The following is a 57,398-nucleotide window of genomic DNA, read 5'->3' as shown; positions in this document are numbered from 1 at the left end:
GGCCTGGGTCGGGCCGTACAGGCTGGAGATCAGCCGTTCCGCGCCCTGCCCGGCGCCACCCAGGTCAATGTCCGGGTCGATGCGGCACAAGGCGATCTGAGTGATCATCTGGCGCACACTGGTGACCTGGATCGGTCGCTGCTGGAGAATTCGCCAGATTTCATCAATCAGGCGATCGATGACGTGTTCGTAGCCGATTTCCTGCGCCACATGCTGAATCACGCCCCGGCTGATCAGCGCCAGCTTGCCCTGCTCCCGCTCAGCCTCACCTTGCTCGCCGAACAACAGGCTCAGGTTGATGGCCAGCACCTGGGTCAGATAATGGTGGGCCTGCTCCGATGCCATGGAGGGGTGCAGGAATTCACCGTTGGCCACCGCCAGCAGCCGCAACTCGCTGATCGCTTCGATAACCACGGTGTCGGCGTTCGGGCTCTGCAAGGCACTGGTGGTCAGATACGGCAACAGGATAGTGGGCTCCGCCCAATCTGTGCCGGTGAACACGCCCGCTTGCTCCAGTTGTTCCGCCCGCGCCTGGATGGCTGCGAAGCCGCCGGGCTGCAGCAGCACCCGGCGGGCAAGGTCAAACAACCGCGGTAGCTTGCCCACCTTGGCAAACGGGCGACTTTCCGCCAGCGCCACTATGGCATCATCCAGCCGCTGTACCAGCTTGTCGAAATTCACAACCGGTACGGCGTTGCCAGCGTCGGTATCGCTCAAACTGTCTTCCTCAGGGTCTGGACCAGACCCGTTTCAGTTATTCCTTGCGGAATTATACATAGAAATCCAGTTCTTCCTGGTGCTTGAGGAGATCCCTCATCACGTAGGGGTCGTCCCCGAAAAAGTAGATCAGCCCCCAGTGGGTGCCGAATGCCGTGCGCTTGGTGACGGTTTCCTCCACCGGCGGGGTAAGCTCGTGGGTCTCGAAATACTCGTGATTCTCGGTTTCCTCGGGCATCTCCAGTTTGCTGACCACCCGGCGACGGGGGTACACGCCGAAGCAGCCGGCGTAGCCTTTGGCGTCCACCACCTCTTTCGGGAAGAACGCTTTGACTTCCTCGGGCGTGGTCTTCGGATCGAACGACAGAATCAGGCCCTGGTAGGCGTTGAATCCGTAAGCGCGCTCCAGCAACTCAAACACCTTGAAGCCCGGTGGGCGGTACGCCACTTCACCGAAATACATGGTGTTGTCACTGGTTACGAAGTACTCCGGGTGTACGAAGCCGAAGTCGATGTCGAAGGTTTTGATCAGCTTTTCAATCTCTGCCGTGATCTGCGCCCGATGTTTCTCAAGGTCCGGTGTGGCAGGCACAAACACCGAATAGCCCAGGGTCACGTACTCGGAAATGTTGAGGAAAGCGATCTTGCCGTTGTGAATCCAGGCCTCGACCGCGAACTCCCAACCGTCGAGGTGGGACTCCATCAGCACCGGGAATTCCTCATCCGGAATGGTGTCCACCTCATCCGGCGTACGGATCACCCGGTGGCCCAGACAGCCGGCCTTGTCGAAGGCTTTCAGGTGAATCGGGTCGTTGGGGTCGCCGTCCAGTTTCAGCAGGGTCTGGTTGACCCGCTTGAGGAAGCGCACCACATCCTCTTTGTCGTGTGCCTCTTCGAAAATACCCACGCGGATACCACCCAGCTGTGCCCGGCGTTTCATCAACGCCTTGTCACGCAACAGCATGGCCTGGCCAAACAGTCGGGGATTGTCGAGCAGCACCGAGTTGATGGCACCGGCCCACTCCACCGTTTCCTCGAACAGCGGAATCGACACATCCACACCCATTTCTTTCAGGGTCTGGGCGATCTCGAAGGAACGGTCGTTAAGGCGCTCGAAATTCCAGGGAACGTAGGGGATGTCGTGTTCTTTGCAGTAGGCTTCCGCCCAGTCGGGTGCAACCACCACATAGCGGCGGTCGAACTTGTCGGCTGCCTCAATGGCATTGAGGCTCCACCCCAACAGAGCGATATAGCCTTTTTCCGGATTGAACGTTTGCTCACTCACAGAAGAACTCCTTTCAGGATATGTGTCTCCTAACCTATAGAGTTTGGTGCAAATCGCAAATATTCCCAGCCGTAAAAAGCAGAAAAACACCATAAATACAGGCGCAAAGGCCAGTATTCATGGTGTTTCGAAGGTGGTTCGAGGCTTTTTAGATCAATTTTGACTATGAGGTCAATTTGAGCGTACTCAGCGTGCGTGCACGCACATTTCTGAGCAATTGTTCATCGTCAACCAGAGACTGGCCGTACGAGGGCACCATCTCTTTCATCCGCTCCTGCCACTGGGGCGTCTTGATCTTGTCAGCGAAGCAGCGCTCAATCACGTCGATCATCGCGTGGGCGGCGGTGGAAGCCCCGGGCGAGGCGCCTAACAGGGCCGCCAGGGTGCCGTCTTTCGCCGCCACAATCTCGGTGCCAAACTCCAGTTTGCCACCACCGCCGGGCACCTGTTTGATGATCTGAACCCGCTGGCCGGCACTTTGCAGGCGCCAGTCTTCCTCCCGGGCATCCGGGAAGAAGTTGCGCAGTGACTCCACCCGCTCGGCGTGGCTCTGGAACACCTCTCCGATCAGGTAGCGGGTCAGGTCCATGTTGCTCTTGCTCACCGACAGCATCGGGCGCAGGTTTTTCGGGTTCACCGATCCGAACAGGTCGAACACCGAACCCTGCTTCAGGAAGCGGGTGGTGAAGCCGGCAAACGGCCCGAACAGCAAGGCGGGCTCACCGTTGATAATACGTGTGTCCAGATGCGGCACAGACATGGGTGGCGCTCCGATGGGCGCTTTGCCATACACCTTGGAGTAATGCTGCTCGACGATCTCCTGTTTCTGACAGACCAGCCACTGCCCGCTGACCGGGAAGCCGCCGTAGCCTTTGGCTTCGTCAATATCGGATTTCTGCAGCATGGGCAAGGCACCGCCGCCCGCCCCGAGGAACACAAACCCGGCTTCCAGTTTGGTGGTAACGCCGGTTTTCTGATCCTTGACCCGTACCTTCCAGCGACCGTTGTCCCGCTTGGCCAGGTAGTGAACCGGGCTACTGAGCATCAGCTCGAAGTTGGGGGTACTTTCCAGGTACTTCACCATGCTGCGGGTGAGCGAGCCGAAGTCGACATCGGAGCCGTGCTTGATGCGGGTGGCCGCCACCCGTTGCATGGGATCACGGTGTTTGACCACCAGCGGCATCCACTCGGCCAGATCTTGCGGTGACTCGGTGTATTCCATCTCCCGGAACAGGTGATGGGCGCTGAGCTCCTCGAAACGGCGCTTGAGGAAAGCCACGTCCTTCTCGCCCCACACAAAGCTCTGGTGCGGCGTGCGGTTGATAAATGAGGACGGTTCCGGCAGTTTGCCCTGTTCCACCAGCCAGGACCAGAACTGCAGCGACACCTCGAACGAGGCGTTGATCTGCAGGGCCCGGTCAATGGTGACATCGCCGTTCTCGGATTCGGGGGTGTAGTTGAGTTCGCAGTATCCGGCATGACCGGTCCCTGCGTTATTCCATCCATCGGTGCTTTCATGGGCAACGTGATCGAGACGTTCCACCATGACGATGTCCAGTGATGGGTCCAGCTGCCTGAGCATCATGCCGAGGGTAGCGCTCATGACGCCCCCGCCGACCAGCACTACGTCTGCCTGTCTTACGGCCATTGGTCTTTACCCTGCTTGGTTTTGAGCCTGTCACCTCTCCACGATCAGCAGAGAGGCCTTTGGGAAGCCTGCAGAGCAAATAAGGTGATGGCCCGGCAGCGGCTTCCTGTCCGAATGTGTGGCGCAATTATCCTTTGTTTTGACCCAGGAATAAAATGCGTTCATCAACGGTTTGTTTTTGTCGCCCCGCCGTGGATCTGTCTGGCCACTGCTCTACCTACGAACACTAGCCGCCAGCGGGTCAAAGGTCTAAAATCCGCTCGCAATCACCCTCACCCGCTTACCCGAGTTCAGGATTCGCTATGCTCAGTCTCGAGCCCCTATTGATCATACTGGCCCTGCTGGCCTTGCTGGGCGTGATCTTCGAGGAAGCCATTCACGTCAACAAAGCCAAGATCACGCTGTTTTTCGGCACCCTGTGCTGGATGCTGCTGTTTCTGTTCAGCGACAACCCCGAAGAAACCTCAGCTATTTCGGCCGGTCTGGCAGAGAGCATCGCGGAGATTGCCGGTCTCTGGTTGTTCCTGGTGGCGGCCATGACGTTTGTCGCCTACCTGAACAAGAAAGGGATGATCGAGAATGTGGTGTACCTGATCATGCCGAAACAGGTCAGTGAGCGGAAGTTACTGTTTCTGACCGGCCTTTTCTGTTTCATCTTCTCGTCTCTGGCAGACAATATCACCGCCACTTTAGTCTCATGCTCCCTGATTCTCTCCCTTGATCTGGCGCTGAAAAAACGCATCCAGTTCATCACCCTGGTGGTGTTTGCGGTGAATTCCGGCGGCGTATCCCTGATTACCGGCGACGTCACCACGCTGATGATTTTCCTGGCAGACAAGGTGGAGATTCTCACACTGCTGACCCTCGCCATCCCAGCGTCCATCACGGTCTTCATACTCGCGGTATTCCTGTCCCGGGGCCTGACTGGCACCGTCACTCTCAAAACCACTGTCAGCGTGGTCCGGCCGGTGGACGTGGTGATCGGGGTGTTGTTCCTGCTGACCATCATGGCCACCATTACCGGCAATGCCCTGTTCAGTACGCCACCGGTACTGACTTTTCTGTTCGGCCTCTCGATCATGTTTCTGGTGTCGCGGTTCATGAGCGATGACACCGACCTGGACCCCATTCTGGAGTACATCCGCGTTATCGAGTTCGAGACCCTGCTGTTTTTCCTCGGCATCCTGCTGCTGGTGGGTATGCTCAAAGAAATCCAGGCGCTGCAGTCACTGGTGGCGATTTATGACTTACTTCCCCCGGTGGCCGCCAACTACCTGATGGGGATCTTTTCTGCAGTAATCGACAACGTTCCTTTGACTGCAGCACTGCTGAAGTCCGGTATCGAGATGACCGCCGGGGAATGGATGGGGCTGACCTACGCCGTTGGCGTGGGAGGCTCGCTGCTGGTGATAGGGTCGGCAGCCGGTATCGTCGCCATGAGCAAAATTCCCGGGCTGACCTTCGCTACGTATATGCGTTATCTTGGCCACCTCTTGCTGGCATACACCCTCGGTTACGCCGGGGTAATCCTTTTGGGTCGTTTCATTCATTGAGGTAAGTCTATGTTGATGGCCATTACCGCCATTCTTGCGGGCCTTGTACTGCTGGTATGGAGCGCCGACCGTTTCGTCGAGGGTGCGGCAGCCACTGCCAAACACCTCGGTATGCCATCGTTGCTGATCGGTATGGTCATTATCGGTTTCGGCACCTCGGCGCCGGAGCTGGCTGTGTCAGCCATGGCGGCGGCCGATGGCAACCCGGGGCTGGCGCTTGGCAACGGCTACGGTTCCAACATCACCAACATTGCCTTGATCGTGGGCCTGACCGCCCTGATCGCACCCATCGCGGTGCACTCCCAGGTGATCCGCAAGGAATTGCCCTTGCTGCTGGTGTTAACCGCCATCGCCGGCTACCAGCTGATCGACGGCGAGCTGACGCGACTGGACGGCTGGATTCTGCTGGCGGTGTTCGCCGCCGTGATGGGCTGGTCAATCTATCAGGGTATTCGCGGCAAGGGTGACAGCCTGGTGGGCGACACCGACGCGGAATTGGTGGCGCACCCGATGCCACTGAAGCTTGCGCTGATCTGGTTGGTGGTGGGCCTGGTGCTGCTGATCGTCAGTTCACGAATGCTGGTCTGGGGCGCGGTGACCATTGCGCAGAGCCTCGGGGTCAGCGATCTGATCATCGGGCTGACCATTGTCGCCATCGGCACATCACTGCCGGAGCTGGCGTCAGCGCTGGCCGCCGTCAAGAAGAACGAACACGACCTGATCCTCGGCAACATTGTCGGGTCGGGTATTTTCAATACTCTGGCAGTGGTGGGGCTGGCGGCTGCGATCGAACCGCTGGCGGTTGACCCGGAAGTGCTGTATCGGGACTGGACCCTGATGGCCGCACTGACCCTGGGTCTGCTGCTGATGGCGCTGGGGCTTACCGGCAAGCGCAAGCTGATCAGCCGACACAACGGTGCCCTGCTGGTTCTGGTGTACGTGGGCTACACCGGTTATCTGGCCTCCACCATCGTGGGCTGAAGCGCCCCGGGGAAGTCTGCCCGCTCAGCCGGCTTCCCCATCCCCCAGCAGCGCCTCGAGCCGTTGGCGTACATCGGCCATCAGTGGCGCCAGATCCTCCCGGGTTTTTCCGGCTGTATCGATGGGGGCACCCACCCGCACATCCACCAGCTGACCCAGATTGATCTGCCAGGTTCGCGCCGGCAGTACCCGATGAATACCCCGCACCGCCACCGGCACGATCACCGCCTGGGTATCCAGTGCCAGGTGGAAGCACCCTTTCTTGAAGGGCAGCAGCTTGCCATCCGGTGATCGCGTGCCCTCGGGCGCTGCCCACAGCACGATGCCGCTCTCCATCATGGCGCGGGCTTTTTCCAGGTCCTTCATGGCTCGCTGGCGGTTGGCCCGGTCGATGGAGGGAAACTCCGCCGCTCTCATGGCCTGCCCCAGTAACGGAATGCTGAACAACTCCTTCTTGGCCAGCATCCTCACCGAACCGGGCATGGACACGAAGGTCACCGGAATATCGTAGTGGCTGGCGTGGGTACACATGATGATGTAACGCCGGCCGTCACCGAAATCCGGCACTGCCCCACGCACGGTCAGACTGACCCGCACCAGCCGCAGCAGCGACGCGGACCATTCCCGGCAGTATTTGTCCACGATACGCCGGTTCAACCGCCCGAACAGGGCCCGCAACAGCACCAGCAGGGAAAACAACGCGGTCAGGCCGACCGAACCGAGCACCACGCCTGCTCGCCGCAGCAGCGTGGCCGATTCAGTCAACGGATTCATTTTCAGCCGGATCATGGGGATTCCTTCTCAATCGTACTTGATCATTTTTTAACCGGATCCTATAAGTAATAAGGATATAACCCGGATCCTGAGCCGGGTCTCACCTGTCCACGGAACCGACAACAAGGAGATGGACCATGAGCAGCACAGTTCACATCGGGTGCGGCCCGAACGACCCGGGCCTGGACAATCCCGGGCGACGACGCATTCTTGTCGGCAGTGCCGGCGCCATGGCAGCCGTCAGTCTACTGGGCTTTACGCCACTGGCGAAGGCCGAGGAAGCAAAAACACTGCCGGAGTTTGCCGCCTGGAAAGATCGCAGCGCCCTGATCGTGCACAGCGCAAACACCATGGAAACCCAGCGGGGAGCCATCGGCAGCGGGGTCATCACCCCCAGCGATCGCCTGTTCGTGCGCAATAACCTGCCGGCCCCGGCCGACGACGTCGCGACCAACCCTGACGCCTGGGAAGTGCGCATCGAGGGCGTGAAAAAGCCGACAACCCTGACGGTGGGCGACCTCAAGCGTATGGGGGTGACCACCGTGGCCTCAGTTCTGCAGTGCTCCGGCAATGGCCGGGCGTTCTTCCCCCACGGCGCCAGCGGAACCCAATGGAGTGTCGGTGCGGCCGGTTGCGTGCTGTGGACCGGCGTAGCGCTGAAAGATGTGGTTGAAGCGCTGGGCGGAGCAGCCGACGGTGCCCGCTACATCACCAGTACCGGGGGTGAAACCCTACCAGACGGTCTCGACCCGAAAACGGTGATGGTCGAGCGCTCGGTACCAACCAAGGCCATGGAGACCGCCCTGCTGGCCTGGGAGATGAATGACGAAGCCCTGCCTGTCACTCATGGTGGCCCACTGCGCATGGTGGTACCGGGCTATTACGGCGTGAACAACGTCAAGTACGTAAAAACGGTGGCGTTCACCGAGAACCAGACCGACGCCAAGATCCAGGCCTCCGGCTACCGGATTCGCGATGTGGGGGTTAAAGGCGCGCCGGATCAACCCTCGATGTGGGACATGAACGTCAAGTCCTGGGTTACCGCGCCCCTTGAGAGCGGCCGCAAGGGACGCAACATGATCTACGGCGTCGCTTTTGGCGGCACCGTTGCGCTGAGCAAAGTCGAAGTTTCGGTGGATGGCGGCAAAAACTGGAAGGAGGCCCGCTTCCTGGGACCAGATCTGGGGCCCTATGCCTGGCGACCGTTCGTGATGGCCACGGACCTAACCGCCGGAGAACACCGCATCGTCAGCCGCGCCACGGACGCCGGGGGCAACACCCAGCCAGAGGAGCGTACGGAGAACGAGCGCGGTTATGGCCACAACGGCTGGAAAGACCATGGCGTGACCGTCGCGGTCGGCTGAACCGGAAGGCGGCTGCCAACACGGCGGCCGCCTTCCCTGATCTGCATCAGGATGTGAACATGAGAAACTGCGTGGTATCCGCGTTATGCCTGCTGCTGACGTCTGCTGTCGCGATGGCCGACGACGGGCTGCTGGCCCGCGGCAAACAGATCTTCATCGAGCAGGCGCAGCCGTCCTGCTCCATCTGCCATACCCTCAGCGACGCCAGCGCGACCGGGGCTATCGGCCCGGATCTGGACGAACTTAAGCCGTCCCGGCAACAGGTTCAGGACGCCGTCCGGTCCGGGGTCGGCGTGATGCCCGCTTTCGAGGAGACTCTCTCAGCCGAGGACATCAACGCTGTTGCCCTGTATGTGGCAACCGTGACCGGTGGCGCCACCGACTGACCGGCGGTGGTGCAAGGAGGGCTCAGCGGGTTTCCCGGAACACCATAGCAATGGAGTTGAGGCAATACCGTTGCCCGCTCGGTGGTGGGCCATCCGGAAACACATGGCCGAGGTGGCTGTCACATCGGGGACAGCGGATTTCGGTGCGGCTCATGCCCAGACTGCTGTCTTCGAGATAGCGAATGTGGTCAGGGTCAAACGGCTGGAAGAAACTGGGCCAGCCTGTCCCGGAGTCGAACTTCGAGTCAGAGCTGAACAGCGGCAAGTCACAGAGACGGCAGTGATAGACCCCCGTTTTCTTGTTGTCGAGCAGGGTGCCGCAAAACGGGGGCTCGGTGCCGTGATCCAGCAATACCCGGCGCTCGTCTTCGGACAAGTCCGCGGCCATCTCGTCCACCTGGGTCGGTGACAGGGGGGTCAGGTCGTATCCTGATGCAGAAACAGTCATGGCGAACTCCTCAGGCTGTGTCGTCATTGCGATATTCGGGTTTCAGGTAATCCTCGTAGGTGGTCACCAGCTTTTCCATTTTGGGCGCCGCCACCGCCATGATGTAGGGCTGATAGGGATTCTGCGCCGCGAAATTCTGATGATACGCCTCCGCCGGATAAAACCGCTCTAGCGGCTCCAGCGTGGTCACGATCGGCTGGGAATAGACCCCGGCGGCGTTGAGCTGCTGGATATAGGCTTCTGCCACACGCTGCTGTTCCGGCGTCTCGAAAAACACCGCGGAGCGGTACTGGGTGCCGCGGTCGTTGCCCTGCCGGTTCAATTGGGTCGGGTCGTGGGCTACTGAGAAAAACACTTTCAGCAGCTGGCCCAGGCTCAGTTTTGCTGGCTCATAGTGCACATCGACCACCTCCGCGTGGCCGGTCTGGCCACTGCACACCGCGTCGTAATTGGCGGTTTCCGGGCTGCCACCGGCGTAGCCGGATTCCACGTGGGACACCCCGTCCATGGCGAGAAAAACTGCTTCCACACACCAGAAGCAGCCACCACCCAGAACAATGTGAGCAGACGCGGACGGGTCTTTCGGATCGTGTTCCGGGTCGGGAAACCGGCTTTTCGGTACCTCAAGGCCGGGAACATTGCATGATGTCGTCATAATCGCCTCTGCCTGTCTGTTAACGGTGAATCGTATCGCTGTGCTCACTATCAGTGTGGCCAGCGGCGGCGGATTTTACCAATACCGCCGTGTGCGCGTCAGAACAGCACCTGCCCCGCCAGTGCGCTCGCCGGCGCCAGCAACCACACCGGCACCCGCCACACGGCCAGGCACACCCACAACAACAGCACCAGCGCCACGCCGCCGGAAGACTGTACGGCGGAGGTCCACACAGGATCATACAATGCCGCCAACAGTAGCCCAACCACGCCGGCGTTGACGCCAGTCAGCGCCGCCCGCACGGTGCCATGGGTGCGTACCCAAGACCACAGGGGCAGGCCGGCAAACACCAGCAGAGTTCCCGGCAGAAACACCGCGCCAACCGCCACCGCAGCGCCAGCCCAGCCGCCCTCGGTCGCACCGAGAAACGCCGAAAAGGAGAACAGCGGGCCCGGCATGGCCTGGGCAACACCGTAGCCGGCCAGAAAGGCATCCGCCGGCATCGGGCCAGAAGCCACAAAACCTTCCTGCAACCAGGGCAGCACCACATGACCGCCACCAAACACCAGGGCACCGGCACGGTAGAGCTCCGCGCCGATCCACGCCAGCGATCCCGAGGTCTGTGGCAGAAACGACAGCACCAGTAGCACCGCGAACCCGGCCGCAAACAGCATCGGTTTGCGGGATTGCACGGGCACGTTCAATGCCTCAACCGCGGCCGCGCCCGACAGCTTCAGCACCGCACCGACCGCGCCCGCGGCAACCAGCGCCAGAACCTGCATCCACACGGCCCCGGCGGTGAGTAGCACCACCGCCACCACCACGGCAATAGAAAGTCGCGGGCCATCCGGGCACAGGCTCCGGCCCATTTGCCAAATGGCCTGGGCAACCACCGCAACCACAAACAGTTTCAGGCCGCTGATCCAGCCCCCGGCCGCCACCTCGGGCCAGACATTCAGACCCAGGGCAAACAGCGTCATGATCAGCGCCGATGGCAGGGTGAACCCCAGCCAGGCGGCCGCAGCACCCCGGTAATGGCCTCGCAAGTAGCCCAGGGTCAGGCCAGTCTGGCTCGACGCCGGTCCCGGCAACAGCTGGCACAGGGCGACCACCTCGCCGTAGGCGGCATCGGAAAGCCAGCGCCGGCGCTGGACGAACTCGCCGTGAAAGAAGCCCAGGTGGGCCGCCGGGCCGCCGAAGGATGTCAGGCCCAGCCGGAGGAACAGCAGGAAAATCTGCCAGGGTGACTCATTTTTTTCGGATGGAAGAGGTCTGCTCATAAGTCACTGAGTATTTTGGTTGATTCGGTTAGCCACAGGATTCTCCCTGACCCTTAACATGAACATCGTGACAATCCGGTTGCATCACTGCCGCAGGCAACCATACTGAAGGCAAGGGTTTGCCAACACGTGCAATGCAGGATCAGACATGACCGCCAGGGCACATACACCAGAAAGTCAGGACGAGTTACTGGAGTACCGCCTGAGCCTGAGGCTCGGCCCTGTTCACGCCCGCCAGCGGCTGGGTATCGAGCGGGAAGCCGAGGCTAAAGTATTCGGCAAGGACCACGACTGGTTCCACCTTGAGAACCTGGCATCGGCCCCCGGGTTCATCCGGTTTTGCCTGCAAGCGGTGGGCCTGTTCCGGCGCGGACAGAATAACAGCCGCCAACTGACCACCGCCAGCAACCACTTTCAGTTGCCCAATCTGCCCGCAGCGTTTGAGGGTTTCCGCATCCTGCACCTGACCGATCTGCACGTGGACATGGACGAGGCCAACCTGCAGGCGGTCATCGACCGGATTGCACCGCTGGATTACGACCTGTGTGTACTGACCGGAGATTACCGCTGCCTGACCCGCGGCCCGATAGACGCGGCGCTCGATGGCATGGCGAGACTGCGGGAGGCCATTCACGGAGACGCCTACGCGGTGCTCGGCAACCACGACAGCATCCGCATGGTGCCGGCGCTGGAAGATATGGGGTATCGCCTGCTGATGAACGAGCACGTGGTCGTCACCCGGGGCGAGGATACGGTGTACCTCGCCGGCGTGGACGACGCCCATTTCTACAAGGTGCACAACCTGCATCGCGCCGGTGACGATATTCCCGCCGGTGCCGTGAGCCTGCTGCTCAGCCATACCCCGGAGATTTTCCGCGAGGCGGCCCACGCCGGCTATGACCTGTTCCTGTGCGGCCACACCCACGGCGGCCAGATCTGCCTGCCCGGCGGGATTCCGGTCACGCTGGATTCGGACTGCCCGCGTTTTCTCGGCCGCGGCTACTGGCGCCAGAACGGCATGCAGGGTTATACCTCCCCGGGATCCGGAACGTCGGTGATCAATGTGCGTCTCAACTGCCCGCCGGAGGTCACGCTGCACACCCTGACCCGCGGCGCGGTCTAGCACACGGGCCACCGGACTCAATGGGGCTGACGACGAATACCGAGCCGGTACAACAGCGGGGACAACAGGATATTCGACAGGGTGAACGCCACTACCACAGCCAGTGCCGACCAGAGCCCGAGGGGTAACCAGAACAGCGCCAGAATCATCGGCAACACCGCTTCAGGCACCTGATCCAGCAACAGCGCCCGGGCACTGGGCACCAGGCCGCGACGGCGCTTGATAAAGCTGCTGATCATGTCACCGATCAGCCCCAGCGCGCCGAACAGGCAACCGAATACGAAACCCAGCCCCGCGACCATCGCAAACAGGCCGCAACTGAGCATGCCACTCACCAGGCCGCGCCAGGTCTTGCTTTTACCCAGTACCGGCCGGCCATCACGCCACCGGCGCCCGCCGTCAAGCGGCGTCGACCAGACCCTGCCGCATAGATTTCTCGCCACCACCGGGGCTCCGTTGGCCAGTACCAGCATGACGAACAGCTCCAGCGCCAGGATCACTGCAGGCAACCTCCGGTTCAGGCCACGCCGCCGCGGGTCAGCTTCAGGGGATCCAGCAGTTGTTCAAGGCGGTCGCGATCCAGCCCGCTGCGCTCCTCGGCGACATCAATCACCGGCCGCCCGGTGCGGTAGGCCTCTTTGGCAATGTCCGCCGCCAGGGCATAGCCGATTTCCGGGTTCAGCGCCGTCACCAGTACCGGGTTCCTGCCCACGCCGGCATTCAGCGTGCCCACGTTGACGGTAAAACCCTTGATGGCCTTGTCCGCCAGCAGGCTGGCGGCGTTGCTCAGCAGTTCCACCATATCCAGCAGATTCGCGCCGACCAGGGGCAACATCACGTTGAGCTGGAAATTGCCGGACTGGCCAGCCATGGCGATGGCGCTGTCCAGCCCCATCACCTGGGCACTGACCATGGCGACCGATTCGGGAATCACCGGATTTACCTTGCCCGGCATGATGCTGCTGCCCGGTTGCAGCGCCGGCAGGCTGATTTCCGCAAGACCATGAATGGGGCCGCTGTTCATCCAGCGCAGGTCATTGACCATCTTGGTCAGCACAATGGCAACGCCACGGAGCTGGGCTGACAGGGCCACCGGGGAGTCCACCGCACTCTGGCCCACGAACTTGTGCTCCAGGGGGCGAAACGGGTAACCGGTGTTGTTGCGCAGGAACTTCACGAACTGGTCGGAGAACTCGTGCAGCGCATTCACTCCGGTGCCAACGGCAGTGCCGCCCTGGGGTAACGCGAGCAGGTCGTCACTGGCACTCTCCACCCGAGCCTGAGCCGCCAGCAACTGCTCACGCCAGGTCCGCATCTCCTGGCCAAGGGTCACCGGCATGGCGTCCATCAGGTGCGTTCGACCGGTCTTGACCTGATCCCCGTACATCGCTTCGCGTTCGTAGATCACGCCGCACAGGTGCGACAGCGCCGGCAGCAGCCGGGTGTGGACGGCGCTGAAAGCACTGACATGGATAGCGGTGGGGATTACATCGTTGGAGCTCTGGCTCATATTGACGTGATCGTTGGCGTTGACCTCCACCCCGGCGCGGTTCGCCAGCGCCGATATCACCTCGTTGACGTTCATGTTGGTGCTGGTGCCGGAACCGGTCTGGTAGCGATCCACCGGAAACTGGTCGCCGTGCTCGCCGTCCAGCAGTTGCAGGCAGGCATTCACAATGGCGTCCCGCAGGTCATTGTCGAGCAGTCCCAGGCTGGCATTGGCTTCGGCCGCCGCCTGCTTGATCCTGGCCACCGCGGCAATAAACGCCGCGGGCATCGGCTGACCGCTGACCGGAAAGTTCTCCACCGCCCGCTGGGTCTGCGCGCCCCACAGGGCATCTGCCGGAACGTGAACCTCGCCGAGGCTGTCTTTTTCCGTTCTGAATTTGGTCATGCCGCCCTCCTGTTGTTAAAACAATCCCTGTATTCAGGCGGGCCCGATTGCGTCAGCTCTCGGAATGGGCCCGCAGTCTCACATGGTCGCAAATACCCGTGACCTGTTCAAAATTGAGCACCAGAGTCTGTACGGTGTTGGTGTAGGTGTCGTGAAGGTGAAACTTGAAGCGGCGCTGTTTCTCGCCCTGCAGGAAACCGTCGTACTCACGCACCAGTTCACGCACATCGCCGCCATTATCTCGCGACCAGGTGGCGTTAAAGGGACCGAGCACAGCGCCGCCGGAGAGGCAGATGGTCACTTCGTGGTTGGTCAGGGCATTGTCGGATAGGGTCATGGTGTACTCTCCTGAAATTCAACAGATCCCAGACATCAGTGTAGACCGTGGTCAGTCCCCCGTCCCTGAATTTGATGCAGATCCGAGCAAGCTGTTCAGTAATGCCCGCAAGCGGTTGGGTTTGACCGGTTTGTTGAGGATTTGCAGGTATTGCGCCTTCAGGAACTGACGGGTGTCGTCACTGCGGTCGGCGGTGATGATGGCGGCCGGAATATCGCGACCAAGATGGCGGCGGAGGCCATAAATGGCCTCGCAGCCGGTGCGTTCGTTGTCGAGGTGGTAGTCCGCCAGAATCACCGCCAGAGGCGCATCCAGGCCGGCGACCGCCTGCAGCGCCTGCGTCTCGTCAGGCGCTGTGGTCACGGCACAGCCCCAGCGCTCAAGCAGCAACTGCATGCTTTCAAGCACAGCAGGCTCGTTGTCAATGACCATCACGCGGGCGCCACCAAAGCCATCGGTGAAGGCAACGGGTTGAGCGCCAGCCGGCGAGTAAGTCACGGCCAAGGGCTCAGCCAGTGGAATGGTCACCGCAAAACGGGAACCCCGATCGGGGCGGGATGACACGTCAATGTCGTACCCAAGCACCCGCACCATGCGCTCCACGATCGCCAGCCCAAGGCCCACGCCCTGGCGACCACCGGTGCCCTGGGGCAGGAGCTGGTGGAATTCGGTGAAAATCTCACGGAGTTTGTCCTCAGCAATCCCCACTCCGGTGTCCCACACTTCGATGCGTAGCCTGTTGCCACGTCCCCTCAGGGCCAACAGCACGCCTCCTGACCGGGTGTAACGAAAGGCGTTGCTCAGCAGGTTGCGGATGATTCGGGCCAGCATGCGCTGGTCGGTGCGGATCATCGCCGGTAACACACGAACCCGGAACGACAGCCCCACATTGGCCGCCACTGCCTCGAACTCTTCGCCCAGACCCACCGCCAGGGCAGCCAAGTCGGTGTAGACCAGATCCGGCTTCATCGCCTGCTGGTCCAGCTTGGAAATGTCGAGCAGATCCGCCAGCAAGTCCTCGGCGCCCTCAAGGGCCCGATGCACCTGATGCACCATGCGGCTTTCCTGCGCCGGCAGGGGGCTGTCCTGCAGCGCAGAAATCATCAGGCGGGCAGCATTCAGCGGTTGCAACAGGTCGTGACTGGCGGCGGCAAGGTATTTGTCCTTGCTGCGATTGGCTTCCCGCGCGGCCTCCATCGCCACCATCAGCTCGTGCTCGACCTTTTCACGCTCCTCGATCTGGTAACGCAGGCCCACATTGGCGTTCTGCAACGCTTCGGTCCGCTCTTCCACCCGATGCTCCAGTTCGGCGTTCAGCCGCACCAGTTTCTCTCGCGCCTGAACCCGCTCGGTGATGTCGGCCACAAACGCCTCCACCACTTCCGGCCCCAGATCGGGGCGTCGCAGCATGGTGATGGCAACATGCACCGGTTTGCCATCGCGCTTTCTCAGTTGGCTTTCGCGGGCGCTCAGACTTCCACTGTCCAGCAGCTCCTGGCGCAGTTTGTCGAAATCCGCCGCACTGGAAAACAGCTGTTCCCGCAAGCGAATCACCCCGGCTTTGAGGTCATCCGTGCTCTCATAACCGCAGATTCTGGCCATGGCGGGGTTGCAGGCGAGAAAACCGCCACGCAGGTTGGCCTGGAATATACCGTGCAGGGCATTCTCGAACAGCCATTTATAGCGGTTGCGCTCCTGCTCCAGTTCTTCGATCCGATCCTGCAGGGCGGGGTAATAATTCTTGCGGACAGACTGACTACCGAGGCCCAGCAAGTCGCCAACCCCGTATCCCCCCTCCTGTTCGTCAGAGGGCTTCTTCATAGACAACCTGGACGTCCCGCAGCGATGACTTGCGGGGATTAGTGAGAATGCACGGATCCTGCAACGCAAACCCGGAAAGGTACGGGATATCCGACACGCTGACGCCCAGCTCTGCCAGCCGGGACTCCAGCCCGACCGTGCGCTTGAGCTCGATGATACGGTTCATCAGGCGCCTCTTGATCTCCATTTTGCTCATGCCGCGGGTATCAATATCCATGGCTTCGGCGACCTTGCGGAAGCGGTCTTCCGCGAACGGGAAGTTGAACGCCACCACGTGTTCGAGCAGCAACGCATTGCACAAACCATGGGGCAGATCCAGATAGCCTCCGAGGCTGTGGGACATGGCGTGAACTGCGCCCAGAATCGCGTTGGAAAATGCCAGCCCGGCCTGCATCGAAGCCAGCATGACCTGTTCCCGCAGGTACGGGTTCGACGTATTGGCCACCAGCGGCTCGAGGTGGCGATTGATCAGCCGGATGGCTTCCAGCGCGTGGGTATCGGTCAGAGGTCCACTGCCCGTGGACACAAACGCCTCGATGGCGTGCACCATGGCATCCACCCCGGTACAAGCGGTCAGGAAGCCGTCCATGGTTTCGGTCACTTCCGGATCAATCAGGGCAACGTCCGGCACCACCGCCTTGCTGATGATGGAGAATTTGAAGCGACGGTCCGGGTCGGAAATGATGGCAAACTGGGATACATCCGCAGAGGTGCCAGCGGTGGTAGGAATCAGGATCATCGGCGGCGAGGGCGAGGTAATGGTATCGACGCCCTCGAACTCGAGGATGTTTCGGCCATGAGCGCTAACAATGCCAATGCCCTTAGCGCAGTCCATCGGACTGCCACCGCCGATGGCGACAATGACATCGCATTCGTTGCTGCGGTATAGCTCCGCCCCGACCATGACCTCCTCTACCTTGGGGTTTGGAGACACACCGGTAAATGCCGTGACACTGAGGCCCGCGGTGATCAGGAGCTCTCTGATTTCAGCTACCCAGCCCGCTTTCTCAACGCCGGGATCCGACACCAGAAACACATGGCGGGCACCGAAATTACTGGCGAAATTGGCCACAGCCTTACGGGAGCCGGCGCCAAATACAATTTCCGGGGAGACAAACTTGCGAAGCGCAGAGATGTCCTGATTCATAGGGCGATGCTCGAGTTATTTATTATTGTAGGGTTCAGCGAAAGTTTAACCCAAGTTCTCCCCTCGATCATCGAACTTTGGTCCCTGTCGCGCATAGAAAGCGCAAAGCCACTCCAGTGTTCGGGCCTGATTGATTCTGCGCCGGAATCCGTGACCTTCGTCCTCAAACCAGTGCAGCTCAGGCGACCGGCCCGCCGCCTTCATGGCCTCCACCATAGCGCGGGTCTGCTCCGGAACCACCACCTGATCCTGACCGCCCTGGAAGAAAATCACCGGTGCCCGGATTCGATCGGTCAGGTATCGCGGTGACCGCTCGCGCCAGCGCTGCGGGTGTTGCTGCGGGGAGCCCAGCAACCAGTCCAGATAGCCGGACTCGAAACGATGGGTAGCCGCCCTCAGCCGGAGCGGATCGGTCACTCCGAACAGGCTCGCACCGGCGGCAAATCGCCGGCTTCGGGCCAGCGCCATGAGCGCAGTATAGCCACCCGAGCTCCGCCCCTGAATAAAGATACGCTGACCATCCACCAGCCCACTCAGGGTGAGGTGGTCAGCGGCCCGCTCCATGTCAGCTACATCCACTTCACCCCAACGACCCGCCAGTGCCAGGCGAAAATCCCGGCCAAAACCGCTGCTGCCGCGATAATTCACTTCTGCCACCGCAAAACCGCGCTGGCACCAGTACTGAACCTGGGGATTGAAAACCGGGTATGCCGCTGACGTAGGGCCGCCATGGACAATCAGGATCAACGGCGGCGAAGCCGACACAACCGGGGTGGGTCGGTAAAAGAACCCGCTGAATTCGGGGGCGTCGCTTCCGCACGCGGGCACTTCGAAAAGCAGGGGACACGCCGGCGGGCGCGCCGGCTCCGGTACTTCACCGCCGGCCAACACCGTGGCTGTGCCGCTGCGCGGATCCACTTTCAGAATCGCATCCAGCCGTGTCGCGGAACGTGCAACGCAGACAACCCAACCATCAGTGACGCGCAGGCTGCGAAAATCAGTGAATTCCGCGGCCACCCGTTGCTCTGCGCCAGACGAGCGGTAGCACCAGAGTTCGCCACTGCCCCCCCGGTAGTGAACCCGCGCCCAGCCGCCATCGGGCAGGGCGACGTGATGGGATTCACCCAGTTGCCAGGGGGCGTTGGCGTGATCGAGCGGCGGGCCGCCTCCGCTGGCCCAATCCCCGTTCACACCATCCGGATCGAGACGCCACGGTTGCCACCAGCCACCGTGATCCGACAACACCCACAATTCGGATCCGGCGTATACCGGTTGCTGGACCGCTCCTTCTGCCGCGGTTGGCCAGGTTTCACTCCCCCGCAAGCAGCCGCTTTCCGTCACCATCGCCGTCCATATTGTCGCACGTACCCAGGGCATGTCCGGCAATTGCCAGCTAACCCACGCCAGCTGGCGCCCGTCGTCGGACAGCGCCGGCGCACCATAAAAGTCCTGCCCGCCATGGAGTACCTGAATACCCTGCTCTGCGCTGACAGCCACCAGCTGCTGGCGGCCGCCGGCCTCACGCACTGCCAACACGCGCTGGCGGTGGGCATCCGCCACAAGGCCACCAAAAGCGGCGTCGGGCTCATCGGTAAGCCGTTGGCACCGGCCGTCTTCCGCGAGAAAGTGAATCTGCTGATCTTCACTGACCAGAAACACGCCGCCGTCGAGCGCGGCCAGACTGCCGCCGCCATAACCGTTGATGCGGCTGCGCACACTGAGGCCCGCCGGCCCGAACGGCTCCGCGCCCCGTGCGGTCAACCGCCACAGGGCTTGAATCCCGGTGGTCGGATCCGGCTCCAGCCAGTACACGCCGGTTCCGGACACCGCCAGCTCGAGGCGCTGCGCAAACGTGGCACAGGCCTGACTCGCACTCAGCTGGCCAGCAGGCAAAGCCTGCAGCGCCATTGCCTGTGACCGCAGCTCAGCCCCGGAATAGCAGTTTTGAGTTATCCGCATTGCGATAGATCAGCCCGTCGATGCCGGCCGTGGCATGCTCAGCAGCGGTCCTCGCCGCCAGAATCCGATCGTGGTGAGGCGACTTGCCACACACCGGGTCAGCGTTGTCGGCGTTGCCGGTCAGTAAAAACGCCTGACAGCGGCAACCGCCAAAATCCCTGCCCTTTTCATCACAGGAGCGACAGGGTTCCGGCATCCAGCTGTCGCCGCGGTAATGATTGAAGCCGGGGCTGTCGTACCAGATGCGGTGAAGATCCGTGTCACGCACGTTCGGGAAGTCGATGGGCAGCAAGCGGGCACTGTGGCAGGGCAACGCTGTGCCGTCCGGCGCCACGGTCAGAAACAGGCTTCCCCAACCATTCATACAGGCCTTGGGGCGCTCCTCGTAATAGTCCGGCGTCACAAAAATCAGCTTCATGGCCGAGTCGGCCGCAGCAAGGCGCTGACGATAGGCATTTACCTCGGTCTCGGCTTTCTCCAGTTGCGCCCGGGAGGGCATCAGCCCCTCGCGGTTCTCGAATGCCCAGCCGTAATACTGGCAGGTCGCCAGCTCGACATAGTCCGCCCCCAGCCGTTCACACAAGGACATGATGTCGCTCATCTGGTGAATGTTGTGGCGGTGGATCACGAAATTGAGCACCATCGGGTAACCGGCGTCCTTGACCGCGCGTGCCATCGCCAGCTTGTGGTCGAACGCCTTGCGGGAACCGGCCACGGCGTTGTTCAGCTCGGGATCCGAGGCCTGAAAACTGACCTGGATATGATCCAGACCGGCATCCCGGAAGGCACCCACTTTAGCCTCGGTGAGTCCCAGCCCCGAGGTGATCAGGTTGGTGTAATAGCCCAGTTGCCGCGCCTCGGCGATCAGCTCCGGCAGATCCTGACGTACCAGCGGTTCACCGCCGGAAAAGCCCAACTGCGCCGCCCCCATCTGACGCCCCTGGCGCAGCACCCGCACCCACTCCGCCGTGCTCAGTTCCTGAGCCGTTTGGGCAAAATCCAGCGGATTGGAGCAGTACGGACACTGCAGCGGGCAACGGTAGGTCAGCTCGGCCAGCAACCACAGCGGCGGACCGATGCCTGGGCGGTCCCCGCCGGGCATGGGGTGGTGGTCGTTCATGTGAACAGTATCCAGTGTTTCTGTTCCGCATCACTCAGAAAATCACTGACGTCGGTCTGCAGCGAACCGGCGTCCGGAAACTGCTGTTCCAGCACGGCCACAATGGCGGCCACGGTTCGCTCGCCGTCAATCTCTTTCAGCACCGCACCGGCGCTTTCGTTCAGCCGTACCATACCCTCCGGGTACAGCAATACGTGGGCATTCTGCGCCGGCTCCCACTGGAAGCGGAAGCCCGGGCGCAGCCGGGGCACGCTTGCCAGCCGATCGGTCACGACAGCCCCCGATGCCACGCGGGCTGGTCGGTGACGGTATGATACGGTGGCGTCTGGTGCAGATAAGCCATAGTCAGGGCATCCAACATCGACCATAAGATATCCAGTTTGAATTGAAGAATCTCCAGCGCACGGGTCTGGCTTTCAGCCGTGGTGAAACTGTCCAGGGTAATGGCCAGACCGTGCTCCACGTCGCGCCGCGCTTCGGATAACCGTTTGCGGAAATAGCGGTAGCCGCTGCCCTCGATCCACGGGTAGTGCTGCGGCCAACTGTCCAGCCGGGACTGATGAATCTCCGGCGCAAACAGTTCGGTCAGGGAAGAGCAGGCAGCTTCCTGCCAGGTGGCACGGCGGGCGAAATTCCGGTAGGCGTCTACCGCAAACCGGACACCCGGCAGCACGTGGCGCTGATCGACCACTTCTTCCCGGGTCAGGCCCACCGCCTCGGCCAGGTACAACCAGGCCTCGATGCCGCCCCCATCACCGTCGTGGCCGTCGTGGTCCAGAATCCGCTGCAGCCACATCCGGCGCACTCCGGCGTCCGGACAGTTCGCCATGATGGCGGCATCCTTGCGGGGGATGTTGATCTGGTAGTAGTAGCGGTTTGCCACCCAACCGCGGATCTGCGCCGGCGTGCAGTGTCCGCTATACATCGCTTTATGGTAGGGGTGATAAATGTGGTAGTACTGCCCCTTATCGCGCAGGGCCTGCTCGAAGTCTTTGCGGTTGAGCACAGTGCGGGCAATCGCGTTCATGAGGGATCCGCCAGTTCAATGTGCATTCCATCCCAGGCCACTTCGATACCGTGACGGGCCAGTTCGGCGCGCTCGGGCGAGTGTTCGTTGAGAATCGGGTTAGTGTTGTTGATGTGAATCAGGATCTTGCGGCGTGCCGGCAGGGTGTCCAGCACCTCGATCATGCCACCGGGACCGCTCTGGGCCAGATGCCCCATGTCCTGCCCGGTTCGGGGTCCCACTTCCTGGCGGATCATCTCGTCATCGTGCCAGACGGTGCCGTCCACCATCAGCACATCAGCCCGGCGCATCCAGTGCAGAATCCGGGCATCCGGTGCACCCAACCCGGGCGCATACAGCAGCGTTTGGCCGGTACGAGTGTCCTCCAGGAAAACGCCGATATTGTCCCCCGGATGGGGATTGTCCCGGCGCGGCGAATAGGGCGGCGCATTGCTCAACAGAGGAATCGCGGTGAGCCTCAGGGACGGCGCACAGGCAATAGTAAAAGACTCACTCTCGGTGGCGGGCACCTCCCGCCAGCTCAGCCCACCGTTCCAGTGCTTGAGCATTCGGAACAGGGGAAATCCCGAGGTCAGGTCCTCGTGCACCTGGGCAGTGCACCAGACATCCAGCGGCAGGCCTTCGCGCAGTGTCAGCAGGCCGGTGGTGTGATCCACCTGGCTGTCAATCAGCACCACGGCGCTGATGCCGGTATCCCGCAACGCGCGACCCGGTTGCATGGCCGGAAACGCCGCCAGCTGGGCACGAATGTCGGGGGAAGCATTGAACAGGATCCAGTGCTCACCGTCTTCACTGACCGCAATGGAGGACTGGGTGCGGGCGCGGGCGCTCAGAGTGCCCTTGCGGAAACCGTCGCAGTTGGCGCAGTTACAATTCCACTGGGGAAAGCCACCGCCGGCGGCGGAACCGAGTACATGGATATGCATGGAGGCACTCCGGACCAGAAACGGCCAGCGTCAAGCGGCTGGCCGCTCAGGTGTTCAGCGGTTGGCGAAGTACATAGTGACTTCGAAACCGATCCGCAGGTCTTCGTAGGCTGGTTTGGTCCACATAATGCTCACCTCTATTGTCATGATTGTTAGCGCATTCAGGGTGAGTTAGCGGCTGTACCGATAACTCACCTATCATCCTAGCGGCGCTGGCAAGCATCCCATATGGTACTTTGGCACTGTTTTCCCGCCTCCCTAAGTTGCAGACCGAACCGTACCCGCAGCCACAAAAAAGGGCCCCTGTGCAGGAGCCCGAAGCGTAGCAAAACAGCTCCGATGAAGCCGGAGCCTGAAGACGCACATCCGTTGTGCTCGCCCAATGGCGGGCCGGTGTGGAAGGCCCGCTTTTCACCGCCCGATCAGAAGAAACCCAACGGGTTGATGTCGTAACTCACCAGCAGGTTCTTGGTCTGCTGGTAGTGATCCAGCGCCATCTTGTGGTTCTCGCGGCCAACGCCGGACTTCTTGTAGCCACCAAAGGCCGCATGAGCCGGATACTGGTGGTAGCAGTTGGTCCATACGCGGCCAGCCTGGATGGCGCGGCCCATGCGATAGGCTCGGTTGATATCACGGGTCCAGAGACCGGCACCCAGGCCGAACTCGGTATCATTGGCAATGGCCAGGGCTTCTTCCTCGTCCTTGAAGGTGGTAACGCCCACCACCGGGCCGAAGATCTCTTCCTGGAACACGCGCATATTGTTCTTGCCTTTGAACAGCGTGGGCTGGACATAGAAGCCGTTGTTGTACTCACCCTCCATTTCCTCACGGCCACCGCCGGTCAGCACTTCCGCGCCTTCCTGCTTGCCGATTTCCAGGTAGGACATAATCTTGTCGAACTGCTCCTTGGACGCCTGGGCGCCTACCTGCACATCGGTATCCAGCGGGTTACCACGCTTGATCGCCTTGGTGCGCTCGATAACCTTGGCCATGAACTCGTCGTACATATCCTCCTGCACCAGCGCGCGGGATGGGCAAGTACAGACTTCGCCCTGGTTGAAGAACGCCAGCACCAGACCTTCCACACACTTGTCGATGAATTCCGGCTCAGCCTGCATGACGTCCGAGAAGTAGATGTTGGGCGACTTGCCACCCAGCTCTACGGTGGACGGGATGATGTTCTCGGCCGCGCACTTGAGGATATGAGCCCCCACCGGGGTGGAACCGGTGAACGCGATCTTGGCGATGCGCTTGCTGGTGGCCAGCGCCTGACCGGCTTCGATGCCGTAACCGTTGACGATGTTGACCACACCCGGTGGCAGCAGATCGCCGATCAGGTCCATCAGCACCAGAATACTGGCGGGCGTCTGCTCGGCTGGCTTCATCACCGTGCAGTTGCCGGCCGCGAGGCAAGGCGCCAGCTTCCACACCGCCATCAGCAGCGGAAAGTTCCAGGGAATGATCTGACCCACAACACCCAGAGGCTCATGGTAGTGGTAAGCCACGGTGTTGTTGTCGATGGCGCTGGAGGTGTCCTCCTGAGCGCGGATGCAGCCGGCGAAATAGCGGAAATGATCCACCGCCAGGGGCAGATCGGCGTTGATGGTTTCACGAACCGCCTTGCCGTTGTCCCAGGTCTCGGCCACCGCAAGCATCTCGATGTTCTGCTCGATACGATCGGCAATTTTCAACAGGATATTGGAACGCTCGGTGGTCGAGGTCTTACCCCAGGCTGGCGCAGCTTTGTGGGCTGCATCCAGAGCCAGCTCGATGTCTTCGGCGGTGGAGCGGGGGATGTCACAGATCGCATCACCGGTTACCGGGGTGATGTTCTCGAAATACTGGCCCTTGACCGGGGCAACCCACTCGCCACCAATATAGTTTTCATAACGGGATTTGAAGGAGACGACGGAGCCATCCTTTCCTGGTTGTGCGTAGATCATGGTCTCGACCTCTTGTTGTGTTTGTCGCAGGGCAACGCGGCCTTTCGCGTTTACTTAATCACTGTAGACCCCAATCCCGGATAGGTGAATGGTGCGATGGAGGCGAAAAACTCCTCCCTTGGTAGTAGTTGGGATAACCGTCAGACCTGTGCGACTGCAACCGGCCGATTCCAACCTCAATGGATCGCCCCAAACACGGCACCTCAATCGCACCTATGGGCGCACCAAACCAGTGCGAATGCCCGTACCGGATGCATCCGCCCTCTCAAAAGAAAAAAATAAAAACACTAAAAACAACAGCTTATTAATTGGCATGGAGTCTGCACTGTTTGAGGCACGCAGCGAGAAGTCGGTTAAAGCAACCACCATCAAAGCGCGACAATCTGACAAATAGTTCAACTAGGGTTCCGGCCTGTTCCTCGTAGTGATGCAAAGCGAGACAAAACAGGCGACTGGTCCGAGAGTTGACGACCTTTTCCAAGGTTACACGGCGGGACAAAAGCCCGGGAGGATCGTTCAGTGACTGACGTCTCTCGTTTCTTTGCACCCCGTACCAGAAGGAAAAGGCCATGTTGCAAACCACAGCCCCCCTCTACGACGATCTGATTCCCGGCGGATCCCACTGGTCTTTCGTCATGCGCCGCGGTCATGTGCTGCGCCTGATCGATGAGACCGGCAGCGCCAACGTCGGCATGTTGATGTACAACCCCGAGAACCCCCTCGAGCGCTACAACATGCCTGACACCCTGAAGAACCAGCACACCTTCCTGCTGACTCAAGGCCATGTGTTGCTCTCTGATATGGGGCGGGTGTTTGCGTCCATTATTCGCGACGATCTGGGCTGGCACGACACCGTTGCCGGCACCTGTAACGCCAATCTGGTGGCGCAACGCTGGGGCAAAAAAACCTATCAGGACGCCCACAACCACTACCACCGCAACGGCTTTACCAGTTTCCTGAACGAGCTGGCCAAATATGGTCTGGGCAAGAAAGACCTGACTGCCAACCTGAACTGGTTCAGTAAGGTGCAGACGGATGACGACGGCAACACAGCATTTGTCCGCGATCACTCACACGCCGGAGCAACGGTGGACCTGCGTTTCGAGATAGACACCATCGTGGTACTGCACACCTGCCCGCACCCGATGAATCCGGCCCGGGAGTACCCCAGCCATCCGGTGCGTTACCAGTTCTTCAAGGCGGCCCCGGTAACCGATGCCGATCCCTGCAAGACGTCGTCACCGGAGGCCACCCGTGCCTTCGCCAACAACGCCCTTTACCACCTGTTCCAGTAACGGAGGCCGGAGATGATCAAGCACAGCGAATTGAACCCCGACAACGCCGCCTTCCGTGAAACCGTACCGGCAGGCGAGTATTTCCTGAAAGTCGTGAAGGCCGGCGAAACCGTCCGTATCCTGGACCTCGAAGGCAACCAGGCGGCCGACACTCTGTTCTACAACGCCCACAATCCCACCGAGCGATACAGCGCCGTGGACACCATCCGCCAGCAGAACAATGTGTACCTGACCGCCGGCTCGAAGCTGATGTCCTCGGAGAACAACGTGATGCTGGAAATCACCGCCGATACCTGCGGCCGTCACGACACCCTCGGCGGTGCCTGCGCGGCGGAGAGCAACACCACCCGTTATGCCCTCGAGAAAAAATGTATGCACGCCTGCCGCGACAGCTGGCTGGTGGCCGTGACCGAGCATGAAGAACTGGGCATGACCAAGCGCGACATCACCCACAACATCAATTTCTTCATGAACGTGCCGGTCACCGCCGACGGCGGCCTGACCTTTGCCGACGGCATCTCCGATGCTGGCAAATACGTTGAGCTGAAGGCGGAGATGGACGTGCTGGTGATGATCTCCAACTGCCCCCAGCTGAACAATCCCTGCAACGGCTGGAACCCGACACCGATCGAGGTGCTGGTATGGCGCTGAACGGCACCCTCCGTACGCTCGACAAAGTCCTGATCGCCAACCGAGGCGCCATTGCCTGCCGGGTCATCCGCACCCTGCGCGACATGGGCATCACATCCGTAGCGGTTTACGCCGAAGCAGACGCGGACTCGTTGCATGTACGACAGGCCGACGAATCCTGGCCTCTGGGCGAAGGCTCTGCTGCAGCCACTTACCTGGATCAGGACAAGTTGTTCGAGATCGTCCGTAAGAGTGGCGCCGGCGCTGTCCATCCGGGCTACGGCTTTCTCAGTGAGAACGCGGCTTTTGCCCGCCGCTGCGATACCGAAGGCGTGGTGTTTCTTGGCCCCACGCCAGAACAGATGGAACAGTTCGGTCTCAAACACACTGCCCGGGCCCTGGCCGAGGAGGCGGGCGTACCCTTGTTGCCCGGCACCGGCCTGCTGACTGACTTGCAAGACGCACTGAAGGCGGCGGAAACCATCGGCTACCCGGTGATGTTGAAAAGCACCGCCGGTGGCGGTGGCATCGGCATGTCCCGCTGCTACAGCGCCGGAGATCTGGGCAAGACCTTCGAATCGGTCCAGCGCCTGAGCCAGAACAACTTCAGCAACAGCGGCGTGTTCCTTGAAAAATTCGTGGAGCACGCGCGCCACATTGAAGTGCAACTGTTTGGCGACGGCAGGGGTCAGGTGCTGGCGCTGGGCGAACGGGATTGTTCCGCCCAGCGCCGCAACCAGAAGGTGATCGAGGAAGCACCCGCGCCTGGCCTGACGGACACCGTCCGCACCCGCATGCACGCCACCGCCCGCCAGCTCGGCGAACGCATTGCCTACCGCAGCGCCGGCACCGTGGAGTTTATCTACGACCCGGACACCACCGAGTTCTACTTCCTGGAAGTGAATACCCGCTTACAGGTCGAGCACGGCGTTACCGAGCAGGTGTACGGTGTCGACCTGGTGCGCTGGATGGTGGAACTGGGCGCCGGCACCCTGCCCGACCTGGACGGACTGAGGAGCAAGCTCACCGCCTCCGGTCACGCCATCCAGGCGCGGATCTATGCCGAAGATCCCAACAAGGACTTCCAGCCCGGAGCCGGCCTGCTGACCAACGTGGCATGGCCGAACGAAGACGGCCTGCGCATCGACACCTGGATCCACCCGGGTACAGAAGTGTCGCCTCTTTACGATCCCATGCTGGCCAAACTGATTGTGCACGAGCCCGACCGGGAATCCGCCCGGCAACGGTTGATACAGGCTCTCGACGACAGCCAGCTCTACGGCATCGAGACCAACCTCGAGTACGTGCGCCAGGTGCTGCATGACTCACGATTTGTGGAAGGCCGCCTGTTCACCCGCACTCTCAATGAGTTCGACTACCAGCCAGCCACCGTGGACGTGCTCAGTGGCGGCACCATGACCACCATTCAGGACTACCCCGGACGGATCGGCTACTGGGAAATCGGTGTACCGCCTTCCGGCCCCTTCGACAGCTACTCGTTCCGGCTCGGTAACCGGCTGTTGGGCAACCCGGAAAAAGCGCCGGGCCTGGAAATCACCCTCAAGGGGCCGGTACTCAGCTTTAACCGGGCCACCCAGATTGTGCTTACCGGCGCAGCGCTGGGGGCGACCCTGAACGATGAGCCGGTCGATTTCTGGCAGGTGATCGACGTGGCTCGCGGCGACACCCTGAAACTCGGCGCCACCACCGGCGATGGCGCCCGCGCCTACGTGCTGTTCCGTGGCGGCCTGGACTGCCCGCAATACCTCACCTCCTGCAGTACGTTTACCCTGGGGCAGTTCGGCGGCCACTGTGGCCGCGCCCTGCGGGCCGGGGATGTGCTGGCGTTGAGCGATGCCAAACCGGTTGCTGCCACTACCCTGCCGAACGAGCTGAAGCCGGCCATCGGCAAAACCTGGAAGTTGCACGTGACCTATGGCCCCCACGGGGCACCGGACTATTTCACCGGCCCAGACATCGACACCTTGTTTGCCAGCGAGTGGGAAATCCACTACAACTCCAGCCGCACCGGTGTTCGCCTGATTGGCCCGAAACCGGAATGGGCCCGCAGCGACGGCGGCGAGGCCGGCATGCACCCTTCCAACATCCACGACAACGCTTACGCCGTGGGCACCGTGGATTTCACTGGTGACATGCCAGTGATTCTGGGCCCCGATGGCCCCAGCCTCGGCGGCTTCGTGTGCCCGGTCACGGTGATCAGTGCCGATCTCTGGAAACTGGGCCAGCTCAAGGCCGGCGACAAGGTTCAGTTCGTGCCGGTGAGCCAGAATCAGGCGGTGGCCCTGCGGGAAGCACTGGATGAATCCGTAGCCACTCTGACGGCAGCCACCACTCACATCACACCTGTCAAACCGGAAACCCCGATTCTGGACTCGCTGAGCACCAGCAACCATGAAACCGGTGTGGTGTATCGCGCCGCGGGCGACAACTATGTGCTGGTGGAATACGGCCCCATGGAGCTGGATATCCGCCTGCGCTTCCGCGCCCACGCCCTGATGCTCTGGCTGCGGAAACAGAACCACGACGCCATTTTGGAGCTGACGCCGGGCATCCGGTCACTGCAGGTGCATTACGACAGCCAGACACTGAATCAGCGCACCCTGCTGGACCTGCTTGTCAGCGCCGAAAAGGAGCTGGAAAAGCAGCCGGAATGGGACGTGCCCGCACGCATCGTGCACCTTCCCCTGTCCTGGGATGACGCGGCCTGCCAGACCGCCATCGCCAAATACATGCAGTCGGTGCGTAAGGACGCCCCCTGGTGCCCCAGCAACCTGGAATTCATCCGCCGTATCAATGGGCTGGCGAGCATCGACGAGGTCAAGAAGACCGTCTTCGATGCCAGCTACCTGGTAATGGGCCTGGGCGACGTTTACCTCGGTGCACCAGTGGCCACCCCGCTGGACCCACGCCACCGGTTGGTCACCACCAAATACAACCCGGCCCGCACCTGGACCGCTGAGAATTCCGTGGGCATTGGTGGCGCCTATCTGTGCATCTACGGCATGGAAGGCCCCGGCGGCTATCAGTTTGTCGGCCGTACCCTGCAGATGTGGAATCGCTACCGCACCACGGACCTCTTCGAGCCCGGCAAGCCCTGGTTGCTGCGATTCTTCGATCAGGTGCGCTTCTACGAAGTCAGCGCCGAAGAACTGCAACAGATCCGCCGGGACTTTCCTAACGGTGATTACCCGATCCGCGTTGAAGAGACCCGCTTCAATCTGAAGGACTACGAACAGTTCCTGACCGACAACACCGACGAGATCCGGAGCTTCACTGACAAGCGCAAGCAGGCCTTTGATGAGGAGCTGCAGCGCTGGATCGAATCCGGCCAGATCAACTTCAGTGCCGAGGCACCGATCGAGGAGACCGGTGGTGACGATATTGCCAACCTGCCCGCAGGCCAGCACGCGGTGGAAAGCCACGTGGCCGGCAACCTCTGGGAGTGCCTGGTCAAGCCCGGCGACACTATCGAGGCCCAACGGCCGGTGGCGGTTATCGAATCCATGAAAATGGAAATTGAACTGCTGAGCCCCGTGTCCGGCCGCGTCGTCGATGTGCGCAGGGATGCAGGCCAGGCGGTGTCGCCGGGCACGCCGGTGGTGATCGTGGAAGAGATCAGCCAATGAATGCCAACCAACCTGACGTCAACAAACACCCGTTCGACCAACACGGGCAAAGCCCGAGGAGAGACACCATGAAAACATCTGACCTGAGCAAACGTCTGGCGGCCGGCCTGCTGACCGCATCCCTGTCCGTCGGCGCACTGGCCGAAGAGAAGGATTCCTTCAGCATCGCCTGGACCATCTACGCTGGCTGGGTGCCCTGGCAGTACGCCGAAGACTACGGAATCATGAAGAAGTGGGCCGACAAGTACGACATCGAGGTGGATATCGTGCAGGTCAACGACTACATCGAATCCATCAATCAATACACCGCCGGCCAGTTCGATGGCGTGGTCGCCACCAGCATGGACGGCCTGTCGATTCCGGCAGCGTCCGGCCTTGATACCACGGCGCTGATTGTGGGTGACTACTCCAACGCCAACGACGGGCTGGTGTCCAAAGACGCCACGTCCATTGAAGAGCTGGAAGGTGAGACGGTTCACCTGGTCGAGCTTTCGGTTTCCCACTACCTGCTGGTTCGGGCGCTGAACACCGTCGGACTGGAGGAGCGCGATATCAGCGTGGTAAACATCTCCGATGCGGATCTGGTATCCGCCTTCCAGACCGACGATGTTCGCCATGTAGCGACCTGGAATCCCTTGCTTACTGAAGTGACCAACTATCCCGGGGCGACGCCGCTGTTCGATTCCAGCCAGATTCCGGGGCACATCAAGGACCTGACGCTGGTGAACACCGAAACCCTGGCGGACAACCCCAAGCTGGGCAAGGCATTGGTCGGTGCCTGGTATGAGACCATGAGTATTCTCGCCGCCGATTCCGAAGCGGGTGCCGAGGCGCGGGCGTTTCTGGGTGAGCTGTCCGGCACGGACCAGGCGGGCTATGAGGCCCAGCTGGATGGCATGAAGATGTTCTGGAAACCGGAGAATTCAGTGGAGTTCATCCGCAGCGAAGAAGCCCGGGAGGCGATGGACAGTGTTCGTCAGTTCTCGTTCGACAAGGGCCTGCTGGGCCAGGGTGCCATGAGCCCGGACTTTGTGGGCATCGAGTTTCCGGACGGCTCCATCATGGGTGACGAGGCCAACGTGAAGCTGCGGTTTGATGACAGCTACATGCAGATGGCGGCTGACGGCGAGATCTGATTCGCAGTCATTGCTTGCCTCGTTAGGCAGCTGAGGGCACGATTACTCGTGCCCTTTTTTGTTGGCTTTTGGGTAGGGTTGGTGTTCGGTTCGGCTCTCCAAAACACGCTCCTTCGGCCCCCCTGCGGGGTCCGGCCCGCAATCATAGATTGCGGTCGTTCGGCTGTCGCATGAAGCTTTGCTTCATAAGCGCTCGGCCGAACCCATGGGGCGCTTGGGCTCCGCCATCCATGGCTCCGCACAGTTTTGGAGAGCCGAACCGAACACCAACCCCCAACTTCCGAGTAAGCCGGAGAACATAACCAACTATGCGTCGTACCAAGGAAGATGCTGAGAAGACTCGCCAGACGGTTCTCGAAGCCGCATTGAAGCTGTTCAGCAGGGATGGTTATTCCCTCACTACGCTGAGCCGTATTGCCAAAGAGGCTGGCTGTAGCCGAGGGCCGATCTACTGGCATTTTGAGAACAAGGACGACTTGTACGAAGCCGTTTTGGCTTATTCCCAGGAACCACTTGAAGCGTTGGTTGCGGAATGCGGCGCCATGCGTGAAACACCAATCGAAGCCATGGACCATTTTATTGAACGGTGGCTTGGGTTGCTGGCAAATAACAGGCAATACCGACAGTCGTTCGAGATTCTGCTGAACAAGACGGAACTGACGGATGCCATGAGCCGGACCCTCAAACGGGAGCGGGCGCTGACCAAGTCGATTATCGGGTTGTTTCGCGATCTGGCGGGGCAAGCGGCGGACAAGGGTTTGATCACCACGAGGGAAGACCCGAAGGATCTGGGTTTGTTGAGTTATACCTACCTGATGGGTATTACCCAGACGTGGTTGTTTGCTCCGACGTTGTTTTCTCTGAAAAAAGAAATGCCGTTTTTTCAACGGCAATTCTGGGCCTTACTCGGGAAGAAATAACAGACTCCTCAGAACATCTTCAGGTACCGCTTCACCTCCCACTCAGACACATGGTTCTGGTAGCTCTCCCATTCCCCTTTTTTGTACGCCACAAAGCTGTTGAACATCGACTCGCCGAACACCTCTTTGGCCAGTGGATCGGCCTCGAAAGCCTCCACCGCCTCGCCAAGGTTGCGGGGCAGATACTCGATGCCCTGCTCGGTAATTTCAGCATCGCTGTAGTCGTACATGTTCTCATGGTGCGGCGCACCGGCATCCAGGCCTTCGCGAATGCCTTCCAGACCAGCGGCGAGGATCAACGCGCTGCCGAGATAAGGGTTGCAGGCGATGTCTGCCGCGCGGCACTCGATGCGTCCGCCCATGCCGGGGATGCGGATCATGTTGGTGCGGTTGTTCGAGCCATAGCACATGAACACCGGCGCCCAGGTGGAGCCGGACATGCTGCCCTGGCGCACCAGGCGCTTGTAGCTATTGACCGTGGGGGCAATGACCGCGCTGATGGCGGCGCCGTGTTTCAGCACACCGGCGATAAAGTGGTAGGCGATCTTGCTGATGCCGCAGCTGTGCAGGTCGTCTCCCCCGGGCTCGAACAGGTTCTCGCCGGTCTGGATGTCCGCCAGGGACATGTTGTAGTGGGCGCCACTGCCGGTGCGGTCGGCGAAAGGTTTGGGCATGAAGCTGGCGAAAGCACCGTGCTTGCGGGCAATTTCGTTGGCCATCATGCGGAAGAACACCAGGCGGTCCGCCATGGTCAGGCCATCGGCGTATTTAAAGTCGGTTTCGAACTGGCCGTTGGCGTCCTCATGGTCAAAAGAATACACGTCCCAGCCCAGTTCGTTCATCGCGTCTACCAGCTCGTCCATAACCGGCAGATTGTCCATCAGGGTGCGGGGGTCGTAGCAGGGTTTGCCGAGGGTGTCGCGATCACTCAGGGGCGCAAAGCCGCCCTCCTCAGTGTCGCGGAACAGGAAGAACTCGGTTTCGATGCCCAGGTTAAATCGGTAGCCCATGGCGGCAGCCGCGCTCAGTTGGCGACGAAGAATGTTGCGGGAGCAGGCCTCAAAGGGTTCTCCATTGAGATACAGGTTGCCGGGAAACCACGCCAGTTGGCGATTCCAGGGACAGATGGCCACGCCCCCGGCATCCGGCATGGCGGCCACTTCGTCATCGGAGATGTCCTGGGGCACGCCGTCGAGCGCGGCACCGGTGTAGAGCTCGGAGCCCTCCATCATCTGGCCGAGGTGCGCAATGGGCACAAACTTGCCTTTGGTAATGCCGTGCATGTCGACGTAGCTGGCAATGGCGTACTTCACGCCGGCGTCGGCCAGTGTCTGTTTCAGGGCCTGGGTGTTGGTCGGTTCGGTCATGATGCTTCCTCTCTCTGATTCCGCTCGGAGCCCGGTGATGCGGGCGATCGATGTCACTTCTGGCACGTTTCTTTCTTGTTTCTGACCATTCAACTTACATGCCAGCATGTATATATAATGACTTTAAGGTGAGCAATCAGCGCCGGATCCGGCATCGGGAAAAGGGCCTAATCAATGAAAAACCAGTGGTTTAAAGACGATTTCGAGGCCGGCGACCTACCCCTGTCCGGCGGCGAAACCCTGCATGCTGCCCGGCTGCACTACCATCAGATCGGGCAGTTGAACGCACCAAAAGACAACCTGATTCTGCTGCCCACGTACTACGGCGGTGCAGCGACGGGTAACCATCCGTGGGTGGGCGAACACAGCCCCCTTGATCCGGCGCGCTACTGCATTGTCATCCCGGCCTTGCTCGGCGCCGGCGAATCGTCCTCACCTTCCAACACTCCGGGTCCGCAAGCAGGTGCAGCGTTTCCGCGGGTCAGCCTTTACGACAACGTGATGCTGCAGAAGCGCCTGGTGGACGAGGTGTATGGCGGTGCCAGCATCGCCCTCGCCATGGGCTGGTCCATGGGCGGCATGCAGGCACTGCAGTGGGGCAGCCTGTTTCCAGATCAGGTACGGTCGGTGCTGGCAACCTGCTGTACAGCCCGTTGCCACCCCCACAACCGGGTGTTTCTGGAAGGGGTAAAAGCCGCCCTGACCTGCGACCAGAACTTTCTGGACGGCCACTACCGCAAGCCCCCGCTGCGCGGGTTGCGAGCATTCGCCCGGGTGTACGCCGGCTGGGCCTACTCCCAGGCATTCTTCCGCCACGAGCGCTGGCGGGATCTGGGCTTCGACTCCATCGAGGCGCTGCTGCGGTTCTGGGAGGACGACCATCAGGGCCAGGACGCCAATAACCTGCTGACGGTGCTGGACACCTGGCAGCAAGGTGATATCAGTGACAATCCGGTGTTCTGTGGCAACTACCGGGCGGCGCTGGCGGCGATCACCATGCCAACACGGATGATGCCGGGGGCGACAGACCTCTATTTCACTGCCACCGACGCCGCCCTCGATGCACAACAGATACCGAAGGCCCAGCTTGATGTGCTGCCATCGGACTGGGGCCACATCGCCGGCGGTGCCGGCCGGGAACCCCTGAGTCAGCATCAGGTCCTTGCCGCAGCCGACTCACTACTGGCGTGCTCAGCACTCACGTAAAGGGAGCCAAGAGGGTGCGCGCCAGTCTCCAGCGCACTGCCTTAGTGCGCCCCGGGTTGCCCGCCACTCCCCCCATACAGCGGAAGCGCTCATGTGGCAAAACTGGCACGCCACCTGCACCCTCCGGGATGACGGGTTTCGATTAACCCGATCCGTTCACAGCGTGTTTTATGGCAATACCGCCCCTGAGGCGGAGAACACAACGGACACAATGGGTGACTAGGGTTCCGGTCCGGGCGGCGCTACGAGAGGCGCCTGGATGGCTGGTCCGAGAGTTACCGACCTCTGGGAGGTTACACGGCGGGACAAAAGCCCGGGAGACTGAATCGCAAGGGACGCTGTTGCCCGCGATGCCCTTGCCGTGCTGCATGACCAGAGGAGACCACCTTATGCGATTGATCAACCGCCATCCGGGGCGCCTGTCCGCCACGCTGCTTGGCCTGCTGCCCTTCCTGCTGATCATGTTGATCTACAGCCTGGCCTCCCAGGAGCGCCTGGCGGACAACCCCAACGACAAACTGTTGCCCGGCCTCGAGCAGATGACGGCGGCGGTCGACCGCATGGCGTTCCAGGAGGATCGCCGCAGCGGCGATTACCTGATGTGGCAGGACACCACCGCCAGTCTCGCGCGACTGGCGATGGGAGTGGGCATCGCGGCGCTGTTGGCGCTGGTGGTGGGCATCGTCAATGGCGTGCTGCCCATGGTTCGGGCCAATCTCGCACCGCTGGTGTCGGCGCTCTCCATGGTGCCGCCACTGGCCATCCTGCCTATCCTGTTTATCGTGTTCGGCCTCGGGGAACTCTCCAAGGTCATGCTGATCGTCATCGGCACCGCCCCCATCATGATGCGGGACGTGGCCCAGCGGGTGCGGGAACTGCCCGGCGAACAGCTGATCAAGATCCAGACCCTGGGGGCCAGTTCTTGGCAGGTGATCACCCGTATGGCCCTGCCTCAGGTGCTACCGCGGCTGATTGACGCCGTGCGGCTCAGCCTCGGACCGGCCTGGCTGTTTCTGATCGCGGCCGAGGCCATCGCGTCCACCGAGGGTCTTGGTTATCGCATTTTCCTGGTCAGACGCTATCTGGCGATGGATGTCATTCTGCCCTACGTCATCTGGATTACTGTTCTCGCCATCGTTATTGATCAGTGCCTGCGTTTTACCAACCGCAGGCTGTTCCCTTGGTACAACGCAGGAGGCCACTGATGAGCTTCATTACGGTCAGCAATCTCTGGAAAGAGTACGGCGATCAGGTGGTGCTGGAAAATCTCAACCTGGCAGTCAGCCAGGGCGAATTCTGCACGTTGGTGGGCGCATCCGGCTGCGGCAAGTCCACCTTCCTGAAAATGCTGCTGGGTCAGGAAACCGCCAGTCGGGGCAGGCTATTGTTGGAGGGCGAGGCCTTTCCCGGGGAGCCCGACCGCAATCGTGGCATCGTGTTTCAGCGCTATTCGGTCTTTCCTCATCTGACGGTGCGCCAGAACGTGCTGATGGGGCTGGAACTGGAACAGAAACCGTGGCTCGGCAAGCTCTTCGGGAGTGCTCGAAAAGCAGCGCTGGAGAGGGTGGACGCCATGCTCGACTCGGTCGGCCTCAGCCCTTCCGCTCACAAGTGGCCCCACGAACTGTCCGGCGGCATGCAGCAACGGTTGGCCATTGCCCAGTCGCTGATCATGCGCCCGCGGGTGTTGTTACTGGATGAACCCTTCGGTGCGCTGGACCCCGGCATTCGCGGTGACATGCACGATTTGCTGCTGAAGCTGTGGCAGGAGACCGGCACCACCATTTTCATGGTGACCCATGACCTGAAAGAAGGCTTCTACCTGGGCACACGGCTGCTGGTCTTCGACAAGGTGCGCCGTGACCCTCACGACCCCGCCGCCTTCGGTGCCACGATCACTTACGACCTGCCGATTGGCCAGACCGATCAGCGGCTGCTGGAGGATATCAATCAGTCTGTCAACGAAACCGCCCGGCATCAGGCCGCCTGACAGGTCAGGTTTCCGCGGGCACAAAAAAGGGCCACCTGGAGGTAGCCCTTTTTTGACAACTAAGATGTTGTTGTCAATCTGCCATCACTTGCTGGCAACCCGATCTTTCGGGAGCTTGAAGGTCCAGACCGTACCGCCCTGGTTGAAGTCCTTAACCACTTTGGCCACTTCACCGCCCCACAGAGGTACGGCGCCGCCCCAACCAGAGGAGATGGAGACGTACTGCTCACCGTCCATCTGCCAGGTTACCGGGGTACCAACCACGCCGGTTCCGGTATTGAACTTGTAGAGCTCCTCACCGGTTTTGGCGTCAAAGGCTTTCAGGAACCCTTCCGGTGTGCCGGTGAAAACCAGGTTACCGGCGGTCGCCAGCACACCACCCCAGAGCGGAGCCGGGTTGTTGTAGCGCCAGACTTCTTCTCCGGTTTTCGGATCCATGGCGCGCAACACGCCGATGAACTCGTCGTTACCTGGCTTGATGGTAAACCCGGCGCCCAGGTATGCCGCCCCTTTTTTGTAAGATACCGGCTCGTTCCAGATATCCATGGACCACTCGTTCGAGGGCACGTAGAACAACTCGGTATCTTTGCTGTAAGCCATGGGCATCCAGTTTTTGCCCCCCAGGAACGCCGGGAAGGCAACAACCGTTTCACCTTTCTCACCGCCGGCATCCGCCGGGTTTCCTGGGCGGCCGTTCTTGGTGTTATAGATCGGGCTGCCATCTTCGTTCAGGCCCTCGGCCCAGGTGATCTTGTCGACGAACGGGAAGCCGCGGATAAAGTTGCCGTTCTCACGGTTCAGCACGTAGAAGAAGCCGTTACGGTCCGCGGTGGCGGCGGCCTTGACGGTCTTGCCGTTTTCTTCGTAATCAAAGGAGATCAGCTCGTTGACACCGTCGTAATCCCAGCCGTCATTGGGCGTGGTCTGGAAGTGCCACTTTATGCTGCCATCTTCCGGGTCTATGGCGACACGGGAGGATGAGAACAGGTTGTCACCGGGGCGCAGGTGGGAGTTCCACGGGGCCGGGTTGCCGGTGCCGAAGAACAGCGAGTCGGTATCGGGGTCGTAGGTGCCACCCAGCCAGGTCGCAGCGCCACCGGTCTTCCACATGTCGCCAGGCCAGGTCTTGCCTGCTTTGCCACCGGAGATGCCGTTTTCGATGGCCTTGCCATCCCGGTAAACATAACCCATGTGACCTTCCACAGTGGGCCGCATCCACAGCAGGTCACCGGTGTTGGGGTCACGGGCTTCAACCTTGCCAACAATGCCGAACTCACCACCGGACACACCAGTGATCAGCTTGCCTTTGACGATCAGCGGGGCTGCAGTCATGGAATAGCCGGCCTGGTAATCGGCGACTTTCTTGATCCACACCACCTTGCCGGTGTCTTTGTTCAGGGCGACCAGCTTGGCGTCGAGGGTACCGAAAATGAACAGGTCGTCGTACAGGGCTCCGCCCCGGTTGACCACGTCGCAACAGGGCATGATGCCATCCGGCAGACGGGCATCGTACTGCCAGATTTCTTCACCGGTACGCGCATCAACTGCATAAGCCCGTGAGTAGGACGCTGTCACATACATGACGCCATCCTTGATCAATGGTTGGGATTCCTGACCCCGCTGTTTTTCACCACCGAAGGAGAACGCCCATGCCGGCTGCAGGAACTTGATGTTGTCTGTGTTCAGACTGGTCATCGGGCTGAAACGCTGGCCCTGGACACCCATACCGTAGCTCACGATATCGTCAACGGTGTCCTGGTCGTTCAGGATGTCTTCATCGGTGACCGCGTGGGCCCCCAGGGATACAGCCAGCGCCAGCGCACTGGCGGCAAACTGTTTACCAAACAGATTCGATCTCATGGTTGCGCTCTCCAAAGTCTCTTGTTGTCTGTGTGTGCAGCGAACCGGGAAGTCTTCCCGCCTCTATTGACCATTCTTTGCCTGACACGCAATCCCAACAATTAACCGCCGGAACAGGTTTTCTCATCACTTGGTAGTAAGACCCCCCATAAAAAAGCCCGCACTTGGCGGGCTCAAAGGGCAGTAACGGTTTATTCGCCACGCTCTTCGCGGCCAAGAATTTCGTCGTAGTATCCGGGCCGGTTGTAGGAAAGCCCGTGGCTGGCGTAAAGCTCCGCCATCTCTCCGGACCTGACCATCCGGTCCACAATGGCGCCAATAGCGTAACCAAGGGCCCTGTGGGTATGGCGAACGGCCAAGCCCACGTCCCATACCTGTTTGGTCATGCCGGGGAATCCATTTCCTGCCTTGGTGAAGCCATTACCCTGGTAGGCCTCCAACTGGTGCTCAATTTCTGCCCGCATACCCATCACGCCAGCAACCTTTCCTTCGCCCATAGCGTTGAAAGCCTCACCGACATTCCGGTAATGCTGGACCTGATTGCGCAACCGGCCGCCAAAGGCGGATGTCAGGTAGGTGGCCGGAAGCGTGTCTATCTCAACGCCGATCAGGTGATACTGGAACACCGCAACGGTTTCAACACCATCCAGGCGGCCCATGTCGAAGGCAATCTGCCAGCGCTCCTGCTGGTAGGGGCCGAAAAACACCACCTGCTCGTTGATCATCTCGCCGGTGGAATCTCGCATATACTTGAAGGTACTGTCATAAGGCACCCGCATCATGATGTCGGCAACCCGGGTTTTCGCCAGGTAATGCCCCTTCCAGATATGGTTACGCAGGTCGTCACCCAGGTTTTCATCCGGAATAATCCAATAGGGACGAAACTCCACTCCCAGCCCCTCAGCAATGCGGCGGCCCAGATCTGCGTCCACCCCCCTGGCTTCACCGTCCACCTCATAGGAATAGGGTGGAAAGTCTTTATACATCCCAACATTGAGATAGCCGGTATCCTGTACGATATCCAGGGTGCGGTCCGGAATCAGGCTGCGGGCCTGTTGGGCCTGGACCTGGCTGATACCCACAATCAGCAGCACCAGCATCAAGGCATGAAAAGCTGACTTCATGGATTTACCTCCTAGCAGACCACTGGACATGTGTTACAGGCAACTCATCATTCCGGTGCAGGGACCGATTCAATATAGGTCTTGATCGCCCAGATGGCGGTCTGATCCAGGTTGTCCTTGAACGACGGCATGCCTCGCCCGGTGCCGTTCATTACACGTCCGATAAAATATTCATCATCCCACTCCGAGAGCTCTCTCAGATCAGGGGTCAGACCTCCGGACATGGCTTCAATGCCATGGCAAACCGCACAGTTGCCTGCGTAACCGCTCTTGCCGACCTTGACCGCCTCATTGAGCTTGTCACCGTGCTCATTACCTTCGCGGAACGGGTTTGCCGTCAGGGCTTCCTTCCCCAGATCGGGCAGGCTTCCGGTATCCACTTCCTGGGGCGTGACATCCCCGTGAGACATGGCAAAGCCTGCTGTCGCCAGTAAACCGGCGGCAACCATGGCCTTGAATGAAAAAGAAACTGACATGTTGTTATACCTCTATGATGAATCGCTGTGCGCTGGCTGTTTGTTGTAAATGCATTGCCAGCAACCTCTCCCAAGTCTAGGAACACGCCATAGCGATCAGAATGCCACTTTGGCGCATTCGTTCTAGTTCCTTGGTAGTAGGTTCAGGAGGGATTACCGCAGGTGGAGCTCAAGAATAGTTCTTTAGTACCGCCCGTTTCCTACTTTCTGAATATTTCGACGGCTACTTGTCTTCTCTAAGCTGGATGCAAGAACAAAAAATGCACATTGAGAAGGCCGCAACCATGATTACCAACCGCAGGCTATTGGTCACATCACTGCTCTGTAGCTGGCTGCTGGCTCCAGCTGCAGCGATAGCTATTGAGGTCAGGATTGGCTATATCCACTGGGTGCCTGATCAGGGGCCGGTACTCTCCAATGTCACTCCGGAACCGGAAGACGCCGGCCTGCGCGGGGCCGAACTGGGGATTGCCGATAACAATGCCACCGGCAGGTTTCTCGACCAGATGTATGTTCTTGAGACCGTCATCGCCAGCGATGAGGAGGGTGCCCTGGCCGCCCTCGATGGCATGGTGGAGAACGGTATTGGTCTGCTTGTGACCCGCGTTCCCGCAGGCACACTCCAGGCGATGGCAAAAAAGACTGACGGTAAAGCGTTACTGTTCAACACCGGTGCCTCGGACGATAGCCTGCGGATCAGCCAATGCCGGCCCAACGTCCTGCACACCATTCCCTCATACGCCATGCTGACCGATGCCCTTGCCCAGTGGCTGAACATGCGGCGCTGGAAGAAAGTGTTCCTGATAACCGGCCCCACCGAACAGGACAAAGCCTGGGCCGACGCGTTCCGCCGTGCCAGCAAACGGTTCGGCCTGGACATCATTGCCGACAAGCCCTGGACCTTCGACTCCGACCTGCGGCGCACAGCCTCAAAGGAGCTGCCGGTGTTTACCCAGGCCCGTGATTACGATGCCACGGTGGTCGCAGACGTGCGAGGTGATTTCGGCGAATACGTGCCGTTCAACACCTGGCTCCCTCGACCGGTGGTTGGCACCCAGGGCATGGGACCGAAAGCCTGGCATGGGGTAGTGGAAGCCTGGGGCGCCGCGCAGCTGCAGAACCGTTTCCGGGAACTGGCCGGACGCGAAATGAACAGCGAGGATTATGCCGCCTGGGCCGCCATCCGCTCCATCGGCACCACTGTGACCGGGATCAGTGAAGCCGACCATTCGAACATTCGCGAGCATCTGTTTTCCGACGATTTCCAGCTCGCCGCCTTCAAGGGCCGCAAGTTGACTTACCGGCCCTGGAACGGGCAGCTTCGCCAGCCAATCCCTCTGGTTCATCCCCGAGGATTGGTTGCGACGCCACCACTTGAAGGTTTCCTGCATCCCGAGTCCGAACTGGACACCCTGGGCTATGACAGGCCAGAGAGTGACTGTCGGATCCATTGACCCTGCTGAAGAACAAGAAGGAACACTGAGCATGAAGAATGCTTTCAGAATCGCAATCCTGGCTGCAGCCATCGGGCTTTCCGCCCCGGCACTGGCAAGCCTGGCCTACGTGTCCAACGAGAAGGACAACACCCTCTCGGTCATCGACACGGAGACCAACGAAGTGGTGGATACCATTGAAGTAGGTGCCCGCCCGAGAGGCATTCTGCTGTCCAAGGACTACACCAAGCTCTATATCTGCGCCAGTGACGACGATACTGTCCAGGTACTGGACCTGGCCACTCGCAAGATCGTCGACACCCTTCCCTCCGGCGAGGACCCCGAGCAGTTTGCCCTGCACCCCAACAACCGTCACCTGTTCATCGCCAATGAAGACGATGCCATCGTGACTGTGGTGGATGTGGAAACCAAAGACGTTCTGGCCCAGATCGATGTGGGTGTGGAGCCCGAAGGCATGGCGGTGAGCCCGGACGGCAAGTGGGCGGTGAACACCAGTGAAACCTCCAGCATGCTGCACTGGATCAACACCGCAACCTTTGAGATCGAGAAGAACACTGTGGTGGGCCAGCGCCCCCGCCACGTCGAATTCAGCAAGGACAGCAAGATTGCCTGGGCCTCGGCGGAGATCGGCGGTACCGTGCATATCTTCGATGTGGACAAGATAGAGGAGATCAAGCAGATCGATTTCCAGATCAAGGGTGTGCCCCGGGATCGGGTGCAGCCGGTCGGCATCGAACTCACGTCCGACGGCAGGTACGCCTTCGTTGCCCTCGGTCCCTCAAACCATGTCGCCGTGGTGGATGCCCGGACCTACGAAGTGCTGGATTACCTGCTGGTAGGTGCCCGGGTCTGGCAGCTGGACCTGGACAAGGATGAGAATTTTCTCTACACCACCAACGGCGTTTCCAGTGATGTATCGGTCATAGATGTGGAAGAACTGAAGGTCATCAAATCCATCAAGGTGGGCCGCTTCCCCTGGGGCGTGGTCATCGATCCCACCTCATGACCATTGAAGCCCGCAACCTCAGCTTTCGCTACGGCAACAAGCCGGTGCTCAAAGAGGTCAGCTTCGCGCTGACCTCTGGCGGTTTTCATGCCCTGCTAGGCCCGAACGGCGCCGGCAAGTCCACGCTGTTCGGCCTGCTGACACGGCTGTTTGCGCTGCAGCAGGGCGATATTCTGATGGCCGGGCAATCCCTGAAAAAACAGCCGGCCGAGGCCATGCGTCAAATTGGCGTGGTATTCCAGCAGAATGCCCTGGACATGGATCTGACCGTGCGCCAGAACCTTCTTTACCACGCTGCGCTTCATGGCCTGTCACGCAAGGAGGCCCGGGTGCGGGGCGACCGCGAGCTTGAACGTTTTCAGTTACTGGAGCGGGCGAACGAACCGGTGCGAAAACTCAACGGCGGCCACCGCCGGCGGGTGGAGATCGCACGTGCCCTGCTCCACGAACCTTCTCTGTTATTGCTGGATGAACCCACTGTGGGGCTCGATGTAGCTAGCCGCCGGGGGCTGAACGATCACGTACGCACGCTCTGTGACTCCGATGGCCTGAGCGTGCTCTGGGCCACCCACCTTATCGAGGAAGTTCGCCCGGAAGACCGGGTGCTGATCCTCCACGAAGGCAAACTGTTGGCCGACGGCGCCGGGCATGACATCTGCGCAGCCGAAGGCACCCACGACCTGGCGGAAACCTTCCATACCCTGACAGGAGCCGGATGATATGAAAGCTGCGCATTACTGGCACTGTTTCGTCGGCATCCAGACCCGGGAATGGTTACGTTTCTGGCAGCAGCGCACCCGCTTCGCCAGCGCACTGGTGCGGCCACTGCTGTGGCTGGTGGTGTTTGCTGCCGGTTTTCGTGCAGTGCTGGGCATTTCCATCATTCCGCCCTATCAGACCTACATCACTTACGAGACCTACATTGCCCCCGGCCTGTGCGGCATGATCATCCTGTTCAACAGCATGCAGGGCGCGCTTTCCATGGTGTATGACCGGGAGCTTGGCAGCATGAGAGTGCTGTTGATGAGCCCTCTGCCGCGACCGTTTCTACTGGTGACCAAATTGCTGGCCATGGGGATTGTGTCTGTCGGGCAAGTGTACGTTTTTCTTTTGTTGGCCCTGTTAGTGGATGTCGAACCACCGGCCTGGGGCTATCTGGTCGTTTTGCCAGCGCTGATTCTGACCAGCCTGATGCTGGGGGCGTTAGGGTTGCTGATCGCTACCTGGATCAAACAGCTGGAGAATTTTGCCGGGGTGATGAATTTTGTCATTTTCCCAATGTTCTTCATGTCATCTGCCCTTTACCCGCTTTGGCGCATGAACGAAGCCAGCCCCTGGCTCTACTGGATTTGCCAGTTCAATCCATTCACCCACGCAGTAGAGGCGATCCGATTCTCTCTGTACTTGGAATGGAACCCGATGGCTTATGGCATTACCGCAACGGTGACTTTGGTCTTGTCCCTACTCGCGACCGCTGGGTTCAGACCTCAACGAACCAAGATACTTGCAACCTCCAAACCCGCCTGAGCAGCATTATTCATCAGACTCCACCGCCGCCTTTGCTTGCCAAAAGTCGGCCTGGATCGGGTCTGCTTCGGTTCCCAGACCGCGCGCATAAGCTTGTGCCACTGCAGACATACTTAATCTGTCGCCGGCTTCTGCCCCTTTCAAATACCACTCGAATGCCTTGGCATCACTCTCCTCCACACCCAGGCCATTCGCATACATATTCGCCAGATTGTACATGCCCTGGTGGCTACCCGATTCTGCGAGCGCCTGGTAGCGCTCGAAAGCCAGGTCATATTGGCCCATCTTATATACGGCATATGCCTCAAGCACTTTAACCATCTCGCGGGCCACGCCCATTTGCTGTTCCGATTCGTCCCCATTCACGGCAGGCGAAAGCAACATCAAAAAGCTCGCGGCCATAACCATCCATTTTCTAGCGCATTGGCGTTGCATGAAAGCCTCCGGGGATTAAAAGACGATTGCAAACGATCACCCACAAATACCGGCGTCCTTGACTCTAACGTAACGAAGGTTTGCGACTTTACTCGTTGACGTTCGCGCTTCCTACGAAAGTTTCCTAGGTTCCCTCATTTAAAAGGATAGGCACCAGGGGCTCCGGAGGCAGCGGGATACAGCTGACATCTTTGATCTTCTGTATCACTGAGAAAAGCTATCGCAAACGGGGCAAACGATCTTAAGAATCCTCCAATTTATGACGAAGCCGCTTCAACACCCCATCAATCAAACCGGATTCACCAACCCGATCATCCCACTGTAACCGAGCCGGCTTGCCGTCGAGATACCACAACCGATTCGCCAATATTTCCGCATCATCGCCATCGTGAGTCACGCAGATCATCGCCATCCCGGGATTGGCATCCATGATCCCCGCAATCAGAACTTTCAGCCCACCGGCCATCACCGGATCCAGCGATGCAAAAGGTTCATCCAGCAACAACAAATCTGGCTTAACCGCCAGACACCGCGCCAGGGCCGCCCGTCTGGCCATACCAAGCGAGAGTTGGTCTGGCAGGTAGTGCTCATACCCCTTCAGCCCCACACTGGCAAGGTAGCCAGCTGCTTCTTGAAATGTCGCGCCAACCAACTGAATATTGGCGCTCAAAGTCCGCCAGGGCAGCAAACGATGCTCCTGAAACAGATAACCAACCCGTAGCTTCACAGCGCCGATCATGGCCTTCGCCGGAATGGTCTCATCGAGCCCGGCAATGGCGTTCAAAAGTGTAGTTTTGCCTATACCGGAAGGCCCAAGCAGGCAGATGCGGTCTCCCCGCTCAATTTTTGCGAAGATTTCCCCCAGTACAGGCTGGCCGAAAGTACGCTCGGAAATCCGCAGTTCAAGCATGGGCGGTCTCCGGCTGGCGCCAACGGCTGGAACGCCGCTCAAGGGGCTGAAGGATGGCCAGTTCGAGAAGCTGGACCACGGTAATAAACGCCAGGCTGTAGGCGAGGATGGCTGCTACGTCGAATACCTGGAAGGCCATGTGCAACTGGAAACCGATACCATTCGAGCGGCCCAGCAGTTCCACCACCAGGACGATTTTCCAGATCAGGGCCAGTCCGCCACGGGTGGCGGCCATGAGGTAGGGGAAGAGTTGCGGTACCCAGACCTCACGGAACCGCTGCCAGTGGGTGAAGTCGTAAATGGTGGCCATTTCTTCGAGCCGGTAATCGAGGCTGCGTGCGCCTTCGCGTACCGTGACCGCCACATTGGGCACTTTGTTGATGACCACAGCCATCACCGCAGCCACTTCCACCAGGCCGAACCAGACGTACATCAGAATGATGGTGACCAGTGCCGGCAGGTTGAGCAGTAGCACCAGCATGGGGTCAAACAATGCATTGGTGGTTTTCGAGCGGCCCATGGCGACGCCAATTGCGGTGCCCAGCAGCATTGCCAGGGCAAAGGCCACGATGACGCGCCCGAGTGTTGCGCCCAGGTGGTGCCAGAGTTCACCTGAGACTGATTCCCGGATGACGGTGTCGAGAACGTCGAGGGGAGTGGGTAGCAAGGGCGTTTTGAGCAACCAGGCAACTACCGCCCAGAGCAGGACAAACAAGGGCAGAACCACCCAGTAGCTCCAGGCCGGAGGGCTCCCGGATCGGTTGCTCACGGCTGTCTCCGGTGGAACAGGTCTGCCGGCATCAGGTTGTCGGGATCGGCGCCGGTGAGGGTCAGTAACCGATGCAGGTCGGCAACCCGTTTATCGGTCTGGGGGGCAGGTGTGCCGGTTACAAAGCCGTCCCGCAGGGCCTCAAACACTCTGGCTTCCGGATCGCCCATGATCGGCCGCAGCCGCTGCCAGTGTGAGTCGTCTGCGAGTTCCGTCTTCGCCTGATGCAGGGAGGCAGCAAAACGGTCGACCAGCGAACGGTGATCCGCAGCCCAGTCTGCTGGAAACACATACCCCAACACCGGCAGATTGCGATCCATATCCAGGGCATCCAGTAAGTCTGCCATCCCGAAGGCGGAGCGCCAGCCGCCCTCTCCCATCAGTCGGGCGGCGAAGTGCCAATAGGTCACAATCACGTCCACCTGTTCCCGCTTCAGGGCCTGGCTGAGCAGTGGCGGCGCCGCAAACTGGATGTCGGCGGAATCCTCGAGGCTGATGTCCTGTTGCCCGGCCACTCTCTGAAGCAGGATCCAGCCTTTGCTGTCCGGGCCGCCGGCAACGCCAATGCGCTTGCCCGCCAGGTCGGCCACGGAGCGAATGTCGGAATCTTCCGGCACCACGATGTCACCAATCCGGGACGAGAAAGGCACATACAGATAGGGTGTTCCCGCCTCGAACCGGGACTGCGTCCAGAGCAGGTCGGCCACAGCGCCGTTTACCGATCCACTGGTCACTGCCAGCCGCGAGGCCGGGAGGTTGGCCACCAATTTGAGTTCAAGGCGATAGCCGTTCTTCTGGTCCAGCTCCCGGTGCAGTATGTGGCCCAGTTCCCAGTGGGCGGTGCCGAACTGCAGCACGCTGACGGACAGCACGGGCAGTGGTGCAGAATTTCTATCACCCGCATGGACGAAGCCTGCCAGCAAAAAGACAAACAACAGAGCTGGCATGGCCCGCAGGAATGGTCGGCCGGGGGTAGAAGAGGATTCCGGCGCTGGGGTTATTATCGGTTGTTGGTTCATCCCTCCACGATACGAAGCCCGCTACCAGGCAAGAATAGTACTTTGGTGCCTGTTTTTTGGTGCGATGGTCGCATTCAACCGGCGGCGCATATCGCGTGTAATGAAATCATCACAATAATAACCAGAGGATCAACTCCGATACCGGAGTGCCTTTGCACAGGAGGCCGCCATGCTTGATAAGCTCAATGCCGCACTCACTTCCGAAAAGCGCTATGATACAGCGGAAGCCATTCCCGAAATTGACCACGATCAGGTAGATGCCCCCATGGAGCCGGCTTACAAGATTCTGATTGCCGACGACCACCCCCTGTTTCGCGAAGCCATCAGCAGCGTGATCTCCTCAGGATTTGTCGGCAGCGAGATCATCGAAACTGCAGATCTCGACAGCGCTCTGGACCTCACCCGTGAAAACGATGACCTCGACCTGATCCTGCTGGATCTCAACATGCCCGGAATGCACGGTCTCAACGGCCTGATTTCGCTGCGCAACGAGGCCCCTACCATACCGGTGGTTATTGTGTCTGCGGAAGAAGACAAACAGGTTGTGCTGCAGGCCATCACCTACGGCGCTTGCGGCTTCATTACCAAGTCGTCGCCCCGGGCCCAGATGACCGAAGCCATCCAGCAGATCCTCAATGGCAACGTCTACCTGCCCTCGGACATCATCCGTACCGGCAAGGAAAGCACCAATCGCCGAAGCCGCCATGAGGACAACCCCATCTCCCCGGAGCTGCTGAACTCCCTGACCCGCCGCCAGCTGCTGGTGTTGGAACGCATGTCCAAGGGCGAGTCCAACAAGCAGATTGCCTACAACCTGAACATCGCGGAAACCACAGTGAAAGCCCACGTGTCTGCCATCCTGCGCAAGCTGGGGGTGCACAACCGGGTGCAGGCGATTCTGTCGGCCAGTGACGTGGATTTCAGCCAATACCTGAAGCGGTAATCCTCACCCCCGCAAGAGGTGATTCAACACGCTGCGCAGTTTCAGCGGCTTCACCGGCTTGTTCATCAGCAGATGGCCAAGCTCGCGAATGTGCTGTTTGAGCTCGTTGGTATAGTTGGCGGTGATCATCACCACCGATGCCGGATCATGGCGGCGGCGGTTGATTTCCGCTACCACGTCCACGCCGTTTTCATCATTGTCCAGGTGGTAATCCGCCAGAATCAGGTCCACCAAGCCGGTGGCCGGGTCCAGCTGGCGCTCGAGATCGTCAAGAGACACCGCCGTGACCACCCGGCAGTCCCAGCCTTCCAGCAATGTTTTCATGCCCTCGCAGATGGACGAATCGTTATCAATCACCCAGATCCTCGCGCCGCCAAGGCCACCGTCACAAGCCGGTACCCGATTCTGGTCCGCCACCGGCCTCCTCGGTTGCAGTTGACCGAGGGGCACTCTCACGCTGAATACGGAGCCCTTGCCTTCAACGGAGGAGACCGTGACTTCATGCCCGAGGATGCGCGAGATCTTGTCCACGATGGCCAATCCCAGCCCCAGCCCCTTGTCGGGCTGCGAACCCGTGGGCCGGATACGTTTGAATTCCTGAAAGATCTCCGTCAACTTGTCGGCCGGTATCCCCGGCCCCGTGTCCCAGACCTGCAGCAACACATGATCCTTGTGCCGGCGGCAGCCCAACAGGATCCGGCCGCTGCCGGTGTAGCGGATGGCATTGGTGAGGAAATTGCGGAGAATGCGGGCGAGCAGCTGGGAGTCGGATTCCACCGTTACCGAGCACGGCACGAAGTCCAGGCTGAGTCCCTCGGCAACGGCCATTTGCCGGAATTCCCGGGCGATGTTGTTCAACAAATCCCGCAGATCAAAGGCGGTCACGTCAGGCTTGATCACACCAGCATCGAGCTTGGAAATATCGACCAACGTACCCAGCAGGTTTTCGACGTCATCCAGCGACGTGCTGACCGAGCGCACCAGGCCCTCGGCCTTGGGCCCGAAGGATTGCTCCAGCAGCGCACTGGTGAACAGGCGGGCCGCATTCAGTGGCTGCAACAGGTCGTGGCTGACCGCCGCCAGAAACTTGGTTTTGGAGAGATTTGCCCGCTCTGCCTCGAGCTTGGCATCCCGCAAGCGGGCTTCCACCGTGGCCCGCTCGGCGATTTCCTGACGCAACTGGCTGTTCAGGCCGGTGAGGGCCGCGGTACGCTCCTTGACCCGACGCTCCAGGTGATCATAGGCCTGCTCGAGCGCCAATGCGGTCTTGCGGCGCTCGGTGATGTCACGAATCAACACGAAGAAACCGACGATGTCGCCCTGGTCGTCAACATTCGGCACGTAGGAGCGGAGCATATGGCGCACTCCGCCCTGCTCACCGGTTTCCTCGAACTCGAAGGTCACATTGTGACCCGCCATGACTTCCAGAATCTGGGGTAACAGCCGCTGATAGAGCTCCGGGCTGTGAACGCGATCCAGGCGCTTGCCCAGAGGCGAGGCTCCCTCGCGACCATACCAGGCCGCGTAGACCTTGTTGCAGAACTGGATGGTCATGTCCGCGCCGATGTAAGCAATCAGCGCCGGCACGTGGTCCGTGACCACCCGGATCCAGCGCTCGCTCTCTTCCAGCGCCTTGATGCGCCGGGCCATTTCGCTGTTCTTGACGTCGGTGATGTCGGAGTAGAGCACCACCAGGCCACCTTCCCGGGTTGGCCGCTCGGTCATCTGCACCCAGCGACGATTGGATAACAGGAACACCACCCCCTCGGCCTCCTCGTGACTGTGCTCCTCGACAATCAGACCCGAGTTGACGGCCCTCGCCTTGACCTCACTGATGGAGGTCCCCGGCTCCGGTGCCTCAAGTCCGGCGCAACGCCAGTAGCTGCGGAAACGGCTGTTGCTCTGGATCAGGCGGTGCTGCCGGTCAAACAGTACAAAGCCATCGGCAATGCTCTCAATGGCATCACTCAGACGCTGGCGGGTGGTCTCGGCTTCCTCTCGGGCCCGGTTCAGTGCCTTGTTACTGCTCTTCAGTTCTTCCATGGTCTGGTTCAGGGCATCGGTGCGTTCACGCACCTGCTCCGCCAGCACCACCGAATGCTCGAACGCGGCGTACGGCTCCGGCTTGTGGGACGAGCCCGATTCCACACGGACAATCAGCGCATCGCGGATCCTTCGCAGGCGCTCGTTCTCGGCCTCAAGTTCGGCGACACGCCGGTCCCGATCCACTTCCGCAGTAACCTCAGTCTTGTCCGGAGTGGACATCAGGCTGGCCAATGACCACCCCCGTAAACGTCTGGTTGATGTGCATACCGTCAAACTGCTCGCCGTAGGTGTTGAAGCCAATGACCTTGTGGTGCCTGAGAAACTCCGAAACTGCGTCCACCTCGCCGGTCAGCTCGGCTTCCAGGCGCCGCAGAAAACAGTCGCAGCCGATGGTGACCAGCGGTGGCCCCACGTCTCGCTCGGCCGCCTCAATCTGGATGCGCACGCTGTCCAGCAGCGATTCCGGCTCCATGGCGGTCATCACGATGCCGGTCTCCACCGCGCAGTAGAAGGTCAGGCTTTTATCCGCATTCACCCGCTGGATCGAGCGCACAAAATAATGACCACCGATTTTCACCCCCAGAGGCCGCAGCGCAAACATCTTGCGGTCCAACGCTTCCACGTCGACACCCACGGCCCGGGCGTAGGCATCGGCAGCGGGCTCTGCGTTAAGCTCGAACACCGTGCGGCTCTGGGCACAGGCGCGGGTGACCACCAACTTGTCATCGCGCTCAACCATGTGGTGGGTGGAAAATACCCGGAAATCGAGAGGCGTGTTCACCAGCATGACAGTAGCGGCACTGGTGTGGAACTGGCCATCAAAAAACACATGGGTATTGGCCAGGCGCTCGTCGTCCCCCGCTGAACCGCCGAATTGAGGAATGCTGCCCAGTGCGGCGTTGAGAGTCGCCAACACCAGCTCCTCACGGCTGGAAAGCCCGTCCAGCAAGGTAATGGCAAACGTGTTGCCTTTGACCGGGGCCAGCCTCGCGTCCCGGCAGGTGGCCAGCAGACCGTCGATCACCCGCTGAGCGCTCTGCAGGGTAAACCGGTCCAACTCGCGGATCAGCGCGCAGTCGATGGCAAAATAGCGTTGATCGAAGCCGATGGCGGTGATACAGCCCCGGCCGTAGCCGTCGGGCGTGATTTCCCCTGCTGACGTGCAGCCACACACGCGGATGCCCTGGAAGGCATGTTCCAACGCAATACCAAGACGACCCAGATCGTATTCTGCGGAGCAGAAGAACAGCACGCAGCCCAAATGCTCATGGTGCAACTGGCTGGCCAGGTTGGTGGCCGCGAGCATGGGGTCTCGAACGTTGGAGCTCGCAACCCGGACGGCAGGCAGAGTGGTCACTGGCCTCATAAACGGAGATCCCGAAACCGATTGGCTTTCTACCGATTCTACGGCATTCGCGCAGGCAGCCAATGCGACTTCAGTGCTTTTGATGGGCGCGCCAAAATGGTCGTAAGCCATTGATTAAATTACCCCCTGAATCAATGCCTGGTGGCGCTGCCGGTTTGCTCGGAGGCAAACCGGCACTTTAGTCCTACGTGCACCCGCCCGCCGCAGCGGCGTCCTGCCGCCAATCCGGCCGGTGGCTGCTCAGAACATCACAACCGCGCCCAGAGCAAGCGTGTCGGCGTCTGCGGCGTCAGCACCGGTGGACTTGATCTGCTGCTCAAACATGTTGTACTCCGCCACCAGCTTGAAGTTGCTGTTGATGTCATGGAACACAGCGACCGAGGTGTTCTCGGTTTCGAAATCACCCTGGTCGGAATCCGTCTCACCGTAGGACACCACAAACCGGTTTGCGCCCAAGGTGTAGGAGCCCTGGATCAGATAGCCGTCGGCGTCTTCTTCGGCAATAGGCGCCGCGGTGTCTGACAGCAGCACCGGCACGTCACCCTCGGAGGTAAAACCGGAAGCCGTCAGCGACAGGCCTGCCACCGATGCTTTCAGGCCATAGCCAAGACCCTGGCTATCCACTTCTGTGGTGGCATTCTCCGAGCTCTGGTGACGACCATTGAGCCAGCCGGTCAGAGCCACGCCGCTGAGGTCGGCACTGTAGGTCACCTCCGCCTCAAAACGGGGGGCAGACTGCTCGGATTCGGCACCCGGGGTGGTATTGGCAGGCTCGAAGATGCCGGCAGCCACCTTCAGACCGCCCAGGTCCGGCGTGCGATAGGTAATCTGGGCGGACGGATTCGGGTAAGGGTAACCGGTGCGGATGTTGCCGAAGGAAACACCGGTGGCGGCGCCGGGAGAACCGAAACCCATCAGAATCTCGTCCAGGAAGATATTGGAGCGGGAGAACAGGCCGAAGTCCTTACCAATCAGCACCTGACCGAAACTGCCTTCGACCGTTGCGTAAAACTGACGCACATCGATGGCCGTGTCCGTTGGTGACTGCAGGCTGTCGTTGATCGTGGTCCAGAAGGACGAGCGGCCGCCGAGTGTCAGATCGCCCATCTCTTTGCTGAAGTTGAAGCCGATGGTGTTGGGCAGAAAACCCATCTTGACGTCGGAGTTGCGGGTATCGGCCACCTTGTCATCACGATTGACGTAAAACGCATTGAAGTAGCCGTCTACCGAAAGGCTGGTGCCATCCTCGTTATAGACATCAATCGCGGCATGAGCCCCGCCACTGGCGCCCAATGCGACGGCAAGCGCCATTGCCAGTCCGGACTTCTGAAATTTGTTGTTCATAGTTCCCCCGTTGTTTTTGGAAATCTGGGATCGGAACCTCGAATCATCCGATGGTCCCAGGCGCAGCTCTGTCGCCTGACTTTCATCGTCGGCGAAGGCGCTATCAGGGGAAATGCGTCAAGGGAGCAGGTTTGCTGATCTTTTAGGAGGCCAGCAAAACAGGACTTTGGGATTACGACCCGCTGAAGGCGTGCAGCTCTTCGAGGCAGTCCGCAAGGAATTGCGAGGGGGAATCCAGCACGGCTTCATCCGCGACGATGCCGAACTGGACCTGGCCGGCGTAGCTGACAATGCTCACCCCGAGGCCAATATCGCCGGCCTGGGGCACCCAGAACATCTGCTCGGTGATGCGGCAACCGGCCAGATACCGCTCTTCCCGGGACCCGGGCACGTTCGACACCACCGCGCTGGCCTTGCGATAGAACACGTCAGCCACTGGCTGCCGCCACGGCTCAGGCACCAGTGAGGCGCTGGCAGTCAGGCCCCAGGCAATCCCGGGCTGCCAGCTTTTCTTGAGCCGGCGGGTTTCATGCTTGATCCGGTACAAGCGTTCCAGCGGGCTGGCACCGTCCACCGGCAGGGGCACGAACACGGTGCCGAAACAGTTACCCAGAGCGCCGGGATCGGGCTTGATGCCCGCCGGTAACTGGCTACGAATGTCCACCGGCACCGCGGCGTGGAGAACAGCCTCATCCAGGTCGCTCTGACCGGCGGCAAGCTGTTTGCGTACCGCAGCGGCCACGCAGCTGAGCAGCACGTCGTTGATGGTCACACCGGTGGTGGTGGCGATCTGCTGGAACCGATCCAGGGCCACCGGAGCCGACCAGCAACACTGCCGGCGCCCCAGCAACGGGCGTTTGAGGGCGGAGGGCGAATCCTCCGGCTCAACCAGAAATTGGCTGACTTCATTCACCAGCTTCAAACCGGAGTGAGCCACACGCTCAAGCACACGACCGGCGCTCTCGAGGCTGCCGGACATGCCCTCGGTCTCACCGCCCGCGTTACCTGAGCGAGAGCCGGACGCGGCAGCCACTTCTTCACCAATCAGATCTTTCAGCCAACTGCCGGCGGCCATGGTCCAACGCTGCAGGTCGGCCTGCTCGGGGCCACCATAAATGGCTGGCAGCTGGCGTGGCGATGGCGGGCAGATGCGTTCGAACACACTGAGCAGTGACAAACCATCGGCGTAGCAGTGGTGCATGCGCAGGATCAGCGCCGCGCCCCCCTCCGCGTGGGGAGCAAGCCAGAACTTCCAGAGTGGTCGATAGGGCGGCAATGGCTGGTTCAGACGGGCAGACACCCACTGCTGAAGTTCGATGTTGGTAAAAGGCTCTGGAGCGACCTTGAGATGGTGGCGCAGATCGAACACGGTGTCCTCCTGCCACCACCAACCCGGCGCGCGCCGCACCGGCAGATACCGGAACCGCGCCCAGGCGAGCCAGTAGGTGTCCAGAAATGCCCGCAGGCGAGATTCCGTCAACCCCTCCACCCGCATCATAACGGTAATGGTCATGGGGTTTTCGGGGCGCTCCAGAGCCAGCCATGCCGAGTCCACAGGTAACAGGAGATGTGAGTCCTCTTGGTTCAAATCTGGCTGTCCCCGGGGTGAATGGATAGAACAAAAGTGTCAGGCGAATCCCACATTGTGCCAGACAACCGATGTCGCCTCCATAAGACCGGCCACCCCGCCAAATTACAAAAAATTACACGCGTGTAACCCTTCACTTCTATACTGGTTATAAGGATTAGTGAAATGGTTATGACTGAAGGCCAAGGGTTTTTTCAGCAAACCAAGCAGACTATTGGCCGTGGACCACCGTAAATTGGGTAGCCCGTGCCAATAACGCCGGCCGGTGAACGCGATACAACAGTGACTATCAGCGCAGTCCAACACCAATAACAGTCTTTCACGGTGCTGACAGGAGAACGGTAATGAAAGCGAGCCACGTTCGAAAACTGATAAAACCGATCGAGAGCGCCTATTCCGAGATGTTCTCAGGCCGGGTTTATCGCGTCGGTAAGGGCGCTGTTTCTGTCCGCAACCACAGCGGCAAGGCAGAGCAGACGGTCATCGGTGTTCACGGGTTCCTGGAGAATCACTGTTACTTCACGCAGGCCTATGAAGCGCCGACCACGGAATTGATCCTGCTGACCTGCAGCAATTACCACATCCCGGTCAACGGCGTGACGCCGGAAGCCCCGGACTGGGAAGTGCCGATCAAACACCTGGAAGGCACCATCGAGTACGACGCCTGCATCCTGAACCAGGCGGTTTCAAACCTGCCAGGTACGGACAACATTCGCGTTCACGGCCATTCCCGCGGCGGCGCGGTCATTCTTGAAGCCATCCGCCAATGGCCGGAACTGTACGAGAACGTAGAAGTGGTGCTGGAGGCCCCGGTTCTGCCTCAGGGCCGTCTGCATGCGCTGGTCACTGCGATTCTCGAGCCGGTCAGCCACGGCATGTGGCCCTGGCTGATCCGTCTGATCAACAGCGCGCCCTCCTCCGCCTACGGCCAGACTTTTTTCGGGCGGATGAATCCGCGGAAAAAACAATTGTTGGGCAAACTGTTCTCGTCCACCAAGGACCACCTGACCATTGTGCGCAACCTCGAGAACCTCATGGACTGGATGGAGCGCACCGATACCAGCGTTTACAACAACGTGCGCCACGGCACCTTCCTGATTCCTGCTGTGGACCGGATTCTGGACCGCAACGCGATGCTGGCCAGCGCACGACAGAGCCCGACGACCATGCGCATTGTGGAAACCCAGGCGCCGAGTCACTTCATCACTCTGGACAGCAAGGAGTGGGTGCCAGGGTTTGAAACCCTGCCAGCCTCCGCCCAGGCCTGACACTGCCATCTAACCTCACGCTCCGGTAAACTTTCGAGCTTGCCAACACCGATTTACCGGAGCGCCCCCCAAAATGTACCGTGAGCGCCTTGTCGTCACTGACGTCCGCACCGACAGCGCCCGCAAACTCCAGGGTCTGCTGATCGACTACCACGATTTCCGGCAACACAAAGCCGCCCATCCCCGGCTGGCCGACACCTTCAGGGTGGCCGAATGGCAAGCTGAGCGGCTGCGCAACACCCATCACGATCTCTATCGGCACCCCGGTTATCACACCGGTCTGGAATTCCTGCTGACCGATCTATACGCCCCCACCAGCATGACGCGACGAGACGACAACGTTGATCGCGTGTTCCCGAAACTGGTGAAGTGGCTACCGGACAACCTGCTGGAGACCTTCGCAGGGTTGGTGGAGCTGAATCTGATCACCCAGCAGCTGGACCTGGAAATGGCCGAGCAACTCGTTATGCGCGGCATTGTCATCGCTGGGATGTCGGATGCCGATTACTGCGCCGCGTTCTGTGCCAGCGCAGAACTGGCCCGCCGTGAACGCCAGATCCTGCTGGTTGCCGATGTTGGCCGCCAGCTGGATCGCTACGTGCGCAACCGCACGCTGGGCTGGCTTCTGAGTATGACCCGCGGGCCCGCCGAGATGGCGGATCTCAGCGATCTGCACAGCTTCCTGCACCGGGGCTATTCCGCATTCCGGCAGATGGATGAGGTGGAGGCGCTGATCGAGCGACTGGTCACCCGTGAGCAGCAGGTGATGGAGAACATTCTGCAGGGACACCCGCAGCCGTTCCGGCTTCCCGATCACCTGTGACCGGGCGCGGCCGGCACGGGCCGATCAGGCCGAAATAATCTGATCCAGTTGTGAATGAATCTCCTGCTCAATGCGGGATCTGAACGGCCGCAACAGCATCCCCAGCTCCAGCCGGATATGCAGGTCGTTGTGGGTGATATTGAGCTGTCCCTTCACGCCACTGCGCTTGAAGCGCAGCACGTCGCCCTCCCACTGATAGTTCACATCAAACTGTTTTGACAGGTCTTCGGCCAGTGTTTCAGCCGCCTGGCGAGCGTGTGCCTTATCCATGGAATGGGCGCGATGAACGTCGATGACAGACATGAATCAGCTTTCTCTGAAAAATTGAAAGGTTTTATAGTTTAAGGGGGTAATAAACTTGTAGCTACCCCCCTAACCGTTAGAATACGGGGTTCAGATTCTGACAGGACATCCCCATGAGCGAGCAACCAACGCCGGCCAGCGAGAACATCGCCAGCTCCGATGCCAATAATGCGGCCAGCCCGTCGGTCAACAACGCCTCCGGCAACCCGCAGGACGACGTCACCCATTTTGGCTTCCGCAATGTGCCGAAAAGCCAGAAATCCGGGCAAGTGGCGGAGGTTTTCCACAGTGTAGCCGGCAAGTACGACATGATGAATGATCTCATGTCCATGGGAATTCACCGCCTCTGGAAGCGCTTCACTATCGAACTCAGTGGCGTGCGACCGGGGCACCAGGTGCTGGATATCGCCGGCGGCACCGGCGACCTGACCATGAAGTTTTCGGACCTGGTAGGCCCCAGCGGCAAAGTGGTACTGGCGGACATCAACGCCTCCATGCTGACGGTGGGACGTGGCCGTCTGGTCGACCGCGGCTATGCCGGCAATATCGAGTACGTTC

Annotated in this window: 54 protein-coding genes and 2 riboswitches (2 of these 56 running past the window's edge); of the genes, 22 read left to right on the top strand and 32 right to left on the bottom strand. The window is 60.3% G+C overall.

What is annotated here, in order from left to right; genetic code table 11:
• From R0125_RS01565 to mqo, 3 genes are all read right to left on the bottom strand, one after another.
• Positions 1-717: the 5' end (the start) of a hypothetical protein gene (locus R0125_RS01565; protein ID WP_317236897.1), read on the bottom strand. The gene continues 1,314 nt to the left of window position 1, outside the view; the window shows 717 of its 2,031 coding nt (coding positions 1-717); its start codon is at positions 715-717; the stop codon falls past the left edge of the window.
• A 52-nt stretch (positions 718-769) separates the two neighbouring features.
• Positions 770-2,002, bottom strand: coding sequence for a carboxylate--amine ligase (locus R0125_RS01560; protein ID WP_317236896.1), 1,233 nt, complete (start codon positions 2,000-2,002; stop codon positions 770-772).
• A 163-nt stretch (positions 2,003-2,165) separates the two neighbouring features.
• Positions 2,166-3,650 (bottom strand): malate dehydrogenase (quinone), encoded by a 1,485-nt coding sequence (gene mqo, locus R0125_RS01555; protein WP_317236895.1) that lies wholly within the window; start codon positions 3,648-3,650, stop codon positions 2,166-2,168.
• A 302-nt stretch (positions 3,651-3,952) separates the two neighbouring features.
• Between mqo and nhaD the strand changes: the two genes are divergently transcribed.
• Both nhaD and R0125_RS01545 read left to right on the top strand, forming a co-directional pair.
• Positions 3,953-5,203, top strand: coding sequence for a sodium:proton antiporter NhaD (nhaD, locus tag R0125_RS01550; RefSeq protein WP_317236894.1), 1,251 nt, complete (start codon positions 3,953-3,955; stop codon positions 5,201-5,203).
• 9 nt (positions 5,204-5,212) lie between these two features.
• Complete coding sequence (locus tag R0125_RS01545) at positions 5,213-6,184, top strand: calcium/sodium antiporter (RefSeq protein WP_248181389.1); 972 nt, start codon at positions 5,213-5,215, stop codon at positions 6,182-6,184.
• A gap of 24 nt (positions 6,185-6,208) precedes the next feature.
• Here the strand turns inward: R0125_RS01545 and R0125_RS01540 are convergent, their stop codons facing one another.
• Positions 6,209-6,973 carry a lysophospholipid acyltransferase family protein gene (locus R0125_RS01540; protein ID WP_248181390.1) on the bottom strand — a complete coding sequence of 255 codons (765 nt, stop codon included), beginning with the start codon at positions 6,971-6,973 and terminating at the stop codon, positions 6,209-6,211.
• Between the two features lie 122 nt (positions 6,974-7,095).
• Between R0125_RS01540 and R0125_RS01535 the strand changes: the two genes are divergently transcribed.
• Positions 7,096-8,322 carry a sulfite oxidase gene (locus R0125_RS01535; RefSeq protein ID WP_248181392.1) on the top strand — a complete coding sequence of 409 codons (1,227 nt, stop codon included), beginning with the start codon at positions 7,096-7,098 and terminating at the stop codon, positions 8,320-8,322.
• 59 nt (positions 8,323-8,381) lie between these two features.
• The gene (locus tag R0125_RS01530) at positions 8,382-8,708 is read left to right on the top strand and encodes a c-type cytochrome (protein ID WP_248181393.1); all 327 of its coding nucleotides are present in this window, start codon (positions 8,382-8,384) and stop codon (positions 8,706-8,708) included.
• A 22-nt stretch (positions 8,709-8,730) separates the two neighbouring features.
• Here R0125_RS01530 and msrB read toward each other — a convergent pair whose 3' ends face one another.
• From msrB to chrA, 3 genes are all read right to left on the bottom strand, one after another.
• Positions 8,731-9,156, bottom strand: coding sequence for a peptide-methionine (R)-S-oxide reductase MsrB (gene msrB / locus R0125_RS01525; RefSeq protein ID WP_248181395.1), 426 nt, complete (start codon positions 9,154-9,156; stop codon positions 8,731-8,733).
• Between the two features lie 10 nt (positions 9,157-9,166).
• Positions 9,167-9,811: a peptide-methionine (S)-S-oxide reductase MsrA gene (gene msrA / locus R0125_RS01520; RefSeq protein WP_317236893.1), complete on the bottom strand. Its 645-nt coding sequence runs from the start codon at positions 9,809-9,811 to the stop codon at positions 9,167-9,169.
• A gap of 98 nt (positions 9,812-9,909) precedes the next feature.
• Positions 9,910-11,091, bottom strand: coding sequence for a chromate efflux transporter (chrA, locus tag R0125_RS01515; RefSeq protein WP_317236892.1), 1,182 nt, complete (start codon positions 11,089-11,091; stop codon positions 9,910-9,912).
• 148 nt (positions 11,092-11,239) lie between these two features.
• On the opposite strand from chrA, the gene R0125_RS01510 reads away from it, so the two are divergent.
• Positions 11,240-12,214 (top strand): metallophosphoesterase, encoded by a 975-nt coding sequence (locus tag R0125_RS01510; protein WP_248181400.1) that lies wholly within the window; start codon positions 11,240-11,242, stop codon positions 12,212-12,214.
• 17 nt (positions 12,215-12,231) lie between these two features.
• Here R0125_RS01510 and R0125_RS01505 read toward each other — a convergent pair whose 3' ends face one another.
• The 12 genes from R0125_RS01505 to R0125_RS01450 form a co-directional block, all read right to left on the bottom strand.
• Complete coding sequence (locus R0125_RS01505; protein WP_248181711.1) at positions 12,232-12,714, bottom strand: CDP-archaeol synthase; 483 nt, start codon at positions 12,712-12,714, stop codon at positions 12,232-12,234.
• A gap of 17 nt (positions 12,715-12,731) precedes the next feature.
• Positions 12,732-14,108, bottom strand: coding sequence for a class II fumarate hydratase (locus R0125_RS01500; protein ID WP_317236891.1), 1,377 nt, complete (start codon positions 14,106-14,108; stop codon positions 12,732-12,734).
• 52 nt (positions 14,109-14,160) lie between these two features.
• Positions 14,161-14,445, bottom strand: a complete 285-nt coding sequence (locus R0125_RS01495; protein WP_248181402.1) for a hypothetical protein — start codon at positions 14,443-14,445, stop codon at positions 14,161-14,163.
• Positions 14,446-14,496: 51 nt separating this feature from the next.
• Positions 14,497-16,266 (bottom strand): NahK/ErcS family hybrid sensor histidine kinase/response regulator, encoded by a 1,770-nt coding sequence (locus R0125_RS01490; RefSeq protein WP_317236890.1) that lies wholly within the window; start codon positions 16,264-16,266, stop codon positions 14,497-14,499.
• Entirely contained in the window at positions 16,250-17,413 is a 1,164-nt protein-coding gene (gene ercA, locus R0125_RS01485) for an alcohol dehydrogenase-like regulatory protein ErcA (RefSeq protein ID WP_317236889.1), read from the bottom strand. The genes R0125_RS01490 and ercA overlap by 17 nt, the downstream gene beginning before the upstream one ends.
• A gap of 45 nt (positions 17,414-17,458) precedes the next feature.
• Entirely contained in the window at positions 17,459-19,321 is a 1,863-nt protein-coding gene (locus R0125_RS01480) for a prolyl oligopeptidase family serine peptidase (RefSeq protein ID WP_317236888.1), read from the bottom strand.
• Between the two features lie 16 nt (positions 19,322-19,337).
• Positions 19,338-20,492, bottom strand: a complete 1,155-nt coding sequence (gene pqqE / locus R0125_RS01475) for a pyrroloquinoline quinone biosynthesis protein PqqE (RefSeq protein WP_248181410.1) — start codon at positions 20,490-20,492, stop codon at positions 19,338-19,340.
• On the bottom strand, positions 20,489-20,764 hold the full coding sequence (pqqD, locus tag R0125_RS01470) for a pyrroloquinoline quinone biosynthesis peptide chaperone PqqD (RefSeq protein ID WP_248181413.1): 276 nt from the start codon (positions 20,762-20,764) through the stop codon (positions 20,489-20,491). Before pqqD ends, pqqE begins: the two co-directional genes overlap by 4 nt.
• Complete coding sequence (gene pqqC / locus R0125_RS01465) at positions 20,761-21,519, bottom strand: pyrroloquinoline-quinone synthase PqqC (RefSeq protein WP_248181414.1); 759 nt, start codon at positions 21,517-21,519, stop codon at positions 20,761-20,763. The genes pqqD and pqqC overlap by 4 nt, the downstream gene beginning before the upstream one ends.
• Complete coding sequence (pqqB, locus tag R0125_RS01460) at positions 21,516-22,445, bottom strand: pyrroloquinoline quinone biosynthesis protein PqqB (RefSeq protein ID WP_248181415.1); 930 nt, start codon at positions 22,443-22,445, stop codon at positions 21,516-21,518. The genes pqqC and pqqB overlap by 4 nt, the downstream gene beginning before the upstream one ends.
• A 54-nt stretch (positions 22,446-22,499) precedes the next feature.
• Positions 22,500-22,571, bottom strand: a complete 72-nt coding sequence (gene pqqA / locus R0125_RS01455; RefSeq protein ID WP_007153157.1) for a pyrroloquinoline quinone precursor peptide PqqA — start codon at positions 22,569-22,571, stop codon at positions 22,500-22,502.
• A gap of 296 nt (positions 22,572-22,867) precedes the next feature.
• Entirely contained in the window at positions 22,868-24,388 is a 1,521-nt protein-coding gene (locus tag R0125_RS01450) for an aldehyde dehydrogenase family protein (RefSeq protein ID WP_317236887.1), read from the bottom strand.
• 148 nt (positions 24,389-24,536) lie between these two features.
• Between R0125_RS01450 and R0125_RS01445 the strand changes: the two genes are divergently transcribed.
• The 6 genes from R0125_RS01445 (at position 24,537) to R0125_RS01420 (ending at position 32,016) form a co-directional block, all read left to right on the top strand.
• A complete protein-coding gene (locus tag R0125_RS01445) occupies positions 24,537-24,782 on the top strand; it encodes a hypothetical protein (RefSeq protein ID WP_317236886.1) in 246 nt (81 codons plus the stop codon).
• A riboswitch (guanidine-I (ykkC/yxkD leader) is annotated at positions 24,777-24,900 on the top strand. (Overlaps the previous gene by 6 nt.)
• A gap of 57 nt (positions 24,901-24,957) precedes the next feature.
• Entirely contained in the window at positions 24,958-25,683 is a 726-nt protein-coding gene (locus tag R0125_RS01440; RefSeq protein WP_317236885.1) for an urea amidolyase associated protein UAAP1, read from the top strand.
• 12 nt (positions 25,684-25,695) lie between these two features.
• Complete coding sequence (locus R0125_RS01435; RefSeq protein WP_317236884.1) at positions 25,696-26,334, top strand: urea amidolyase associated protein UAAP2; 639 nt, start codon at positions 25,696-25,698, stop codon at positions 26,332-26,334.
• Positions 26,325-29,960 (top strand): urea carboxylase, encoded by a 3,636-nt coding sequence (gene uca, locus R0125_RS01430; protein ID WP_317236883.1) that lies wholly within the window; start codon positions 26,325-26,327, stop codon positions 29,958-29,960. The genes R0125_RS01435 and uca overlap by 10 nt, the downstream gene beginning before the upstream one ends.
• Positions 29,961-30,028: 68 nt before the next feature.
• Positions 30,029-31,096 carry a putative urea ABC transporter substrate-binding protein gene (locus tag R0125_RS01425; protein WP_317236882.1) on the top strand — a complete coding sequence of 356 codons (1,068 nt, stop codon included), beginning with the start codon at positions 30,029-30,031 and terminating at the stop codon, positions 31,094-31,096.
• Positions 31,097-31,404: 308 nt separating this feature from the next.
• Entirely contained in the window at positions 31,405-32,016 is a 612-nt protein-coding gene (locus R0125_RS01420) for a TetR family transcriptional regulator (RefSeq protein WP_317236881.1), read from the top strand.
• Between the two features lie 8 nt (positions 32,017-32,024).
• On the opposite strand, the gene glnT is transcribed toward R0125_RS01420, so the two are convergent.
• Entirely contained in the window at positions 32,025-33,383 is a 1,359-nt protein-coding gene (gene glnT / locus R0125_RS01415) for a type III glutamate--ammonia ligase (protein WP_317236880.1), read from the bottom strand.
• A 174-nt stretch (positions 33,384-33,557) separates the two neighbouring features.
• Here glnT and R0125_RS01410 point away from each other — a divergent pair, with 174 nt between their 5' ends.
• From R0125_RS01410 to R0125_RS01400, 3 genes are all read left to right on the top strand, one after another.
• Positions 33,558-34,589, top strand: a complete 1,032-nt coding sequence (locus tag R0125_RS01410; RefSeq protein ID WP_317236879.1) for an alpha/beta fold hydrolase — start codon at positions 33,558-33,560, stop codon at positions 34,587-34,589.
• A gap of 208 nt (positions 34,590-34,797) precedes the next feature.
• Positions 34,798-34,911, top strand: a riboswitch (guanidine-I (ykkC/yxkD leader).
• Positions 34,912-34,978: 67 nt separating this feature from the next.
• On the top strand, positions 34,979-35,794 hold the full coding sequence (locus tag R0125_RS01405; protein ID WP_317236878.1) for an ABC transporter permease: 816 nt from the start codon (positions 34,979-34,981) through the stop codon (positions 35,792-35,794).
• A complete protein-coding gene (locus R0125_RS01400; RefSeq protein ID WP_317236877.1) occupies positions 35,794-36,579 on the top strand; it encodes an ABC transporter ATP-binding protein in 786 nt (261 codons plus the stop codon). Before R0125_RS01405 ends, R0125_RS01400 begins: the two co-directional genes overlap by 1 nt.
• A gap of 84 nt (positions 36,580-36,663) precedes the next feature.
• On the opposite strand, the gene R0125_RS01395 is transcribed toward R0125_RS01400, so the two are convergent.
• The 3 genes from R0125_RS01395 to pedF form a co-directional block, all read right to left on the bottom strand.
• Complete coding sequence (locus R0125_RS01395) at positions 36,664-38,439, bottom strand: PQQ-dependent methanol/ethanol family dehydrogenase (protein ID WP_317236876.1); 1,776 nt, start codon at positions 38,437-38,439, stop codon at positions 36,664-36,666.
• A gap of 191 nt (positions 38,440-38,630) precedes the next feature.
• Entirely contained in the window at positions 38,631-39,563 is a 933-nt protein-coding gene (locus tag R0125_RS01390; RefSeq protein ID WP_317236875.1) for a transporter substrate-binding domain-containing protein, read from the bottom strand.
• 47 nt (positions 39,564-39,610) lie between these two features.
• Positions 39,611-40,039: a cytochrome c-550 PedF gene (gene pedF / locus R0125_RS01385; RefSeq protein ID WP_317236874.1), complete on the bottom strand. Its 429-nt coding sequence runs from the start codon at positions 40,037-40,039 to the stop codon at positions 39,611-39,613.
• 260 nt (positions 40,040-40,299) lie between these two features.
• Between pedF and R0125_RS01380 the strand changes: the two genes are divergently transcribed.
• Genes R0125_RS01380 through R0125_RS01365 form a run of 4 tightly spaced genes read left to right on the top strand, consistent with a single transcriptional unit; the run spans position 40,300 to position 44,026 of the window.
• Positions 40,300-41,493: an ABC transporter substrate-binding protein gene (locus tag R0125_RS01380; RefSeq protein ID WP_410797539.1), complete on the top strand. Its 1,194-nt coding sequence runs from the start codon at positions 40,300-40,302 to the stop codon at positions 41,491-41,493.
• A gap of 31 nt (positions 41,494-41,524) precedes the next feature.
• A complete protein-coding gene (locus R0125_RS01375; protein ID WP_317236873.1) occupies positions 41,525-42,499 on the top strand; it encodes a YVTN family beta-propeller repeat protein in 975 nt (324 codons plus the stop codon).
• A complete protein-coding gene (locus R0125_RS01370; protein ID WP_317236872.1) occupies positions 42,496-43,218 on the top strand; it encodes an ABC transporter ATP-binding protein in 723 nt (240 codons plus the stop codon). The genes R0125_RS01375 and R0125_RS01370 overlap by 4 nt, the downstream gene beginning before the upstream one ends.
• Before the next feature lies 1 nt (position 43,219).
• Complete coding sequence (locus tag R0125_RS01365) at positions 43,220-44,026, top strand: ABC transporter permease (protein ID WP_248181431.1); 807 nt, start codon at positions 43,220-43,222, stop codon at positions 44,024-44,026.
• Between the two features lie 6 nt (positions 44,027-44,032).
• Here the strand turns inward: R0125_RS01365 and R0125_RS01360 are convergent, their stop codons facing one another.
• The 4 genes from R0125_RS01360 to R0125_RS01345 all read right to left on the bottom strand — a co-directional run bounded on the left by R0125_RS01360 (position 44,033) and on the right by R0125_RS01345 (position 47,087).
• On the bottom strand, positions 44,033-44,461 hold the full coding sequence (locus R0125_RS01360) for a tetratricopeptide repeat protein (RefSeq protein ID WP_317236871.1): 429 nt from the start codon (positions 44,459-44,461) through the stop codon (positions 44,033-44,035).
• Positions 44,462-44,702: 241 nt separating this feature from the next.
• On the bottom strand, positions 44,703-45,371 hold the full coding sequence (locus R0125_RS01355) for an ATP-binding cassette domain-containing protein (RefSeq protein ID WP_317236870.1): 669 nt from the start codon (positions 45,369-45,371) through the stop codon (positions 44,703-44,705).
• Complete coding sequence (locus R0125_RS01350; RefSeq protein WP_317236869.1) at positions 45,364-46,140, bottom strand: ABC transporter permease; 777 nt, start codon at positions 46,138-46,140, stop codon at positions 45,364-45,366. Before R0125_RS01350 ends, R0125_RS01355 begins: the two co-directional genes overlap by 8 nt.
• Entirely contained in the window at positions 46,137-47,087 is a 951-nt protein-coding gene (locus tag R0125_RS01345) for an ABC transporter substrate-binding protein (RefSeq protein WP_317236868.1), read from the bottom strand. Before R0125_RS01345 ends, R0125_RS01350 begins: the two co-directional genes overlap by 4 nt.
• Positions 47,088-47,424: 337 nt before the next feature.
• On the opposite strand from R0125_RS01345, the gene R0125_RS01340 reads away from it, so the two are divergent.
• Positions 47,425-48,102 (top strand): response regulator transcription factor, encoded by a 678-nt coding sequence (locus R0125_RS01340; protein WP_317237943.1) that lies wholly within the window; start codon positions 47,425-47,427, stop codon positions 48,100-48,102.
• Between the two features lie 3 nt (positions 48,103-48,105).
• Here the strand turns inward: R0125_RS01340 and R0125_RS01335 are convergent, their stop codons facing one another.
• From R0125_RS01335 to R0125_RS01320, 4 genes are all read right to left on the bottom strand, one after another.
• Complete coding sequence (locus R0125_RS01335; RefSeq protein ID WP_317237942.1) at positions 48,106-50,367, bottom strand: NahK/ErcS family hybrid sensor histidine kinase/response regulator; 2,262 nt, start codon at positions 50,365-50,367, stop codon at positions 48,106-48,108.
• Entirely contained in the window at positions 50,345-51,514 is a 1,170-nt protein-coding gene (gene nosP / locus R0125_RS01330) for a nitric oxide-sensing protein NosP (protein ID WP_410797538.1), read from the bottom strand. Before nosP ends, R0125_RS01335 begins: the two co-directional genes overlap by 23 nt.
• 240 nt (positions 51,515-51,754) lie before the next feature.
• A complete protein-coding gene (locus tag R0125_RS01325; RefSeq protein WP_317236867.1) occupies positions 51,755-52,858 on the bottom strand; it encodes a porin in 1,104 nt (367 codons plus the stop codon).
• 172 nt (positions 52,859-53,030) lie between these two features.
• A complete protein-coding gene (locus tag R0125_RS01320) occupies positions 53,031-54,446 on the bottom strand; it encodes a wax ester/triacylglycerol synthase family O-acyltransferase (protein WP_410797537.1) in 1,416 nt (471 codons plus the stop codon).
• Between the two features lie 344 nt (positions 54,447-54,790).
• Between R0125_RS01320 and R0125_RS01315 the strand changes: the two genes are divergently transcribed.
• Together R0125_RS01315 and R0125_RS01310 are read left to right on the top strand one after the other, a co-directional pair.
• Complete coding sequence (locus R0125_RS01315) at positions 54,791-55,714, top strand: alpha/beta hydrolase (RefSeq protein ID WP_317236866.1); 924 nt, start codon at positions 54,791-54,793, stop codon at positions 55,712-55,714.
• A 73-nt stretch (positions 55,715-55,787) separates the two neighbouring features.
• Positions 55,788-56,537: an FFLEELY motif protein gene (locus R0125_RS01310; RefSeq protein ID WP_317236865.1), complete on the top strand. Its 750-nt coding sequence runs from the start codon at positions 55,788-55,790 to the stop codon at positions 56,535-56,537.
• A gap of 24 nt (positions 56,538-56,561) precedes the next feature.
• Here the strand turns inward: R0125_RS01310 and R0125_RS01305 are convergent, their stop codons facing one another.
• Complete coding sequence (locus tag R0125_RS01305) at positions 56,562-56,840, bottom strand: polyhydroxyalkanoic acid system family protein (protein ID WP_317236864.1); 279 nt, start codon at positions 56,838-56,840, stop codon at positions 56,562-56,564.
• Between the two features lie 113 nt (positions 56,841-56,953).
• Between R0125_RS01305 and ubiE the strand changes: the two genes are divergently transcribed.
• Positions 56,954-57,398: the 5' portion of a bifunctional demethylmenaquinone methyltransferase/2-methoxy-6-polyprenyl-1,4-benzoquinol methylase UbiE gene (ubiE, locus tag R0125_RS01300; protein ID WP_317236863.1), read on the top strand. 395 nt of this gene lie beyond the right edge of the window; 445 of the gene's 840 nt are visible here — the first part of the coding sequence; it begins with the start codon at positions 56,954-56,956; the stop codon falls past the right edge of the window.

This window comes from Marinobacter sp. M-5 (assembly GCF_032911545.1).
GTDB lineage: Bacteria > Pseudomonadota > Gammaproteobacteria > Pseudomonadales > Oleiphilaceae > Marinobacter > Marinobacter goseongensis.
This window is presented reverse-complemented; position numbering and strand designations above follow the sequence as displayed.

Excerpts from the sequence above, each read along its gene's own strand:
- mqo (WP_317236895.1), bottom strand. The coding sequence starts at position 3,650 with ATGGCCGTAAGACAGGCAGACGTAGTGCTGGTCGGCGGGGGCGTCATG.
- nhaD (WP_317236894.1), top strand. The coding sequence starts at position 3,953 with ATGCTCAGTCTCGAGCCCCTATTGATCATACTGGCCCTGCTGGCCTTG.
- R0125_RS01545 (WP_248181389.1), top strand. The coding sequence starts at position 5,213 with ATGTTGATGGCCATTACCGCCATTCTTGCGGGCCTTGTACTGCTGGTA.
- R0125_RS01540 (WP_248181390.1), bottom strand. The coding sequence starts at position 6,973 with ATGATCCGGCTGAAAATGAATCCGTTGACTGAATCGGCCACGCTGCTG.
- R0125_RS01535 (WP_248181392.1), top strand. The coding sequence starts at position 7,096 with ATGAGCAGCACAGTTCACATCGGGTGCGGCCCGAACGACCCGGGCCTG.
- R0125_RS01530 (WP_248181393.1), top strand. The coding sequence starts at position 8,382 with ATGAGAAACTGCGTGGTATCCGCGTTATGCCTGCTGCTGACGTCTGCT.
- msrB (WP_248181395.1), bottom strand. The coding sequence starts at position 9,156 with ATGACTGTTTCTGCATCAGGATACGACCTGACCCCCCTGTCACCGACC.
- msrA (WP_317236893.1), bottom strand. The coding sequence starts at position 9,811 with ATGACGACATCATGCAATGTTCCCGGCCTTGAGGTACCGAAAAGCCGG.
- chrA (WP_317236892.1), bottom strand. The coding sequence starts at position 11,091 with ATGAGCAGACCTCTTCCATCCGAAAAAAATGAGTCACCCTGGCAGATT.
- R0125_RS01510 (WP_248181400.1), top strand. The coding sequence starts at position 11,240 with ATGACCGCCAGGGCACATACACCAGAAAGTCAGGACGAGTTACTGGAG.
- R0125_RS01500 (WP_317236891.1), bottom strand. The coding sequence starts at position 14,108 with ATGACCAAATTCAGAACGGAAAAAGACAGCCTCGGCGAGGTTCACGTT.
- R0125_RS01495 (WP_248181402.1), bottom strand. The coding sequence starts at position 14,445 with ATGACCCTATCCGACAATGCCCTGACCAACCACGAAGTGACCATCTGC.
- R0125_RS01490 (WP_317236890.1), bottom strand. The coding sequence starts at position 16,266 with ATGAAGAAGCCCTCTGACGAACAGGAGGGGGGATACGGGGTTGGCGAC.
- ercA (WP_317236889.1), bottom strand. The coding sequence starts at position 17,413 with ATGAATCAGGACATCTCTGCGCTTCGCAAGTTTGTCTCCCCGGAAATT.
- R0125_RS01480 (WP_317236888.1), bottom strand. The coding sequence starts at position 19,321 with ATGGCGCTGCAGGCTTTGCCTGCTGGCCAGCTGAGTGCGAGTCAGGCC.
- pqqE (WP_248181410.1), bottom strand. The coding sequence starts at position 20,492 with ATGAACGACCACCACCCCATGCCCGGCGGGGACCGCCCAGGCATCGGT.
- pqqC (WP_248181414.1), bottom strand. The coding sequence starts at position 21,519 with ATGAACGCGATTGCCCGCACTGTGCTCAACCGCAAAGACTTCGAGCAG.
- pqqB (WP_248181415.1), bottom strand. The coding sequence starts at position 22,445 with ATGCATATCCATGTACTCGGTTCCGCCGCCGGCGGTGGCTTTCCCCAG.
- R0125_RS01450 (WP_317236887.1), bottom strand. The coding sequence starts at position 24,388 with ATGATCTACGCACAACCAGGAAAGGATGGCTCCGTCGTCTCCTTCAAA.
- R0125_RS01440 (WP_317236885.1), top strand. The coding sequence starts at position 24,958 with ATGTTGCAAACCACAGCCCCCCTCTACGACGATCTGATTCCCGGCGGA.
- R0125_RS01435 (WP_317236884.1), top strand. The coding sequence starts at position 25,696 with ATGATCAAGCACAGCGAATTGAACCCCGACAACGCCGCCTTCCGTGAA.
- uca (WP_317236883.1), top strand. The coding sequence starts at position 26,325 with ATGGCGCTGAACGGCACCCTCCGTACGCTCGACAAAGTCCTGATCGCC.
- R0125_RS01425 (WP_317236882.1), top strand. The coding sequence starts at position 30,029 with ATGAAAACATCTGACCTGAGCAAACGTCTGGCGGCCGGCCTGCTGACC.
- R0125_RS01420 (WP_317236881.1), top strand. The coding sequence starts at position 31,405 with ATGCGTCGTACCAAGGAAGATGCTGAGAAGACTCGCCAGACGGTTCTC.
- glnT (WP_317236880.1), bottom strand. The coding sequence starts at position 33,383 with ATGACCGAACCGACCAACACCCAGGCCCTGAAACAGACACTGGCCGAC.
- R0125_RS01410 (WP_317236879.1), top strand. The coding sequence starts at position 33,558 with ATGAAAAACCAGTGGTTTAAAGACGATTTCGAGGCCGGCGACCTACCC.
- R0125_RS01405 (WP_317236878.1), top strand. The coding sequence starts at position 34,979 with ATGCGATTGATCAACCGCCATCCGGGGCGCCTGTCCGCCACGCTGCTT.
- R0125_RS01400 (WP_317236877.1), top strand. The coding sequence starts at position 35,794 with ATGAGCTTCATTACGGTCAGCAATCTCTGGAAAGAGTACGGCGATCAG.
- R0125_RS01395 (WP_317236876.1), bottom strand. The coding sequence starts at position 38,439 with ATGAGATCGAATCTGTTTGGTAAACAGTTTGCCGCCAGTGCGCTGGCG.
- R0125_RS01390 (WP_317236875.1), bottom strand. The coding sequence starts at position 39,563 with ATGAAGTCAGCTTTTCATGCCTTGATGCTGGTGCTGCTGATTGTGGGT.
- pedF (WP_317236874.1), bottom strand. The coding sequence starts at position 40,039 with ATGTCAGTTTCTTTTTCATTCAAGGCCATGGTTGCCGCCGGTTTACTG.
- R0125_RS01380 (WP_410797539.1), top strand. The coding sequence starts at position 40,300 with ATGCACATTGAGAAGGCCGCAACCATGATTACCAACCGCAGGCTATTG.
- R0125_RS01375 (WP_317236873.1), top strand. The coding sequence starts at position 41,525 with ATGAAGAATGCTTTCAGAATCGCAATCCTGGCTGCAGCCATCGGGCTT.
- R0125_RS01370 (WP_317236872.1), top strand. The coding sequence starts at position 42,496 with ATGACCATTGAAGCCCGCAACCTCAGCTTTCGCTACGGCAACAAGCCG.
- R0125_RS01365 (WP_248181431.1), top strand. The coding sequence starts at position 43,220 with ATGAAAGCTGCGCATTACTGGCACTGTTTCGTCGGCATCCAGACCCGG.
- R0125_RS01360 (WP_317236871.1), bottom strand. The coding sequence starts at position 44,461 with ATGCAACGCCAATGCGCTAGAAAATGGATGGTTATGGCCGCGAGCTTT.
- R0125_RS01355 (WP_317236870.1), bottom strand. The coding sequence starts at position 45,371 with ATGCTTGAACTGCGGATTTCCGAGCGTACTTTCGGCCAGCCTGTACTG.
- R0125_RS01345 (WP_317236868.1), bottom strand. The coding sequence starts at position 47,087 with ATGCCAGCTCTGTTGTTTGTCTTTTTGCTGGCAGGCTTCGTCCATGCG.
- R0125_RS01340 (WP_317237943.1), top strand. The coding sequence starts at position 47,425 with ATGGAGCCGGCTTACAAGATTCTGATTGCCGACGACCACCCCCTGTTT.
- R0125_RS01335 (WP_317237942.1), bottom strand. The coding sequence starts at position 50,367 with ATGTCCACTCCGGACAAGACTGAGGTTACTGCGGAAGTGGATCGGGAC.
- nosP (WP_410797538.1), bottom strand. The coding sequence starts at position 51,514 with ATGAGGCCAGTGACCACTCTGCCTGCCGTCCGGGTTGCGAGCTCCAAC.
- R0125_RS01325 (WP_317236867.1), bottom strand. The coding sequence starts at position 52,858 with ATGAACAACAAATTTCAGAAGTCCGGACTGGCAATGGCGCTTGCCGTC.
- R0125_RS01315 (WP_317236866.1), top strand. The coding sequence starts at position 54,791 with ATGAAAGCGAGCCACGTTCGAAAACTGATAAAACCGATCGAGAGCGCC.
- R0125_RS01310 (WP_317236865.1), top strand. The coding sequence starts at position 55,788 with ATGTACCGTGAGCGCCTTGTCGTCACTGACGTCCGCACCGACAGCGCC.
- R0125_RS01305 (WP_317236864.1), bottom strand. The coding sequence starts at position 56,840 with ATGTCTGTCATCGACGTTCATCGCGCCCATTCCATGGATAAGGCACAC.